The 57,671-nt window shown below is 38.7% G+C and carries 40 protein-coding genes (2 of these 40 cut by a window edge); 16 read left to right on the forward strand and 24 right to left on the reverse strand.

Going from position 1 to position 57,671, the window contains the following annotated elements:
• On the forward strand, nt 1-4,138 hold the 3' portion of the coding sequence (gene rpoC / locus AC0UMU_RS00245; RefSeq protein WP_278714998.1) for a DNA-directed RNA polymerase subunit beta'. The gene continues 128 nt to the left of window position 1, outside the view; the window shows 4,138 of its 4,266 coding nt (coding positions 129-4,266); its start codon lies off the left edge, out of view; it ends in the stop codon at nt 4,136-4,138.
• A 65-nt stretch (nt 4,139-4,203) separates the two neighbouring features.
• On the opposite strand, the gene AC0UMU_RS00250 is transcribed toward rpoC, so the two are convergent.
• The 10 genes from AC0UMU_RS00250 to AC0UMU_RS00295 all read right to left on the reverse strand — a co-directional run bounded on the left by AC0UMU_RS00250 (nt 4,204) and on the right by AC0UMU_RS00295 (nt 16,689).
• Entirely contained in the window at nt 4,204-4,566 is a 363-nt protein-coding gene (locus AC0UMU_RS00250; RefSeq protein ID WP_022603095.1) for a DUF2023 family protein, read from the reverse strand.
• Complete coding sequence (locus AC0UMU_RS00255; RefSeq protein ID WP_122337936.1) at nt 4,563-5,066, reverse strand: flavodoxin; 504 nt, start codon at nt 5,064-5,066, stop codon at nt 4,563-4,565. The genes AC0UMU_RS00250 and AC0UMU_RS00255 overlap by 4 nt, the downstream gene beginning before the upstream one ends.
• 269 nt (nt 5,067-5,335) lie before the next feature.
• Nucleotides 5,336-6,589 (reverse strand): Nramp family divalent metal transporter, encoded by a 1,254-nt coding sequence (locus AC0UMU_RS00260; protein ID WP_009317992.1) that lies wholly within the window; start codon nt 6,587-6,589, stop codon nt 5,336-5,338.
• A 9-nt stretch (nt 6,590-6,598) separates the two neighbouring features.
• Nucleotides 6,599-7,498 (reverse strand): cation diffusion facilitator family transporter, encoded by a 900-nt coding sequence (locus tag AC0UMU_RS00265; RefSeq protein WP_009317991.1) that lies wholly within the window; start codon nt 7,496-7,498, stop codon nt 6,599-6,601.
• A gap of 231 nt (nt 7,499-7,729) precedes the next feature.
• Nucleotides 7,730-8,767 (reverse strand): hypothetical protein, encoded by a 1,038-nt coding sequence (locus AC0UMU_RS00270; protein ID WP_278714994.1) that lies wholly within the window; start codon nt 8,765-8,767, stop codon nt 7,730-7,732.
• Nucleotides 8,768-9,014: 247 nt separating this feature from the next.
• Nucleotides 9,015-10,109 (reverse strand): tryptophan--tRNA ligase, encoded by a 1,095-nt coding sequence (gene trpS, locus AC0UMU_RS00275; protein WP_009317989.1) that lies wholly within the window; start codon nt 10,107-10,109, stop codon nt 9,015-9,017.
• 411 nt (nt 10,110-10,520) lie between these two features.
• Nucleotides 10,521-13,766 (reverse strand): glycosyl hydrolase 2 galactose-binding domain-containing protein, encoded by a 3,246-nt coding sequence (locus AC0UMU_RS00280; protein ID WP_288639858.1) that lies wholly within the window; start codon nt 13,764-13,766, stop codon nt 10,521-10,523.
• Between the two features lie 206 nt (nt 13,767-13,972).
• Entirely contained in the window at nt 13,973-14,785 is an 813-nt protein-coding gene (locus AC0UMU_RS00285) for an inositol monophosphatase family protein (protein WP_022390101.1), read from the reverse strand.
• A gap of 39 nt (nt 14,786-14,824) precedes the next feature.
• A complete protein-coding gene (locus tag AC0UMU_RS00290; RefSeq protein WP_009317986.1) occupies nt 14,825-15,307 on the reverse strand; it encodes an Lrp/AsnC family transcriptional regulator in 483 nt (160 codons plus the stop codon).
• Between the two features lie 194 nt (nt 15,308-15,501).
• The gene (locus tag AC0UMU_RS00295) at nt 15,502-16,689 is read right to left on the reverse strand and encodes a M20 metallopeptidase family protein (RefSeq protein WP_022390100.1); all 1,188 of its coding nucleotides are present in this window, start codon (nt 16,687-16,689) and stop codon (nt 15,502-15,504) included.
• A 212-nt stretch (nt 16,690-16,901) separates the two neighbouring features.
• Here AC0UMU_RS00295 and AC0UMU_RS00300 point away from each other — a divergent pair, with 212 nt between their 5' ends.
• Nucleotides 16,902-17,774, forward strand: coding sequence for a metal ABC transporter solute-binding protein, Zn/Mn family (locus AC0UMU_RS00300; protein WP_288639859.1), 873 nt, complete (start codon nt 16,902-16,904; stop codon nt 17,772-17,774).
• A complete protein-coding gene (locus AC0UMU_RS00305; RefSeq protein WP_270214317.1) occupies nt 17,761-18,438 on the forward strand; it encodes a metal ABC transporter ATP-binding protein in 678 nt (225 codons plus the stop codon). The genes AC0UMU_RS00300 and AC0UMU_RS00305 overlap by 14 nt, the downstream gene beginning before the upstream one ends.
• Here AC0UMU_RS00305 and dprA read toward each other — a convergent pair.
• From dprA to yaaA, 6 genes are all read right to left on the reverse strand, one after another.
• Entirely contained in the window at nt 18,433-19,539 is a 1,107-nt protein-coding gene (gene dprA / locus AC0UMU_RS00310; protein WP_270214318.1) for a DNA-processing protein DprA, read from the reverse strand. The two genes, AC0UMU_RS00305 and dprA, sit on opposite strands and share 6 nt — an antisense overlap.
• A 13-nt stretch (nt 19,540-19,552) precedes the next feature.
• Nucleotides 19,553-19,957, reverse strand: a complete 405-nt coding sequence (locus tag AC0UMU_RS00315) for an acyl-CoA thioesterase (protein WP_022603114.1) — start codon at nt 19,955-19,957, stop codon at nt 19,553-19,555.
• 13 nt (nt 19,958-19,970) lie between these two features.
• Complete coding sequence (locus tag AC0UMU_RS00320) at nt 19,971-21,962, reverse strand: DUF4954 family protein (protein WP_288639860.1); 1,992 nt, start codon at nt 21,960-21,962, stop codon at nt 19,971-19,973.
• 50 nt (nt 21,963-22,012) lie between these two features.
• On the reverse strand, nt 22,013-23,236 hold the full coding sequence (gene hflX / locus AC0UMU_RS00325; RefSeq protein WP_022603118.1) for a GTPase HflX: 1,224 nt from the start codon (nt 23,234-23,236) through the stop codon (nt 22,013-22,015).
• A gap of 100 nt (nt 23,237-23,336) precedes the next feature.
• A complete protein-coding gene (locus AC0UMU_RS00330) occupies nt 23,337-23,897 on the reverse strand; it encodes a sugar O-acetyltransferase (RefSeq protein ID WP_022390096.1) in 561 nt (186 codons plus the stop codon).
• Between the two features lie 3 nt (nt 23,898-23,900).
• Complete coding sequence (yaaA, locus tag AC0UMU_RS00335) at nt 23,901-24,665, reverse strand: peroxide stress protein YaaA (protein ID WP_288639862.1); 765 nt, start codon at nt 24,663-24,665, stop codon at nt 23,901-23,903.
• A 181-nt stretch (nt 24,666-24,846) separates the two neighbouring features.
• On the opposite strand from yaaA, the gene AC0UMU_RS00340 reads away from it, so the two are divergent.
• The 11 genes from AC0UMU_RS00340 to AC0UMU_RS00390 all read left to right on the forward strand — a co-directional run bounded on the left by AC0UMU_RS00340 (nt 24,847) and on the right by AC0UMU_RS00390 (nt 45,450).
• Complete coding sequence (locus tag AC0UMU_RS00340; protein WP_288639864.1) at nt 24,847-28,923, forward strand: hybrid sensor histidine kinase/response regulator transcription factor; 4,077 nt, start codon at nt 24,847-24,849, stop codon at nt 28,921-28,923.
• 166 nt (nt 28,924-29,089) lie between these two features.
• Nucleotides 29,090-29,926, forward strand: coding sequence for a T9SS type A sorting domain-containing protein (locus AC0UMU_RS00345; protein WP_288639865.1), 837 nt, complete (start codon nt 29,090-29,092; stop codon nt 29,924-29,926).
• A 32-nt stretch (nt 29,927-29,958) separates the two neighbouring features.
• Nucleotides 29,959-30,570, forward strand: a complete 612-nt coding sequence (locus tag AC0UMU_RS00350; protein WP_288639866.1) for a hypothetical protein — start codon at nt 29,959-29,961, stop codon at nt 30,568-30,570.
• 98 nt (nt 30,571-30,668) lie between these two features.
• Complete coding sequence (locus tag AC0UMU_RS00355) at nt 30,669-31,883, forward strand: glycoside hydrolase family 88 protein (protein ID WP_288639867.1); 1,215 nt, start codon at nt 30,669-30,671, stop codon at nt 31,881-31,883.
• Between the two features lie 18 nt (nt 31,884-31,901).
• Entirely contained in the window at nt 31,902-35,093 is a 3,192-nt protein-coding gene (locus AC0UMU_RS00360; protein ID WP_288639869.1) for a SusC/RagA family TonB-linked outer membrane protein, read from the forward strand.
• A gap of 20 nt (nt 35,094-35,113) precedes the next feature.
• The gene (locus AC0UMU_RS00365) at nt 35,114-36,703 is read left to right on the forward strand and encodes a RagB/SusD family nutrient uptake outer membrane protein (protein WP_278583330.1); all 1,590 of its coding nucleotides are present in this window, start codon (nt 35,114-35,116) and stop codon (nt 36,701-36,703) included.
• Nucleotides 36,703-37,674 carry a DUF5017 domain-containing protein gene (locus tag AC0UMU_RS00370; RefSeq protein WP_278714973.1) on the forward strand — a complete coding sequence of 324 codons (972 nt, stop codon included), beginning with the start codon at nt 36,703-36,705 and terminating at the stop codon, nt 37,672-37,674. The genes AC0UMU_RS00365 and AC0UMU_RS00370 overlap by 1 nt, the downstream gene beginning before the upstream one ends.
• 12 nt (nt 37,675-37,686) lie before the next feature.
• Nucleotides 37,687-40,329, forward strand: a complete 2,643-nt coding sequence (locus AC0UMU_RS00375; protein ID WP_288639870.1) for a polysaccharide lyase 8 family protein — start codon at nt 37,687-37,689, stop codon at nt 40,327-40,329.
• A 33-nt stretch (nt 40,330-40,362) separates the two neighbouring features.
• A complete protein-coding gene (locus AC0UMU_RS00380; RefSeq protein ID WP_288639871.1) occupies nt 40,363-41,769 on the forward strand; it encodes a sialate O-acetylesterase in 1,407 nt (468 codons plus the stop codon).
• Nucleotides 41,770-41,787: 18 nt separating this feature from the next.
• A complete protein-coding gene (locus AC0UMU_RS00385) occupies nt 41,788-43,209 on the forward strand; it encodes an FAD-dependent oxidoreductase (protein WP_009317967.1) in 1,422 nt (473 codons plus the stop codon).
• A 60-nt stretch (nt 43,210-43,269) separates the two neighbouring features.
• Entirely contained in the window at nt 43,270-45,450 is a 2,181-nt protein-coding gene (locus tag AC0UMU_RS00390) for a polysaccharide lyase family 8 super-sandwich domain-containing protein (protein WP_288639873.1), read from the forward strand.
• A 175-nt stretch (nt 45,451-45,625) separates the two neighbouring features.
• Here AC0UMU_RS00390 and AC0UMU_RS00395 read toward each other — a convergent pair whose 3' ends face one another.
• Together AC0UMU_RS00395 and AC0UMU_RS00400 are read right to left on the reverse strand one after the other, a co-directional pair.
• The gene (locus AC0UMU_RS00395; RefSeq protein WP_009317965.1) at nt 45,626-47,278 is read right to left on the reverse strand and encodes an AMP-binding protein; all 1,653 of its coding nucleotides are present in this window, start codon (nt 47,276-47,278) and stop codon (nt 45,626-45,628) included.
• Nucleotides 47,279-47,299: 21 nt separating this feature from the next.
• On the reverse strand, nt 47,300-47,875 hold the full coding sequence (locus AC0UMU_RS00400; protein WP_288639874.1) for a helix-turn-helix domain-containing protein: 576 nt from the start codon (nt 47,873-47,875) through the stop codon (nt 47,300-47,302).
• Nucleotides 47,876-48,159: 284 nt separating this feature from the next.
• Here AC0UMU_RS00400 and AC0UMU_RS00405 point away from each other — a divergent pair, with 284 nt between their 5' ends.
• Together AC0UMU_RS00405 and AC0UMU_RS00410 are read left to right on the forward strand one after the other, a co-directional pair.
• Nucleotides 48,160-48,687 (forward strand): hypothetical protein, encoded by a 528-nt coding sequence (locus tag AC0UMU_RS00405; protein WP_022603152.1) that lies wholly within the window; start codon nt 48,160-48,162, stop codon nt 48,685-48,687.
• A complete protein-coding gene (locus AC0UMU_RS00410) occupies nt 48,674-49,252 on the forward strand; it encodes a PepSY-associated TM helix domain-containing protein (RefSeq protein WP_022603154.1) in 579 nt (192 codons plus the stop codon). Before AC0UMU_RS00405 ends, AC0UMU_RS00410 begins: the two co-directional genes overlap by 14 nt.
• Nucleotides 49,253-49,321: 69 nt before the next feature.
• On the opposite strand, the gene AC0UMU_RS00415 is transcribed toward AC0UMU_RS00410, so the two are convergent.
• From AC0UMU_RS00415 to AC0UMU_RS00440, 6 genes are all read right to left on the reverse strand, one after another.
• Entirely contained in the window at nt 49,322-50,383 is a 1,062-nt protein-coding gene (locus AC0UMU_RS00415) for a BACON domain-containing protein (RefSeq protein ID WP_022603155.1), read from the reverse strand.
• Nucleotides 50,384-50,444: 61 nt separating this feature from the next.
• Entirely contained in the window at nt 50,445-53,024 is a 2,580-nt protein-coding gene (locus tag AC0UMU_RS00420) for a zinc-dependent metalloprotease (RefSeq protein WP_122303703.1), read from the reverse strand.
• A gap of 61 nt (nt 53,025-53,085) precedes the next feature.
• Entirely contained in the window at nt 53,086-54,630 is a 1,545-nt protein-coding gene (locus AC0UMU_RS00425) for a PKD-like family lipoprotein (protein WP_288639875.1), read from the reverse strand.
• 13 nt (nt 54,631-54,643) lie between these two features.
• Entirely contained in the window at nt 54,644-55,435 is a 792-nt protein-coding gene (locus tag AC0UMU_RS00430; RefSeq protein ID WP_009317958.1) for a DUF4843 domain-containing protein, read from the reverse strand.
• A gap of 25 nt (nt 55,436-55,460) precedes the next feature.
• Nucleotides 55,461-56,909, reverse strand: a complete 1,449-nt coding sequence (locus AC0UMU_RS00435) for a RagB/SusD family nutrient uptake outer membrane protein (RefSeq protein ID WP_022390089.1) — start codon at nt 56,907-56,909, stop codon at nt 55,461-55,463.
• Nucleotides 56,910-56,929: 20 nt separating this feature from the next.
• A protein-coding gene (locus AC0UMU_RS00440; RefSeq protein ID WP_031258970.1) for a SusC/RagA family TonB-linked outer membrane protein crosses the window boundary here: on the reverse strand, nt 56,930-57,671 show its end. The gene runs 2,186 nt beyond the window's last position; 742 of the gene's 2,928 nt are visible here — the last part of the coding sequence; the start codon falls outside the window, past its right edge; it ends in the stop codon at nt 56,930-56,932.

Below are 57,671 nucleotides of genomic sequence, written 5' to 3' on the forward strand. Positions count from 1 at the left end.
TACATATAAACCTGAACGGGACGGATTGTTTTGTGAACGGATATTCGGTCCGGTAAAAGATTATGAATGTCATTGCGGTAAGTATAAACGCATACGTTATAAAGGTATTGTCTGTGACCGTTGCGGTGTTGAAGTTACCGAAAAGAAAGTTCGTCGTGAGCGTATGGGACACATTCAATTGGTCGTTCCTGTTGCTCATATTTGGTATTTCCGTTCTTTACCTAATAAAATCGGGTATTTGCTCGGATTGCCGACTAAAAAACTGGATGCAATTATATATTACGAACGGTATGTGGTAATACAACCCGGAGTAAAAGACGATCTGGCAGTGTATGATTTACTTTCCGAAGAAGAATATCTGGATATCCTGGATTCTTTGCCTAAAGAAAATCAGATGTTGGATGATACCGATCCGAACAAGTTTATTGCCAAGATGGGTGCAGAAGCAATCTATGACCTTTTGGCTCGTTTAGACTTGGATGAACTTTCGTATGAATTGCGTCATCGTGCCAGCACCGATGGTTCTCAGCAACGCAAAAACGAAGCTTTGAAACGTCTTCAGGTCGTAGAATCGTTCCGGGCATCAAAGCAACGGAATCGTCCCGAGTGGATGATTTTGAAAGTCGTTCCGGTTATTCCTCCCGAGTTGCGTCCTCTTGTTCCTTTGGATGGTGGACGTTTTGCAACTTCCGATTTGAACGATCTTTATCGTCGGGTGATTATCCGTAACAACCGTTTGAAACGATTGATGGAAATTAAAGCTCCTGAAGTGATTTTACGAAACGAAAAACGTATGCTTCAGGAAGCTGTGGACTCTCTGTTGGATAACTCGCGTAAATCGAGTGCCGTAAAAACCGATGCCAATCGTCCGTTAAAATCGCTTTCTGACAGTTTGAAAGGAAAACAAGGTCGTTTCCGTCAAAACTTGTTGGGAAAACGTGTCGATTATTCGGCTCGTTCGGTAATCGTTGTAGGTCCTGAACTGAAAATGCACGAATGCGGTCTTCCGAAAGATATGGCCGCAGAACTATATAAGCCGTTTGTTATTCGTAAATTGATCGAACGCGGTATTGTTAAGACGGTTAAGTCTGCCAAAAAAATCGTCGATCGCAAAGAGCCCGTTGTATGGGATATCCTGGAACATGTAATGAAAGGGCATCCGGTATTGCTCAACCGTGCGCCGACGTTGCACCGTTTAGGTATTCAGGCTTTCCAACCGAAAATGATCGAAGGTAAGGCTATCCAGTTGCATCCGTTGGCATGTACGGCATTTAATGCCGACTTCGATGGTGACCAGATGGCCGTACACTTGCCTTTGGGAAATGAAGCCATTCTGGAAGCTCAAATGCTGATGTTGGGAGCGCACAATATTCTTAACCCGGCTAACGGAGCTCCTATCACGGTGCCTTCTCAGGATATGGTGCTTGGATTGTATTATATTACAAAACTGCGTCCCGGATCTTTGGGTGAAGGATTGGTATTCTACGGACCGGAAGAGGCTGAAATTGCCTATAATGAAGGAAAAGTTTCTCTTCATGCTCCGGTAAAAGTCGTAGTGAAAGATCTCGATGAAAACGGAAATATCGTAGATGTACTTCGTGACACATCTGTCGGACGGGTTTTAGTGAATGAAAAAGTCCCGGTAGAAGTCGGATACATTAACGAAATTCTTACGAAAAAATCGTTACGTGGCATTATCGGTAAAGTAATCAAGGTTTGTGGTGTCGTTCGTGCCGCTCAATTCCTCGATGATATTAAGAATCTGGGGTATCAGATGGCATTCAAAGGCGGTTTGTCCTTTAACCTTGCCGATGTGATCATTCCACCTGAAAAAGAGGCGTTGGTTAACGAAGGTTATGCCAACGTAGAGCAGATCATGGCGAATTATAACATGGGTTTCATCACTTATAATGAACGTTACAATCAGATTATCGATACATGGACTCATGTCAATTCGAAATTGTCGGATATTCTGATGAAACAATTGACAAATGATAATCAGGGATTTAACTCTGTATTCATGATGCTGGATTCTGGAGCTCGTGGTTCTAAAGAACAAATTCGTCAGCTTTCCGGTATGCGTGGTTTGATGGCAAAACCTCAAAAATCGGGGGCAGAAGGCGGACAGATTATCGAGAACCCTATTTTGGCGAACTTTAAGGAGGGATTATCTGTATTGGAATATTTTATTTCCACTCACGGTGCTCGTAAAGGTCTTGCTGATACGGCTTTGAAAACAGCAGATGCCGGATACTTGACCCGTCGTTTGGTCGATGTAGCTCATGACGTAATTATTCATGAAGAAGATTGCGGTACGTTAAGAGGACTTGTATGTACTGAATTGAAGAATAATGAAGAAACCGTCGCTTCTTTGGAAGAACGTATTTTGGGACGTGTTTCGGTACATGATATTCAACATCCGTTAACTGGAGAGATTTTGGTTCATGCCGGTGAAGAGATAACCGAGGATATTGCTAAGAAAATAAGTGATTCACCGATTGAACGTGTAGAAATTCGTTCGGTATTGACTTGCGAATCGAAAAAGGGCGTTTGTGCTAAATGTTACGGACGTAATTTGGCTACAAATCGTTTGGTTCAAAAAGGTGAAGCTGTAGGTGTGATTGCTGCTCAGTCTATCGGTGAACCGGGAACACAGTTGACATTGCGTACATTCCATGTGGGAGGTATTGCATCCAATATTGCAGCAGTATCGAATGTTACTTCACGTTATGATGGTATTCTCGAAATAGATGAACTTCGTACGGTGGATAGTATTGACGAAACCGGAAAGAAAGTGATGATTGTAGTAGGCCGTTTGGCTGAAATGCGTATCATTGATCCAAATACGAAAATCGTGTTGACAACAACAAATATTCCTTATGGCTCTAAGCTTTACTTTAATAGTGGGGATACTCTTAAAAAAGGAGATGTCGTTTGCGAATGGGATCCGTTCAATGCCGTTATCGTTTCAGAAGCTACCGGTAAGGTTAAGTTCGATAATGTAATCGAAGGTGTGACTTATAAAGTCGAATCGGATGAGCAAACCGGTCTTCGTGAAAAGATCATTATAGAATCTAAGGATAGAACCCGAGTTCCATCGGCTCTTATTTTGGATGAAAAAGGAGATGTAATTCGCTCCTATTCATTGCCTATGGGGGCTCACCTTATGGTTGATGAAGGTCAGGAGATAAAATCAGGGGATGTGTTTGTTAAGATCCCGCGTGCCGTAGGTAAAGCCGGAGATATTACCGGAGGTCTTCCTCGTGTTACCGAATTGTTTGAGGCTCGTAATCCGTCTAATCCTGCTGTCGTTTCTGAAATCGACGGAGAAGTTAATTTCGGAAAAGTAAAACGGGGTAATCGTGAAATTTCTGTAACTTCTAAAACCGGACAGGTTAAGAAATATTTAGTTCCTTTGTCAAAACAAATATTGGTACAAGAGAATGACTATGTCCGGGCCGGAACTCCGCTTTCGGACGGTGCTATTACTCCTTCTGATATTTTGGCGATAAAAGGACCGACTGCCGTTCAGGAATATATTGTTAATGAGGTTCAGGATGTGTATCGTTTGCAAGGTGTGAAAATCAATGATAAACACTTTGAGGTTATCGTCCGTCAAATGATGCGTAAGGTAATGGTGATAGATCCGGGTGATACTCGTTTCTTGGAACAACAGATTATCGATAAGCACGAATTTATGGAGGAAAATGATCGTATCTGGGGTAAAAAAGTGGTTATCGATGCTGGAGATTCTCAGACAATGAAACCGGGACAGATTGTGACTGCTCGTAAATTGAGAGATGAAAACTCTGCATTGAAACGTCGTGATTTACATTTGGTAGAAGTGCGCGATGCTGTGCCTGCTACTTCTGAACAAATTTTGCAAGGTATTACTCGTGCGGCTCTTCAGACTTCCAGCTTTATGTCGGCTGCTTCGTTCCAAGAAACTACAAAAGTGTTGAATGAGGCTGCTATTAACGGTAAAGTAGATAAACTTGAAGGAATGAAGGAAAATGTAATTTGCGGACATCTGATTCCTGCCGGTACTGGTCAGCGTGAATTTGACAAATTGGTTGTCGGTTCTAAAGAAGAATTTGACCGAGTATTTGCTAATCGGAAAAATGTAACGGATTTTTAATCTTAGATTTCTAAATAAAAATAGATCGCCTGAAAAATTTTCAGGCGATCTATTTTTATTTTATGCTATGCAGTTCGTGTTATTGTCTTTTTTTTACAGAATCGTTCGCACTGCATTGTAATATCATAGCCTAACATTGCCCCTAATATAAAATCTTCTTCTGGAGAAAGTTTATTTAACGGTTTATTGATGAATGTCCGTACAGTTTCCAGGCAAGAACGTTTTCCGAAATATAAATTGACTTTATTTTGTACGACTTCTTGAATCAAATACTCGATTTTCTGCTCTTTTAATCGTTCTGTGACGAGATCGGCGCAAGATTTACACATCGTACAGAGAACCAGATTACGGACACCTTTCTTAAATTCATAAATCTGGTGAAGAAATACTTTTATAGAGTCAAAGCGGTTATAATCTTCTACACTCATTCAATTTCTTTTTTGATTAAGTTACACCATTCGTGTATGCGTTCTGATACTTTTTGTGAACTTTCATTGCAATCATCGATTGCCAGACCTACGAATTTCCCATTTTTGCAGATTAAAGAATCCGTTACGGTATAGTCTTTGGGTTCGAAACTACCGATAAAGTTGCAACCGTTTTCAGATAATTCATCATAAATTAATCCTACTGCATCACAAAATGTGTCGGGATATGATTCACCGTCTCCACATCCGAATATACCGACTTTTTTCCCATTCAAATTCTGACTTTTTAATGATTTTATGAAATCATACCAATCGTCTTGTAATTCTCCACATCCCCATGTCGATGAACCTAATAACAAACAATCGTATTTGTCTGTCGCTTCTACTGGGGTTTCGGATACATTGTGAATATCGGTAGAAGATATTCCTAATTCTTGTGCGATTTGGTTGGCTACGGACTCTGTTGTTCCTGTTGTACTGCCGAAAAATATACCTGTCATAATTTTAAATTATTTGTTTTTGGCAAAGTAATAAGATATATCTTCCTGCATCAATCCCCTGAACTTATGAAAATAAGCTCTTTCTATACCTACAAATTATGATAACCCTGCCAAAATCTTGTCTGAATTTTCCGACAAAAAATATTATCAGATCATTCTTGCGTTTTTTCCGGACTGTTTTCCCGTTTTTACATGTCTGTAATCCACTCGTTTTTTATCGGGAAGAAATTTTTTTCAAAAAAGCTCTCAAAAAACGTTCATATAAAATTTTAAAATAGGCTTATTAATAATGCTATATTCAAAATTGTAACTAATGTCCCTAAAGATAAAAGAATGATCGTTGTCGATTTTTTGTTGACGTGTTTACCCATTACTTTTTTAGAGGAAGTCAGATAAATTTGTGTGAATACAGTAATAGGAAGTTGTACGCTCAATAGCATTTGGGATATGATAAGTCCCTGAAACGGATCTTTGATAAAAAAGATGAGCAATAAAGCCGGAATAAAAGAGAGTAATGTTCCTATTTTCGTGTGAATGTCTTTCGGGCTATAAGCCTCGTTGAAAAAACCCGCGAAAATAGAAGCTCCTGCAATTCCCGATGTAATGGTCGATGAAATTCCTGCAAATAATAGGGCAATTGCAAATATAACTCCTGCATTGTTTCCGACGAGGGGGGTAAGTAAATTAGCAGCCTGACTAAGTTCGTCCACAACGACTCCTTGTTTATAAAAAGTTGCTGCAGCAAGAATGATCATTGCAGAGTTAATAGCCCAACCTATTCCCATAGAGAGTAGCGTGTCGTAGAATTCATATTTTAATTGCTTCTTTATTACGTTTTCATTCTCTAAATTCCATTCCCGGCTTTGAATAACTTCGGAATGAAGGAAAAGATTATGTGGCATAACTACAGCTCCGAGTACACTCATTATAATCAATAATGAATTGTCCGGAAAAGATGGTGTTACCCAACTTTTTGCGGTGTTTGTCCACTCTACATCTATCAATGTCAGTTCATATAGAAAAGAAAGACCTATTATTGAGACAAACATGATAATCCACCGTTCTATTTTACTGTATGTATTACTGAACAGCATAATAATACAAGCAATTGTTATGATGACAGCTCCTGCTTTTATCGGAATATCGAACAACATTTCTAAAGCGATTGCTCCCCCGAGTATTTCGGCAAGCGAGGTAGATATGCTTGCTAATATCGCAGACCCTAATATTGGTCGGGAGACTGTTTTGCGAATATATTTGTTGGTGGCCTCTGCAAGGCATAATCCCGTAACGATTCCCAAATGAGCGACGTTATGTTGGATGATAATCAACATAATGGAAGAAAATGTTACTACCCATAGTAATGCGTAGCCAAAGGAAGATCCGGCAGCTAAATTTGTAGCCCAATTTCCGGGATCTATAAACCCGACAGTAACAAGCAATCCCGGACCGATATATTTAAGTAAGTCCAGAGCCCCTGACCGGGTTTTATGGGTTGTTTTTAATTTCTTGAAAATATTCATATCTTGTAATTAACAGCAATTCCCGTCGCAATGTTCTCCGGGAAGCTCCATTTCTAATGTGACGTGTTGAATGTTTGCTTTTCTCAGTATTTCTTTCAAATGGCATTTCAAGTTTTGACTGTCAGCGAACGAGTCTATAACAATATGAGCCGTTAAAGCCGTTTGAGTCGTACTGATTGCCCATATATGAAGATGGTGTATTTCTTTTACTCTATTGTCTTCCAATATTAATGTCTTGATTTTATCGGGATTAATTCCGACGGGTACTCCGTCTAAAGATAGGCGTAGGCTGTCGTGGAGCAGATTCCATGTCGATATTAAGATGACGATGGCAACGACCAATCCGATGATAGGGTCTATCATGTACCAATTTGTATATTGTATGATTATACCTGAAATCAAGACTCCGACCGAAACAAGAGTATCGGCTGCCATGTGCAAGTAAGCGCCCTTGATATTAAGATCGTGTTTACGATCTTTAAAAAAAAGCCAGGCTGTAAAAGCGTTGATAAAAATTCCGATTCCGGCAACCCAGGCAATGGCATTGCCTTCGATAGGCTGTGGATTTTTCAGCTTTTCTATACTTTCGGAAAATATTACACCTACAGCAACTAATAAGATGATAGCATTTAACAAAGATACCAAAATTGTACTTTTTTTATACCCGTATGTATAGTTTACCGAAGCCTTTACCTTCATAAGGCGAAAAGCAAATAATGCCAATATGAGACTGACTACATCGCTTAAGTTGTGCCCTGCATCAGATAATAACGCAAGAGAATTCAAGTATAGTCCTGCGCCGGCTTCTACAATAACAAATGCAAGGTTTAGCCCGATTCCCCATATAAATGCTCGGTTTATATTTTCTATATGGGGAGTATGATGGCTGTGGTCATGATAATGTCCCATAACTTTAAATTTTTATTTCACAAAGTTATTTAGAATAATTATAAATAAAAAGAAATAGGTACTTTTTCTTAGTACCTATTTAAATTTTGTGTAGCTATTTTTCAAACAACTGCGTGAATAAAAATTTCTTTTGGCCTGTTTTTTCGTTTTTATTCGTCAGATAGCCTCTTTGTAAAATGAGAAGCCTTTCTCAGTCCTGACTCGAATAAAACTTGGGAGAATAGGAACATTCTATTTTAGCTTGAATGTATAGCCTATTGTCAAAGTTGCCATATCTACTTTGTTCCCATAGCAGTACCGGATTCGGATAGGCAGTTCACATTTTTTCAAATGTAAGTACATTCCTATGCCGGCTATAATTCCCCAGTTATAAACGTTGATTGCGTTCTTTGCTTTGTATTGTTGTGCAATGAAGTATCCGTGATGTACTCCGATTTCAAAAAATGGCCTGGCAGTTCCATTCATTACACGACTTTCTATTGTATAGTAGTTTGTGAGGGTATAGGACCATCCTTTTTTGCTTGAAGGGAATTCTGTCCAATATAAATAATCAGGAGATGTGTTTAGTTCCAATCCGATATTGAAAACAAAACGATCGGAGAATTTACTTAAATTTGTCGTTACAAATGAGCCGATGGCAAATCCCGGATGCCAACCGTTGAGATCGTTATAATGATTTATTACAGCCTCTGCTTGAGGAGTGATCCACCATCTTCGAGGAGAATTTTTTTCTTTATATGATACACAGGAGAAGTCGGCGCATATAATTTTATGAAAATTACTGAATAGTTTGATCAGGCTTTTTCTATCAATTCTGATATTATCGATTTGTGACTTAAGTTCTGGATATTCAGTAAAAAGAAAATTTAATTTTGCTCTGTTTTGTTGTCGTGTAATATTTTCGGTCTTTAGATTTTTGTCCTCTTTTAGTTCAATCATTTTTCCTGAAGGAGCTTCTGCTATAAAAGAAGATTTTCCGTCAGGATATTCAGGGCAGACTCCTATCTTCAAATAGTATAAATTTATATTTCCGGTCAATAATGTTTCTATAAAAACATATTTTTTGAAATGAGGAATATCTATTTCTTTTGATACGTATGTCAGCCCTTTTTCATAACCGTAAGAGATAATTTCTTCAGGTATGTAGGTTATGATTTCCGATTGTGGACTATTTTTAAATAAACATTCTCTCCAATCTCCATTTCCATTTCTATAGCCGAGTATTCCATGTATAGTGTCGTTACTGTGTGTAATTATGTATCCATTCATCCATTCTATGTTTGAGTTTGATGCATAAATTACAAAATTGAGAGATAAAAGCAAAGATGTAAAAAGTCCTTTAAAAAAATGCGTATTCATGATTTTATGGTATAATGAGGTTAACTTAACTATATTATAGACATATTTAGATGAGTGAAAACGTCAGTTTGAAGGCATAAATAACCCTCGAAAATTGGAAATAAAAACTTTCGAGGGTTGTAATTTTTTTGAGGTTATTATGTAATAAATAATCGGGCTATTTTTGTCCGAATTTTTTCGATTGTTCTGCAATTAATTCATCATCATCGAAATAGTTGATCTTCATCGCTTTGCGTACATCAGAAAGTGTATCGGCAGCCGCTTCTCTTGCCACTTCACTTCCTTTTTTCAATATATTATAAATTGCAGGAATATCTTTTTCAAACTCTTTTCTTCTTGAACGTATCGGTTCTAATTCTTCCTGCATGATTGCATTCAAAAATCTTTTAACTTTAACATCACCCAATCCTCCTCTTTGATAATGAGCTTTTAATTCATCGAGGTTAGGATAGTCTGGCAGGTATTTCTCAAAATGTTCGGGTTTGCAGAATGCATCGAGATAAGTAAATACCGTATTACCCTCAATCTTTCCCGGATCTTGTACACGTAAATGTCCGGGATCGGTAAACATACCCATTATTTTTTTCTGTAAATCGTCCGCAGATTCCGACAAGTATATGCAATTGTTCAGTGATTTGCTCATTTTGGCTTTCCCGTCTGTTCCCGGAAGTCTCAGACAGGCAGAGTTATCCGGTAATAAAATTTCCGGTTCGATCAAGGTTTCTCCATAAACGGCATTGAACTTCCGGACTATTTCTCTTGTTTGTTCCAACATCGGTTCTTGGTCTTCTCCGACAGGAACTGTTGTCGCTTTGAAAGCTGTAATATCAGATGCTTGGCTGATCGGATAAGTGAAAAATCCTACAGGAATTGAGGTGGCAAAATTTCGCATCTGTATTTCTGTTTTTACAGTAGGATTTCTTTGCAGTCGGGAAACCGTTACCAGATTCATGTAGTAAAAAGCCAGTTCGCAAAGTTCCGGTATTTGGGATTGAATGAATATGGTCGATTTTGTCGGATCGATTCCGCATGCTAAGTAATCTAAAGCTACCTCTATTATATTTTGACGGACTTTTTCAGGGTTTTCTGCATTATCGGTAAGAGCCTGAGCGTCGGCAATCATGATAAATATTTTGTCGTATAAGTTCGAGTTTTGCAACTCTACTCTTCGTTTCAACGACCCTACATAATGTCCGATGTGTAATTTCCCGGTCGGGCGGTCTGCGGTCAATATTATTTTTTCTTTTCCCATTTATATGTTATGTTTAATTATGCTGTTTCGATATTTTGCAAAAATACAGAATTAGCGGTTAGTTTCACCTATTTAATTTGTTTTTTTGCATATCCTTTTACCTTTCTTGGAAAATATAGGATTCGTATGTTGCTGTATTTTTAGAATGTTTTCCTCTTAAAAGGAGTTTCAATAGGGTGTGTGATTAAGAAAATAAGAAAGATGATGATTATAAGACGTGAAACAGGCTGCTTTTTAAATAGAAGAAGCAGCCTGTTTTTTTAGAATCGATCTGAAATAATGAAAAATGTTATCAGATCATTTTTACGTTTTCTTTCGGCATATAACATTGTTGTAGTTTATGCCTGTGGGATTTCTCTCAAACTTTGCCCGAGTAAAATTTATACGGGGTTCATCATTTCTGCGATTTTTTTATTCAGGGAATATTTCGTAACCGCAAATTTGTGGAGCTCCTGATCTTATATCTTTCAATTCAATTGTGATTTTTTGATCTTTATCGGGAGCAATTCCTTTAATTTCTTTGACAAGAGCTTTAAATTTACTTCCGGCTTCATTAATAACATCTAAGTTTTCCAATACGATTTTACCGTTGATCAATACGTTGAAACGTCGTTTTCCCGGAGGTGTGTTTTTATCCAACTCTGCAAAGTGCAATCTGACCGTGTAAATTCCGTTTGGATTCTTCATCAAATTCGGATAGGAGCAAGATCCCCAACGAACCGTCTTATATATTGCTTCAGGTCCTGACATAGGTGCACTTACGTCGACATCTTCAGTACAATATCCTAAAGCTCCTTCAAGAAAGCCCGGATCTTTGGAAAATCCGTCTCTGTTATATCCGGCACAATTGATGCGGATTTCATCGGACGGTTCTATTTTCGGAGCGATGAATGTAAACTCTGATTTAGGCCAACTATTTACTTCTGCATTTTTATTCGGGGCTATATAGGTCGATGAGGATACTTTGATGTTCCATCCGTCAGCCAGGACAAGAGGTTTTTCACCTTTGAGATTGTCAGCATCAGCTTCGATTGTTATTTTTTTCTCTTCTTTCGGGGCTAATGAAATATAATTGTCGCTGTAATATACCGGAAGTACACGTTCTCCGGTTTTCCCTCGATGCAATTGCAAGTGTGTCATTAAAGCGATCTTTTTACTCGGGTTGCGTAAAGTAACGTCAATGAATACTTTTTCGCCTTTTGTACGGGTAGAGGCTTTCGTTGCAAGTTTTACCACAGGCATCGATTCAAGAGCCGTGAGATCGTTTGGTTTTGAAGAGATCCCCCGCCAGTAAAAATTGTCTGAGATCGGCTTTCCGTCAGAGTCTCGGAGTTCAAGTTTTATAAAATGAACCGGAGTTAAGTTCGAAGGCCATTTAATGTCGCTTATTTTGTTTACCGAACAGGCAGCAGTGTTTACCTCATGGCTCTTTTCGGCTGCAACAGACCCGTCGATATTGTAAATTGTAATTTTTGCATAAGCTCTGCTTAATGCCTTCGGTTCATGATTAATTACCTGTATTATACCGTTATCTGTTTCGTTGAATTGAATGTGTATTTGTTCACAAGCTTTTTGTAAAGCGAAGAGAGAAGCGTTCGGTTCCAAATCATAGTGGAACATTTGCCACACGAAACTCGGTTGGGCGGGAACGCTCATCCATAACAATATTCCTTGTGTCGGGGAAAACATTTTACCTATTCGTCCTTCATATAAAGCACGAAAACCTTCATAATTCATCATTTGTGATTTACGGACAAAATCAGCTACATTGACAACTTTTCCATAACGTTTTGTCATTGTTTTCATTAGGTTACGTCCACCTCCTGAAATGAAATTATGTTCTGCCCATGCATCGGTAATACTTGTCCAATCTTTTTCCGGCATCATGCCTTGAATAGATTCCAATGTCGGTATCGATTGAGGGCCGATCTCTGTTTTGAAAGTCTCTTTTTTGTTGAATTTTTTACTTTCGGAAAAACGGTAATAATCTACCGGAGTTTGCCATTCATACGGACCGCCAGAATTGCATCCGCCTCCACCTCCGGAATTGGATTGATAATGGCGCAAGGGATCGAGTTCGGCAAGTGCGTATCGTACAGCATCATCCAGATATTTAGGGGGATATGCTTCGTTGCGTGCACACCATATAACCAGTGACGGATGATTGCGGAAATTTAATATTTTATCGCGGACATTTGCCATATAAAGGTCTTGGTCGAGAGGATCTGCTGCATTGAATTGCCAGAATTCGTCCCAAATCATTATACCGTATTTATCGCAAAGGTCATAGAGGATTTTACTTGCAGCTTGTCCTCCCCATAGACGTATCATGTTGAAATTGGCATCTTTGTGCATGCGTATTTGAGCTTCTAACCGTTTGGGATCGATTCGTTTTAGGGCTTCATCCAATCCCCAGTTGCCTCCTTTACAAAATATGCGTACTCCGTTCACCGTAAGACCCAGATTATCGCTTCCGGGAATATCGTATGATATTTCTCGGATACCGAATGTTACTTCTTTTTCATCGGAAATTTTTCCATCTATTTCAAAAGACAGGTGCATGGAGTAAAGATTTTGTTCTCCCAATCCATTCGGCCACCAAAGTTTCGGATTTTTTATATTTAGTTGAGCAAAGTCTTTAGGATCGAATGTGAATGTCAGAGATCGCCAGGGTGCGATTTCTATTGTTTTTTCGAACTTTATGCTGTCAAAACTACCTTTGATTATTCCTTTCTGTACGTTTCCGGTCGTATTTTGTACTGTTGTTTGCACGGTTACGGAAGCTATATCGGTACGAGGTAACGGTAGGTCTGATGTAATTAATGGATCTTTCATTAATACGTGACCTGTTGCCGAAAGAAAGACATCTTGCCATATTCCGCTATTCCGATCACGGATTCCGGACAACCAGTCCCACCCGTTGGAACATCCGAAGGTAGGTCCGTCAAGGCGTCCTACACCTCCGCACGGACCTCCGACCGTACCCATAATATGTTCGAAAGGAACTCCTGTATTCGGTTGAGGAGAAATGCGTACGGCAATAATTGCTGTTTGCCCGGGTTTAACGAGTGACGTAATATCGAAATTGCCTCGTATGAATGCTCCTTTAATCGGACCTACCCGACGTCCATTTACCCAAATATCGGCAGAGTAGTTAATTCCGTCGAAATTGAGCCATATCGTTTTATTTTTATATGAGTCGGGAATCATAACTTCATTTCTATACCACCAGTCTGTGTGACAAAGATATTCGGGTATTACTTCGGGTCGATTGTTCTCTCCGTATAGCGGTTCGGGATAAACACCATTATTTACTAAGGTCGTAAGAACCGTTCCGGGGACTGTTGCTTTATACCAGCCTGAAGGCTTATATTTTGTTGTAGATATTACTTTCCCCTCTTGTGGAACTTTGGCAGCGTTTTCCATTTCCCATCCGTCTTTCATACCCTCTTTGGAAATTATGGCTGCGTCTTGCATTTCCCATCCGGAGTTGATCAGTATCTTATTTGATGTTTGTCCTTGAACAGACAGAGGCAATAGCAATATGGTCAAGGTTGTAAACAAGCTAAGTATCCCTTTTCTTTGAATGATAGTTTGGAGTAGGCGCAATGCTCTGTTAAGGAGAGTGTGCGGTTGATGATAATAAAGTGTTTTCATAAGATTATGTGGTTTTTTGATATATGTAATGTATTGGAAACCCTTTTCTTTATTTCAGATTTTCAGTTGTTCTTGAAATAAAAAAACAGCTTTTGATAGAAGCTGTTTACAAAGTAAATCCCACAGGATTAACGATCGGATAAAATTGTACTTAAATTTGCATTAAGAATCATTCAACCTTATTTTAAGCCGATAATCTGTCATTTTTATCTGATATTTTCTTTTAGTAATAATGTAATATCCGAATTTCCGGCAATGATTGAAATGCCTCTGTTATTCCGGAATGAAATTACTTTGCCTTGGGCTTCTTCTACCAGTAAAATGCCGGCGCAAACATCCCATAAATTCAGATTTAATTCCCAATAACCATCTAAATTTCCGGCTGCTACGCAACATAAATCATATGCAGCAGAGCCCATACGCCTGATCCCTCTTACTTTGGGTAAGATATGGACTATATTGGCTGAATTGTTATCCGGGTTAGTCCCATGATCGTATGGAAAACCTGTCGCAATGACAGATCGTGATAATTCTGTTTTATCGGAGACTTTCAATTTTTGTCCGTTTCTATAAGCCCCTTCACCTTTTATTGTAGTATAGAGTTCGTTTAAATAGGGAGCATAAACAACCCCGATAATTGTCTCTTTTTTATATTGCAGTCCTATCGATACACAAAAGATAGGTAATCCTTGGCTAAAATTCGTAGTTCCGTCTAAAGGGTCGATAACCCAACAATAATCACTGCCTTTTTCATGTATTCCGGTTTCTTCTCCTAACATATCGTGATCTGGATAATGAATGGTAAGCTGATCTTGGAAATATTGTTCACAGGCTTTGTCTGCGGCAGTTACTATGTCGAAAATATTCGATTTGGTTTTTATCGACAGTTGACTTTTCCTGAAATATGAAAGTTGAATTTCTCCCATCGTTTTAGCCCATTCTATTGCTTTTGCTTCTAGTTCTTTCCAATTGTTCATGGTGAAACATTGATTAAAAAAATCCGCTATGCCTTTTTCCATAGGTATAGCGGATTTATGTGATTTTTTATCGTTATTTAGTTAGTCTTCTGACTCATCTTCCAGATCTTCAATCGGTAATTGCCGTTTGAAAGCCTCTTTGAAAGAGATCAGCGATTCGGTTCTGGCTAAACCTAAAGGCTGTAATTTTGTGTGGATTATTTTTAACAGATGGCTATTGTTACGAGCATACAATTTGATAAACATATCATATTGTCCTGTCGTATAATGGCATTCTACGACTTCGGGGATTTGCTGGAGTTTTTCCAGAACTTCTTTGAATTGTCCGGGATTTTGAAGGTAAAGGCCTATATAAGCACATGTTTCGAACCCGATTTTGTTAGAGTCGATCGTGTATTCCGATCCTTTAATGATCCCCAAATTTGTCAATTTCTGTACCCGTTGATGAATTGCTGCTCCGGATACATTACATTCACGAGCTACTTCCAGAAACGGAATGCGGGCATTGGATGCGATTAGTTTTAAGATTTTATAATCTAAACTATCTAATTGGTGGTGTCCCATTTATATATGTACTTTAATTGATTTAAATGCAATTTTATACAAATGTATGGAAAATAGATTACATTTTCAAATAAAAATGAAAGAAAAACGAATTTATTTTTGAAAATCAATCTTATAATTTTCTTTTCATAATATTTTGATATTCTGATTATAACTAAATTCATTTTTATTTGTATCCGAAAAATGATATTTGTTTATGGTTTATTTAAAAAGCGGTATGCTAACCAGGATAATATTTTTACTCCGGTTTTTAAAGCTGCTTCATCAATTAGGAAATACGGAGTATGCTGGCCTTGACATTCAGGGTTAGCAGAGCCTTTTATTCCCAATCTGAAAAATGTGGAGGGTATGGCATGTGAGTAAAATGCGAAATCTTCAGAGGTCATTCGTTTTTCTAACGGGATCACGTGTTCCTCTCCTAATAATTCTATTGCGTAGTTGCGAGCTTCTTTTGTAATGCTTGCGTCATTTATGAGTGCGGGATAACCGTCTTTCATGTCTATTTCGCAAGTACATCCGTAGCTTTCGGCTGTTTGTTTGATTGTTTGCAGAATGAGAGGTCTTAGTTTTTTTCTTTCGTCTTCCTCCATACATCTTAAAGTTCCGGATATTTGTACTTCCTGAGGAATGATGTTCGTCGCTCCGTCAGCAATGAAACGACCGATAGACAAAGTTGCCGGAATAAAGGGGTTTCGTCTGCGGCTAATGATTTGTTGTAAAGATATTACGACTTGAGCTGCCGCCAGTACGGTGTCGTTCAGCAAATGAGGCATTGCCCCGTGTCCCCCTTTCCCCTTTATTGTGATATGAATTTCATCTGCTGAGGCCATTACGCATCCTTCACCGAATGCTACTGTTCCACAAGGTATTTCGGTATGGGTATGTAGAGCCATCATACATTCCGGGCGGATATTGTCGAAAAGACCATCTCGGAGCATTAAACGTGCCCCACCCGGATGGCGTTCTTCTCCCGGTTGGAAGATGAGTAACAATGTTCCGCCGAATTCTTTTTTTAATTTGTTCATTACAAGTGCGCTACCTAATAAGCAAGCCGTATGGGCATCATGCCCGCAGGCGTGCATTACATGAGGGATCTTTGACCGATATTCGATTTGATTTTTTTCTTCTATCGGCAGAGCGTCCATATCTGCACGGAGTCCGATAATATGTGTACCTTCTTTTTTTCCCTCTATTCTGGCCAAAATTCCATAGCCGCCTATTCGGCTGCTGTGAGGAATACCTTCTTTTTTTAATATTTCCTCAATAAAAAAAGATGTTTCTTTTTCTTGAAAAGAGAGCTCCGGATATTGGTGCAGATGTCGGTATATCGATATGACATCTTTTTCGATTTGGTCGCTGAGCCGGTTGATAATATTTTTCATATAAATATAAATGATTCACAAACTTACGTATTCTAATAATAAATAACGATATTTTTTCGTTATTCTTTTGTTGCTTTTAATAAGATACGATGTGTTAAAATCGTTAGTTTAAAATATTAAAGGCATCTGAATTTTAGATTTATTTAGCCTTTTGTCTTATATTTGTTTGAATTTTTGCATTTAGCAAAGATTTGTAACACAAAGGAAATAAAATGAAACTATTTCGTCCTATATGGATGGTTGCTCTTTTTTCTTGTTTTTTGCTTGTATGTTCTTGCATTCGTCAGCCAGAGCAAAAGAGGATAGTGACCGTAACCATACAGCCTCAAAAATATTTTGCGGAAAAAATTGCCGGAGACAGGTTTGATATTAATTGTATTGTGCCTAATGGCAGTAATCCGGAAGCTTATGATCCTTCTCCTTCCCATTTGGTTCGTGTAGGAAAAAGTGTTGCCTATCTGAAAATCGGTTATATCGGTTTTGAAGTAGCTTGGCTTGATAAATTGGCAAAGAACAATCCTGAAATGAAGATTTATGATACTTCCGAAGGAGTGTCTTTATTGACCGGTACTCATGAGTGTCATGAAGAACCGAATGCTTTGCACATGGAGAATATTGATCCTCATATATGGAGTTCTCCCAAAAGAGCCCGTATTATTGTAAAGAATATGTATGATGCATTTGTCGATATTGATCCTGACGGAAAGGAGTATTATACCCGAAATTATGAAAAACTTGTAGAGGAGATAAACCGGATAGATACGTTGTTGACTCATAAGTTTGCTCCTCATAAAGGGGAAATGTTTGCAATCTATCATCCGTCGCTTAGCTATTTGGCGCATGATTATGGTCTGCGCCAATTAAGTGTAGAGTTGAACGGAAAAGGACCTTCGGCTTTCTATATGAAGAGGGCAGTTGATATAGCACGTGAAAATAATGTTCATATCGTATTTATTCAGAAAGAGTTTAATATTAAACAAGCTCTTACATTTGCAGAGGAGTTGAAAGGGACGGTTGTTCAGATCGATCCTTTGAATTATGAGTGGGGAGAAGAATTAATTCATATCGCAGATGCTTTTGATTAGGGATAAACGAATCGAGGTTACCGGGGTTTCGTTGCAATATGATCGTACTCCGGTTCTTGAAAATATCGATCTTACCGTTTATGACAAGGATTTTTTGGCAATTACCGGTCCTAACGGGGGAGGAAAGACGACATTGTTGCGGATTATTCTTGGATTGCTGCCGCCTTTGTCGGGAACAGTTTCATTTTATCGAAACGGATTGGAAGTCCCGTATTTGAATATGGGATATTTACCACAAAAGAATGCAATAGATTCGCGTTTTCCTCTTATTGTTTCGGAAGTTATTTTTTCGGGTTTGATGGGAGAAAAGCGTTTTTTGAAACCATTTACTCTAGAGCAGAGGTTGCGGGTAGAAGAGGCGTTGTCTCTTGTCGGGCTTGAGAGATTTGCGGAAAGACCTATCGGAAAACTTTCCGGAGGGCAAATGCAGCGAGCCTTGCTTGCCAGAGCTCTTGTTTCACGTCCTGAAATTCTCTTGTTAGATGAACCGTCATCTTATGTCGATCAGGAATTTGAGGAACGGATGTATGAAATCTTTCGTGAAATAAATAAAACGACAACTGTTATTTTGGTATCGCATGAACTGAACAGAATGGAGGAGATGGCAACCCGTATAGTCAGGATTAATCGGTCTATTCGTGAGATAAATAACCGGGAATTATGATTTTCGGTATAACCCTCCGGGATATGGACGGACAAGACCTTTGAATTCGAGTTCGAGAAGAGTTGCCAATACTTGAGATGCAGGAAGGTTGCCGATAATTGTCAATTGATTTATATGGCATTCTCCTTTTTCCTCCAATATTTCCATCAATAATGTTTCGGTTTCGTTCAGCTCCGGAAAAAGAGATATTTGTTTCGGTTCTTTATCCGGAATGTCCCAACACATGGCATCGGCGATATCCCGAGCCGAAGTTACTAAGGCTGCCCGGTTGTTTCTTATTAATTGATTGCAGCCTTTAGAATATTCATTTTGTATGTTTCCGGGCAGAGCGAATACATCCCGATGATAGCTTTCTGCAATTCCAGCAGTAATTAAAGAACCACCCTTTTCTGCTGATTCTATAATCAGTGTTGCATCCGACATTCCGGCAACTATTCGGTTGCGGGCTACAAAATTCCCTTTATGTGTCGGATGTTGAGATGAATATTCAGTCAATAATCCTCCGCAAGAAAGCATTTCTGCAGCAGTCTTTCTATGTGTAGCCGGGTATAAAGTATTCATTCCGTGAGCTAAAATGCCAATAGTTTGAAGCTTATTATTTAGAGCTTCTCGATGTGCGCATATATCTATTCCGTAAGCTAACCCGCTTACTATTATTAGGTCAGGAAACCATCTGGACAATTCTTGTAAGAGGGTTTTACAAAAGTCTCGTCCGTAATTGGTCGCATGACGAGTACCTACAATACTTATTATTTTGGAGGCATTCAGGTTTGCTGTACCTCTATAATATAATAATATCGGAGCATCGATACACTCATTCAAACGGGCCGGATATTCAGAGTCGGAGAAGAATAGCGGAATAATATGATTTTTTTCAATAAAATCTATCTCTCTTTTGGCTGTTTCAAGGGCTGTTTTTATTGACTCGTCACTAAAGACAGGTGTTTGCAGTTTACATATATTCTGCAAGTTTTGCCCTTTTTCCTTAAATATCTCTGAAGCACTGCCTATTGTATCCAGTAATGTTTTTGCGAGTAACAAATTCATGCCCTTAATACGAGTCAATGCGATCTGATATATTGTTTCTTCGCACAGTGCCATAACAATAAAGAGGTTAAAGATATTCCTTGAATAGTTTTTCCAATTCTTCTCCCCGGCTGATACGTCCGTTTACGATACAGACAGTTTCCACTCTACTTTTGATACAGAGTTTGCCGTCTGATCGGCGAAAAATATCCTGATAAAAGACAAATTTAGCACCTTCTTTCCGTAAAAATAGCTTACAAATAAACCAGTCTTGACTTTTAAGTGAGGTTTTGTAGTCTATTTCTATACGGCAAACTACCGGTTCTATACCTTGTTCCCTCATATCGACAAAAGCTGTTCCCGTACTTTGCAGAAATTCATGCCGTGCATGTTCCAAATAGTGCTGGTAGTTTGCGTTGTTGACTATACCTTGCATGTCGCACTCGTAGTCACGCACTTTCATTTCCAATTCAAAACAATATTTCTTTTCCATTAAAAAGTTGATGCTAATTTGCTAAATGGGCGATACGATCGATCAGTTCGTTCCCCAATTCTGTTTTTGCTTTAATATGTTCGTTTACGGTTTTTACAAAAGGATTATTCTCAAAAGCTCCTCTGACCTGTTCGAAATCGACATTTTTTTGTTGAGTGTTTCCGTCTATTCCGAATCCGGTTTTTGCAGTCATTGAGAATTCTTTTTTCGCATCGGCATATAACATCTCGTCGAGGCTTACAACGGCATCTTTCCATATATTGACGATTTCCGTAATATCTTGTGCCGTTATTTGGTCGATAGAACGGTGATACCATGATTGCATTACTTCATATGCCCATGCCCATTCTAAATCATAGTAGCGTTTATGCAGACTTATAAATGTTTGCTGTATCGGTTCGAGCGTTTTTATTTCTTCTGATTCTATTTGGTTGATGAGGCGGTCTATTTCCGATTTGGGAGCTATCAAGCCCGAAAGATCCAGCCAATCTCCTGTCCCTATGTTATTGTCGGGACGTAATCGCTCTCTTATTTCTTCATCGCTTTTGAACCGGATGTTTTCTAAACGTTTGATTATAGAGTTCCCTAAAAATTTGTTGATAGCTTTGGAGTATAAGTTAATACCCTTGACTAAAGATGTGTTTTTGATACAAGCGCTTTGATAGGAATACACTTCGGATGTTTCTCCCGAACTTTCCTGTAAATGGCGCAAAACGTCTATGGCTGTCAGCATTTTCTGTATCGTGTAGGGACTTAGTAGATTAAAATTCACCATGTCGAGGTGTTCCGGGTCTTTCCGATTATCTCGTTTCGGCCATTTTAGCGCATCCCGAATAGTTCCTACACTTTTCAGGTTTACTCCCGGTACGAGATATGATTCAGAACCTTTCTCGATAAGATAAGAAAAAGGAAGTTTAGACGTGTCCGGATGTCGCACATGCCGACCCATGACAAGAGAAAAAGCTCCTATTTTAGCAGGCCAAAGAACATAAGAATCACTTGTCGTTTTAGACCCTCTTTCTACGATGCCTTGGTGAATAGGTCCGAGTTTATACATATGGTTACTTTGGTTAGAACCGCTTCCTGCATTCAAGAAAGAAAACATGCCGGCGATTAAAAGACTCGATTTGTGCATCGATACGGTATAAGGCCCGGCGAAGATCGCGCAGGCTTCTCCGTTTTCTCCTTGACAATTACAGAAGAATAAAGAATCGTGTGCAGAGAAAAGGTGAGAAAGATGACAAGCTTGTCCGATAAAACAACGCATCATGACAACACCATCGCTGACATGTGCACCTGAACTGATAATGAAATCTTCTGCCATTACATTATGCCCGATCACGACGGGATCGTGTTCGTTACTGTTGATAGATCCGTTTTCCAGTCGTGAAGTTCCGTCGATGGTACAATAACTTCCGATACGGACATTTTTAATTGTTCCGGTATTTATGATAGTTACATGGTCTCCGATAGTTCCTGTTTCTGAGGCGTGATTTTCGGCATACGTGTCGATCATTTTTTTTAACTTCTCTATTAAGAGGGGGCGATGACGATATAAAGCTATGATATAAGCCAGATGAGCCGATAGTTTATCATAAATGGGAACTTCCCGTCCGCCTGTTTCGTTAAGTACAGAAACCTCTGTTCCGTTTCCGAATTTGCTTTTACCGTCAACTACCAGAATATTTACATTTTGGATGAAACTGTCATTCCCGATTCGGTAATTGGCGATATAATTAGGTACGTTTTCGATTAATACATCGTCTCCGATTTCGCAGTTATGTAAAGTCACGTGGCGCAATCCGGAATGTTTTTTTAATCCTCCATCTAACATGAACTCTTTTTTGAAAGCACCTAATTTTATTTGACCCGAAAAACGGGTATGACATATATGATCGGGAATAAAGTCCTTTGTTACGGATATTGCCGACCAATCATCTGCCATGCAGTTCTGCTGTTTTAATTGCTCGATTTCTGTAATCGTTAATCCTCTGTAAGCTCCCATTGTGTAGTGATGTATTAGTTGTATTTTAAAGTTTGCTCCTTTTTCAGAGCCTATATGTTTTCCTCTTCATCATATTTTTGAAAAAGGAAATCGTTATAAGGGAAACGGGTCACGTGTATCTCTTTAACACGTTCGTATAATAGTTTTTTTAGTTCTTCGATATTGTTTTTTTCTTTTGCCGATATGAAAATACAGTTTTCATTCATTCTGGCCATCCAAGTTTCTTTCAGCTCGTCTAACGAGATATTCTTTTTCGTTTTAGGCGATAGGTCATCCGGATCTTTTTCTACATACGAAAATGCATCGATTTTGTTGAATACGATTATCATCGGTTTATCGGAAGAATTGCAAACTTCGTGCAGCGTCTGATTCACGATTTCTATCTGTTCTTCGAAAGATGGATGGGAAATATCAACGACATGTACTAATAAGTCGGCATCCCGCACTTCGTCTAATGTAGATTTGAAAGATTCGACCAAATGAGTCGGAAGTTTCCGGATAAAACCTACTGTATCGGTCAACAAAAAAGGCAGATTGTCGATAATGACTTTTCGTACGGTCGTGTCTAAAGTCGCAAAAAGCTTGTTTTCAGCGAAAACTTCCGATTTACTGAGTAAGTTCATCAGAGTAGATTTTCCGACATTCGTATATCCTACCAGTGCGACACGCACCATCTTCCCTCTGTTTTTTCGCTGCATTTCTTTTTGCTTGTCTATTTGCTTCAATTCTGCTTTCAACCGGGAAATTTTATCCAAAATGATTCGGCGGTCGGTTTCAATTTGGGTTTCACCCGGACCGCGCATTCCGATACCTCCTCGTTGTCGTTCCAAGTGAGTCCATAACCGGGTCAATCGGGGAAGAAGATATTGGTACTGTGCCAGTTCTACTTGACTTTTTGCATTGGCGGTTTGCGCTCTTTTTGCAAAAATATCGAGGATAAGACTGGTGCGGTCTAATATTTTTACTTGCAGTTCTTTTTCTATGTTTTTTAATTGCTTCGGAGAAAGATCATCGTCGAAAATAACGAGACCTATTTCGTTTTCTTCAACATAATCTTTGATTTCCTGTAATTTCCCGGCTCCGACAAATGTTACGGGATTTGGATATTCTAACCGTTGTAAAAATTTCTTGACCGGTTCTGCTCCCGCTGTTTCTGCCAAGAACGCTAACTCGTCCAGATACTCGTTCGCTTTTGTTTCGTTTTGAGTTTGGGTGATAATACCAACTAAGACCGTGCGTTCAGATTCTTGTTTAGTCAGGATAAATTCTTTCATTGACAATATTCTTATAATTATTGCAAATATAATGCAAATGGCTTATATTTTGTTCTTCTTGCAGTTATAAACTGTATATATCCTAATCTTATTGACAGAGTTACAAGTCGAGACGCTTTTTTACTATTGCAGGGTTGCCTGCGGCAAAAGAGTCATCGGGAATGTCTTTGACTACAACACTTCCTGCTCCGATAATGCACCGGTTACCGATCGTTACTCCCGGACAAATTACGACACCTCCTCCGATCCAGCAATCATCTCCGATCGTGATCGCTTCTCCGTGTTCTACTCCGGTAGCTCGTGTTGTGTAGTCGTATGGATGAATCGGTGCATAGATCTGGACATTCGGACCTATCAGTATATTTTTACCTAAAGTGATGGGGGCAGTGTCTAAGATTGTGCACCCGTAATTGATGAAGCCGTTTTCTCCTCCATATATTAAAAAACCGAAATCACAAAGAAAGGGGGGCTGTATTCGCAATGTAGGATGCGCATTGGGTAGTAATTTACCTAATAGAGGGTTTTCTTCGAGACAATTGACAAAGGATTCTTTATTGTATTGTTCGACTAAAGCTAATGCTTGTTGATGCATTTGTTGTAATTCGGAGTCATAAGGAGTGTATAATTCTCCCGCTAACATTTTTTCTTTTTCTGTTTTCATTCGTTATTCTTGAGTGAAGATAAAATTTGTTTTGTCTGAAAGATTCTCATTGAAAGAAAAACCTTCCCATGAAAAAGCTTTCAGGTCTTCAGGTTTTTCGATTTTATTTTTGATTATGAAACGTGTCATAGCACCGCGAGCCATTTTTGTATAAATGACGACAGTCGTCTGTTTTCCGTTTTTCCAGACTTTAAATTGCGGAGTAATAATGGTAACGGAAGATTCTATTTTTTTCCAATCGAATAATTGTTTCATTTCGCTACTTGCCAGATTGAACAAAATATTCCCGTTTTTTCTTATTTCCGATAAAAGCGGTTGTGTCAGTCGGGATTTCCAGTATTCGAACATGGAGTCTGTTCCGGTTTCGGGTAATGAGACATTGCCTTCTAATCGATATGGTTTGATGCCGTCTAAAGGGCGTAATAATCCGTAACAAAAGGACGTGATTCGTAAATGTTCTTGTGCATATAAAAATTCTTCACGAGTAAAGTCTTCCGGATTGATATTTTTGAATACGATTCCCGTATATGCAAGCAGAGCCTGCAATGTCGGTGTCTCTTCGGAGTGGAAGAGTCTGTATCGTTCATAGTTTTCCATAGCCAATCGGGAAGTAGTATGTAACATCCTTTTTAGCTCATCGGGAGAATATTCGGTTAGTTGCAGGATAATATCCGAAGCCTCTTTTCCGAATTTCGGAGTAGTAAGAGCCGGAGCTTTTATTCCGGTCGTGTCACACATTGTTTTGGCACAAGATAGAAGTGTCATCATAATCGTGTCGGTAAAATGTTTATTCAGTAAATGTAAAAGAAAAAATCGTATTATGGAAAAACTTCTTTTGGTATGGTTAATATATTATTGTGTATTTTGTTGGATTACAATTTTTTTTATCTTTGTGAAAGTTGAATTCGTCGTCAGTCGCTGATTAATACCATGTGCTTATAATAGGTCTATGAAAATCTCTCAAGTATATTTGATTTTTAGTGTATTCTTTATTATCGGTTTTGGAGAAGCTTATTCTATTTTAGACAAATCTCGGTATTTGTTTCATACGTTTCCTGTATCTATCAATACACATCAAGCTGTTACGTCTATAACGAGAGACCGTCAGGGGAAAATGTGGATAACAACAGAAGATGATGTTATGAGTTTTGATGGATATTCTTTTGTGTCGTTTATTCGTAAAGTGGATAAACCGGAGAATGCCGACCGGATGATGTTTAATCGTATTATCCCTGATTATTGCGGTAATTTGTATTTATCCAGTAGATATGGTGGTCTGTTTCGGATGTCTGCTGACCAGCTTTGTTTTAAGAATTTGTTTAAAGGAAATGTTGCATTCCCATGCGAATCTTCTGATCATAAAATTTGGCTATTATATAATGAGCAACCTTTCGTGTTTGATCCTGCAACTGGTGAACTAATGAAAGTTTCCGGTATGGAACGGGAAAAAGGCAGTTGCTTGTATGTTTTTAATAATGAATTTTGGGCAGGTGGTATTGCCGGTGGAATATTCCGCTTTGATACCGATTCCCAGAGGTTTGTCCCTTTTTCTCAATTGTTTGTTAAAGATCTGATTCAGAGAATTGTGAGATATGGAGATTTTGTTTATGTTTTATCTGATCATAGTGGATTATTTAAATATGATATGTCGGGAATATTGGTACAACATTATCCTTTATCTCATGATGGCAAAACTTCTGTTTATACGAAGGATATGAATATAGATAGTCAGAATGTGATGTGGATTGGAGTACAAAACGGTCTTTTTTTGCTGGATCTTCAAAGCGGAGATGACTTTTTTTTACAGAATGATCCACATCAGTTATATTCGTTACCCTATAACTCTGTTTGGACTATATATACTAATGAAGATGGAGAGGTTTGGACTGGCACATACGGAGGAGGACTGGCATATTTTAATTATTCCGATTCTCATTATCGTTTTTTCACCCAGACGACCGAAATACCGTTAAGTTATAATATTGTCAGTTGTTTTGCCGAAGATCAAGATCATAATATTTGGATTGGAACAGAGGGGGGCGGTCTGAATCGGTTGGACAGGGAATCAGGACGTATTACTTACTATAAACATAATAGTAGGCCGGATAGTCCGGGAAGTAATTTAATAAAAAAGTTGTACTATCATCCTATTTATGGAAAACTGTATGCCGGGTTATATAGGGGAGGGCTGAATGAAATAGATCCACATACGGGTAAGGCGTTTCGTTACCGATTGCCTGACCCTTCAAAATCTTCCCGAAATTTGGACGTTTATGATTTTGAAGTTCTTAACGATAGTATTGTCTTAGTGATAGATAAAGAGAGGGGAGTGTTTTCTTGCAATATACGGCTTGGAACGACCCGCCCGTTGTTTCCTGATGAGAAATTGAAATTTTATAGTTTATATAAGACAAGAGACGGATTATTATGGTTAGCGGGACAGCAAGGTATTGTCGTGATTAATCCTAATAATCAAAAGATCGTAAAGCGCTATGATAAGTATTCTGAAAAGGGCCGGTTAAGTGGTAATAATGTATATACAATTTGTCAGACTGTTACAGGAGATGTTTGGATCGGTACGCGGGGCGATGGGGTGACAGTTATCAGTCCTCGAGGGAATGAGACTTATTATAATCGAAAAAACGGGCTTGATGCCGATATTGTGTATAGTATATTAGAGGATGCAGAGTTTCATGACCTTTGGTTAACAACTGATAAAGGCATGTTTCATTATGTAACGTCTTCAAAAGAGTTTGTTCGGTTTGATCTGCCTGATGCATTTGTCTCCGGATCTTTTTATCCGAATGCCCAATATAAAACGGCTTTAGGAGATTTGTTATTCGGACATACAAATGGTTTTTTGTGGATTGAACCTTCTCGAATAAAAGTAAATCGGAATAAAGCTTCAGTATATTTTACGGGGTTATATATTAATAATGTTAAGGTAGAGCCGAAAGAAAAAAAATCACCGTTAAAACAAGATATCTCAGTAGCCGACAAAATTGTGTTGGATGCTTCTGATACGAATATAGCTTTTAGTTTTGCATCGTCGAATTACCTTTATCCGTCCAGAAATCAGTTTGCATGTAGATTGAAAGGTTTCGATGACAATTGGAGGGTATTGGCTCCAGGGGAGTATAAGGCTTATTTTTCAGGATTATCTACCGGCCGGTATGTTTTTGAAGTGAAAGCAGCAAATAATAATGGGATATGGAATGATGCCGTTACTTCGGTAGTGGTGATCAAGAATCCGCCTGTATGGTTTACCTGGTATGCATTTGTTGCTTATTTCTCAGTTTTGGTTTTTCTGTTTTATTGGTTATGGCGCAATTCATCTCGTTTCCGGTATTTACTTTTGCAGTTGTCGAAAGAACAGGAACAACGGATGCGGATAGAACAAACAACTGAGCAAAAAGTCTCTTTTTTCACGAATATATCTCATGAACTACGAGCGCCTTTGAGTGTGGTTAATGATTTGATTATACGTTTACGTCCCGGTTTGAGGGATAATAAAGAGTCTGAAGAGCTGTTGGGACAAATGCAATCCCAGGTTATAAGGGTAAATAATTTGCTTGATCAGTTGTTGGATATACAAACGATTGAGGGTAATTCTTTAATTATTAACTGTTTTAAGGGGGATTCTGTCACTTTTTTTCGAAAACTGTGTTCTAATTATGAGAATGTAGCGACAGGATATAATATTTCTATAATATTTAAGTCCGCTTTTGCTTCTGCAACTTTTTTGTTTGATCCGCTTATATGGGAAAAGATAATAGGTAATTTATTTATTAATTTGGTTCGTTATCTCCCTTCCGGAAATGATTTGACTTTTTCTTTGGAAGAGCCTGATACCCGGCATTTGGAGCAAAGCGGTTATTCTACGTTAGATAGCAAGAGAAAAATATCTTTAAGAATTTCAGGAAATGGAGTATTGTTATCTTTAGATGAAGCAAACGCTTTGTTTTATAGGTTCTATTCAGAAGCAGGAAATACTATTTCGGGGATAAATGCCGAATCTCGTTTAGGTTTGTCTTTGGTTAAAGAATTACTGGCATTATTGCAGGGGAATATATTTTATACTTATGTGGAGAGAAAGCTTGAATTCAATATCGTTTTTCCTGTAGAGTCCGCTCAAATGTCGTCCGTAAATTCAGAAGACTTCGATTTATCTTCTTATACTTTTTCTTATACGGCTCATTTATTGTCCGGGTTATGTCCCCAAATAAACAAGGAGGAATCGGAAACGATAGAAAAGAAAAAATATTCGATATTAATTGTCGAAAGGGATGCCGTATTAAGGAGTTATTTGACGGATATTTTGTCTTCGAAGTTTTCGGTTATTGCAGCGAAAGACGGGAAGGGAGCTTTAGAGATAGCTTTGCGGGAGAGGATTTCTGTGATACTTACAGAGATCATGATTCCTATAATCGATGGTTTTGAACTATGTAGGCAATTGAAATCCAATCCTACAACATCAAATATACCGATCATTATTTTATCCTCACGTTTATCTGAAAAAGACAAATGGAAGGGTATGGACTCTGGGGCGGACTTATATATAGAAAAGCCATTCGATTCAGCGTTATTGATTCGGCAGATACAGAATTTGATTCGAACTCTTGAAACCCAACGAATGATTTCAGGAAAAACATTGGTACCTGTACCGACTCCCGTTTCGGTGGAATCTGCGGATAGTATTTTTTTGCAAAGAGCATTAGTGTTGATAGAGAAAAATATGGATGATCCGTCATATGATGTGGAAAATTTTGTTTTAGATATGGCAATGAGCCGTTCGTTGTTGTACAAAAAAATAAAACTGTTGACCGGACATTCTGTGAAAACGTTTATTTTAGAAATAAAGTTGAAACGAGCTGTACAGCTTTTGACCGATACGGATTTGAATATAAGTGAAATATCGGATCGAGTAGGCTTTACCGAATCTCGTTATTTCGGTACTTGTTTTAAAAAACGCTTTGGTATGACTCCGAGCGAGTTTATAAAGGAAAAGAGAAAAGCCGATAAATAACATCTGTTTATGTGCGGTATTTGTCCATAAAATGTTTAAAAAATGGTATAACTCCGTTTTTATACATCTTATAAATGTCTGTAAACCAATTCCTGTTTTTCGTACTTGATATTTGTATTGTCGGAATAGACCGATAAATAATATTAACCTTTAAATATTTTAGATTATGAAAAACAGATTACTGCTTCTTTCGGTTTTTTTATTAGCTGGAGTTATTTCTAAAGCCCAAAATTTAATTACGAATGGAGATTTTGAAAACTCGGATGGCTGGATAGTCGCTTCTCAAATGGTTAGAGGTGATGCCGCAATAGTAGATCATAGTCCTGATTTGCCGTTGGAAGATGGGGGAAGTAAGACTATGAGGCTTCATGGAAATTCAAATATTTTGACTACTGCCAAAACTTATTATAGAAGAGATGAAATAGCTGCTGCAGTAGAGAAACAGGTCTATACACTTACTTTCTGGGCAAAGGGAAAAAATGCAGAAATGGATATTTATCTTGCATTGGTAGGGAAAAATGCCGCAGGTGCGAATAAAGTTGATTTAGGAAATGGCGTGTTTACTATTCCGGCTGATGATGTATGGCGAAAATACACAAAAGTTTTAGATTACTCTTCCGGTAAAGTTATGGCCGGAACTGTAACTGATGTTTTAGAAGAAACGGAATGGGATTTTACTCAGCCTTTTACCTTTCGTATAGGTATTGCCGGTCCGCAAGATATGACGGGTAAAAATGCTTATGTTGCATTGGATAATGTGAGTATTGTTGCAGGAAATACTTCCGGTATAAAATCTTATAGCGACAATTGTGCTGGTGAAATATATGGTAGTTCTTCGGGAATTGTCGTGAACGGTATTGAAGGGAAAGTCTCTTTTTATACAGCAACAGGAAGTCTGGTAAAATCGTCATATGTTGATGGTTCTTCTTCGGTATTTGATTTGCCACAGGGGGTGTATTTGGTGCAGGTGAATGGGAATAAAGTGTATCGAGTTATACGTTAGGAAGGAGTCTTATAGATTAAAATCTAAAAGTGATGAGAAATAAATTATTATTGATTGCTGTTTTGTTAGGGGGATTATCATCTCTTTGGGCACAGGAGAATAAGTTGATGAATGCCGGATTTGAAGAAGGTACGGTAAAAACCAAACGTGGAGGGGTTGAGAATGGAGAATGGTATAAAAATAATTTGCCGAATTCATCGATAATGCCTGTTGTAAATGTTGCGTATGAAGGAGATAAATCTCTACGATTTGTTTGTAATGATAGGATCGATACTCGTTATAAAAATTTTGTAGCTCAGAAAGGTCTTCAATTAAGTCGAAAAAAAATAAAGGTGTCGTTTTATGCTCGGTCAGCTAAACCTGTAATACTGAATGTCTCTTTTGTCGGTTTTGCAGAAGGTAAAGGAAATAAATCGATTGCCGGTCGTGGTGAAAATGTCAATATAACGGGCGATAATGATTGGCATTTATACACCGTAGAAGTGGATTTGGGATCAGGAAAAATCGTTTCGGATAAGAAAACTCATAGTTTAAATTTTGATGAGCCTTTTGAATTGAGAATTGCTGTCGATGGGGGACAAGATTTCAGTCGTGCGAAATCTGTTTTTTATATTGATAACATTTCTGTAAATGAAAAAGTGTAGGTGTTAATTTTTTATTATAAAACTACCGGCTTATTCTTGTCTCATCTGATATTTGAAAGCTTGGGGATAGGTCTGAGCCGGTTCTAAGATATACATATATGCAAATACTTGTTTTGAAAAAAATATGTGTTTTGATAGCTTCTTTGTTACTATTTGCGAATAATACAATTGCTCAAAAAAACAGTATGAGCAAAATTATTGATGAAGCTTTCAAAAACGCAAGTTCTCAATATGCAGGATTAATAAACGAGATGTCTTCTACTCCGGGCCTTTTACCCCATTCTATTTTGCCGGACGGATCTTTACATCGGGTATCTCCGTCTTCTTGGGTAAGCGGTTTTTTCCCGGGATCTCTTTGGTATATTTATGAGTATACGGGAAACGTTACTGTTCGTAAAAATGCTGAGAAATTTACAACTTATCTGAAGACACAAAAAAATAATAACAAAACGCATGATATCGGTTTTATGCTTTATTGCAGCTATGGCAATAAATGGCGGTTATGCGGAAAGGATAAAGAAACAGAAGATGTCCTGTTGTCTGGAGCAAAGGCGTTAAGCTCTCGTTTTAATGTTCAAGTGGGTTGTACGCAATCTTGGGATACCGGTAAATGCGGTTGGAGTTTTCCGGTTATTATCGATAATATGATGAATTTGGAATTATTGATGTGGGCATATAAAACAAGTGGTGATCCGGTATTTAAGAATATTGCCGTCAGGCATGCCGATACGACCTTAAAAAACCATTTTAGAAAAGATAACAGTTCATATCATGTTGTCTCTTATAATCCTAAAACCGGAGCAGTAGAGAAAAAAGAGACGCATCAGGGATATAGTAACGAAAGTGCATGGGCGAGGGGACAAGCCTGGGGGCTATACGGCTATACGATGATGTATAGGGAGACCGGAAATAAGTCTTATCTCGAAATGGCCCGCAAGATCGCATCTTTTATCATTCGTCATAAAAATTTGCCTAAAGATAAAATTCCTTATTGGGACTTTGATGCACCTAATATTCCTCATGCATATCGAGATGTTTCGGCAGGTGCTATAATATGTTCGGCCCTAATAGAATTGAGTGGTTATGTAAAGGCAGATGAAGCTGATGAATATCTTGCTGTCGCCGAGACGCAATTGCGCGCTTTGGCTTCTCCGGCTTATACAGCCAAGCCGGGAACAAACAAATTCTTTATTCTGAAACATTCTGTCGGTTATTTGCCCGGGAATAGGGAAATAGATGTTCCTTTGAGCTATGCCGATTATTACTATCTCGAAGCTATGCTTCGTTTCAAAGATAGAGTATTAAAGAAATAACCTAATATATGTCAGGCCATGAAAATAAACGATTATTATTGTATCTATCTACTGTCATTATTACGAAAATGGCGGTTCGTATATATGTTTTTTCTTGTTTTGTTATCCTGTGTTTCTGTTTATGCTCAGCAAAACCGTAATATTTCGGGAAAAGTAATGGATGAGAAAGGGGAAATGCTGCCCGGTGTCAGTATTATGTTAAAGGGAACTTCCCGAGGAACGATGAGTGATGCGAATGGAGCTTTTTCTATTTCTGTGTCTTCTGATACTTCGGTTTTGATATTTTCGTTTGTCGGTTATGAATCTCAAGAAATCCCTGTGAAAAAAAATAAGCAGTTGCGGGTTATTATGACCGAAGATGTGCGTCAGTTGAATGAAGTCGTAGTAATGGGATATGGATCTTTTTCCCGGAAAGATGTGACCGGATCAGTTGCGAAAGTAGACATGGACGAGCTGTCAACCATTCCGGTATCTTCTTTTAGCGAGGCTTTGGAAGGTCGTGTTGCCGGTGTACAGATACAGGCCTCTGACGGGCAACCCGGAGAGACTCCCGGAATATTGATTCGTGGAAATAATTCCTTGACTCAAGATAATTCTCCGTTATATGTCGTAGACGGTTTCCCTATGGAAGATTTTGATGCGGCTTCGATAAGTAATGATGATATAGAATCCTTAAATATTTTGAAAGATGCTTCGGCTACGGCTATTTATGGAGCTCGGGCTGCTAATGGAGTTGTGGTCATAACGACAAAGAAAGGACGGAAAAGTCGCCCGATTATATCGTTCAGTGCATCGTTGGGATGGCAAGAAATCAGCAAACAGATGGAGATGATGTCTCCGTATGAGTTTGTTCGTTATAATCTCGAACTAAAGCCGGATATTACCGAGAGACGCTATTTGTCAGGATGCAATATGACTTTGGACGATTATAAAAATATGAAAGGGATAAATTGGCAAGATGAGATACAGAATGATTGTCCTTTGCTGATGACATATAACTTGAGTATAAGAGGCGGTAATGATCGTACGAAATATTCCGTTTCCGGTTCTACTTATAATCAGAATGGAGTTATTGATAATTCCGGATATGATCGATATACAGGACGAGTTTCTTTGGATCAACGAATAAATCGCTTTTTCTCTGCCGGATTAAATGCCGGATATACTGAAATGACAAAGTTCGGACAAAACCTGGCTACGGGTGATACTGAAAGCAATTCTACAACTTATTTGCTGTATCGTACGTGGGCATATAGGCCGGTAGGAACCGGAGGCAGCTTGGATATATTGGATGAAATTGTAGATGAGGATAACCTGTCGGCAACTGATGTACGGATCAATCCGGTACTCTCAAATGCGAATGAGTCGAGAAAGACCCGGTTAAAGGTCCTTACGACGAACGCTTATTTGGAAGCAAAACCACTTAGCGGATTGACTATTCGGATTACCGGTGCTTTAAATAAACGGATGCAACGGCGAGAAACCTTTAATAATTCGAAAACGACACAAGGAAGTCCTTTGAATAAATTGAATACAAGAGGCCAGTGGGGATCGGTTCTCAATGATGAACGTTCGGTGTGGAGTAATGAGAATACGGTAACTTATAATAAAACATTTTCTGGCGCTCATCATTTGAATGCAGTTGCCGGATTTTCGGTACAAGGAGGAAGGAACACGACTTACGGCTCGTCTGCAATTTTAGTGCCGAACGAAGAATTGGGAATCGATGGTTTAAGTGAGGGAACTCCTTACACGGTAACGTCGGATAATACGCATTATACTATGGCATCTTTTTTCGGACGTGTAAATTATAGTTTGTATTCGAGATATTTATTTACGTTTACATTCCGAGGTGACGGATCTTCTCGATTTGCACCCGGGAATCGGTGGGGATATTTTCCGTCAGGTGCATTTGCCTGGAATTTTTCAGAAGAACCGTTTATGAAAAGAGTCTCTTTTATTTCTACCGGTAAATTGAGAACAAGTTATGGAGAAACGGGCAATAACAGGGTTTCTGATTTTTCTTATTATCCTTCGATAGGATTGCCTATTGCGAGTTGTTACTCTTTCAATAACGGCACTCCAACACATGGCTTTATTCCTTCGGGTATTTCCAACTCCGAATTGAAGTGGGAAAGGACAGGTCAGTTCGATATTGGAGTAGATCTCGGATTTTTTAGAGATAGAGTACAACTGACGGTCGATTGGTATCAAAAAATTACCCGGGATTTGTTACTATTGGCAGATCTTCCTTATACAATGGGTTTTGAATCGGCCTATGAAAATGTCGGAAAAATGAGAAACCGAGGATTGGAAATATCTTTGAAAACCGTAAATGTTAAAACTCGGAATTTCCGTTGGGAAAGTGATTTCAACATAAGTTTTAATCGTAATAAAATATTGTCTCTTACCGGAAATCAACGCAATCTGTATTCTTTTGTTCCTTTGAATACGAACTTTAATAATTCTCCGCTGTATGTTGCGCAGGTGGGGCAACCGACGGGAATGTTTTTCGGATATGTGTTTGATGGAATTTATCAAGAAGAAGATTTTGACCAGCCTTCACCGGGGAAATATATTCTTAAGGATAATGTCCCGACCAACGGAAATGAACGGTCGGTGATACAACCGGGTGATATCAAATATCGGGACTTAAACGGCGATGGAGTTGTCAATACTTATGATCAGACAATTATCGGTCGGGGGCAACCGTTGCATACTGGAGGTTTTAATAATACATTTACATATAAAGGCTTTTCATTGGGAATATTCTTAAGTTGGTCTTATGGTAACGATGTTTATAACGCCAATCGTCTTTTTCTCGAAGGGAATACTCTGGTGGCTACAGATATAAATCAGTATAAAAGTTATGAAAACAGGTGGACTCCGGAAAATAGAAGTAATAAATATTTTCGGACAGGAGGACAAGGTCCTGCAGGGTATCATTCTTCTCGTGTTCTGGAAGATGGTTCTTATCTGCGGTTGCAGAATCTGACTTTCGGGTATAATTTTCCGCGGAAATGCTTGAAGAGGATATATCTCAGTTCTTTAAATTTGAGTTTTACAGCAAGAAACTTAGTGACATTTACGGGATATTCGGGGATGGATCCGTCTGTTTCTACAAGAAGCAGTATTTTGACACCTTCATTCGATTATTCGGCCTATCCTTCGGCTAAATCATTTATGTTCAGTTTGAAAACGACATTTTGAAACTTTAAATTTAGAATAGTATGAAATATAAATATTATATTCTTGTAGCCTGTCTTTCGGCTTTTTTATCATCATGTTCAGATTTTTTGGATACAGAGCCGGATGATTTTTTGTCGTTGACTTATTACGAAACGGAGGATCAGTTGGAATATGCATTAGCCGGTGTTTATGATATTTTGGGAAATACGGCTTTCTATGGTCAGCAGTATATCTGTCGTATGGGAAATGAGGCTGATGAAGGTTATTTTAACCGGGAAGAGGTAATGGAAGGTCCTCAAGTATATAATTTTTCTACTTCCGATAATATAGTACAAGGACTGTGGAAAATTTTGTATGATGGAATTAATCGAGCCAATCTTGTATTAGCGAGCCTTGAACAGAAACCTGCTGTCGATCCTTTATTGGCAGACCGGATAAAGGGCGAAACTCTTTTTTTGAGAGCATATTATTATTTTATTTTAGTAGAACATTGGGGCGATGTTCCTTTGATATTGTCTCCTACTGTTGATCTCAAAAATAAAGAAGTCGGGAGAACTCCTTCGGAAAAGGTATATGAACAGATTATCGGAGATATGGATTTGGCTGAAGATTTGGTTCAGTCGGCTACGGAAGCCGGATTCGGCGGTCGGGTCACGAAGTCTGCGGTACGAGGTATTTTAGCTCGGGTTTGTCTGCGTATGGCCGGTAATCCGTTAAATGATGAAAGTCGTTATGCCGAAGCTCGTTCGTGGGCAAAAAAAGTAATAGACGATACAGAATCAGGTCATCGTTTACATCCGGATTATAGTCAGGTATTCATCAATTATGCACAGGATAAATATGACATAAAAGAGAGTATTTGGGAAGTGGAGTTTTGGGGTAATGCCCAAAATTCTTATCGTGAGACGGGGCGTGTCGGAGCTTGGCTGGGTTTGCGTAGTGAGAGCGAGGAAATAGGGTTGGCCTATGGGCATATAAGTGCTACAGCATATCTTTACCGTTTATATGATACGGGTGATTTGCGAAGAGATTGGGCAATCGCACCTTATACATACGGTAAGGACGGCTCTCATATTCCGCGTCCGGAAGCCGTAGGTTTTGATGCGTGGAAACGTTATTGCGGTAAATGGCGTCGGGAATATGAGACTGTTTATCCGAGAGCGAATAATGCTACTTCACAAAACTTTCCGTTGTTGCGTTATTCTGATGTCTTATTAATGTTTGCTGAAGCAGATAATGCTGTAAATCATGGCCCGACTCAGGAGGCTTATAATGCTATAAATCTTGTGCGTCGCAGGGCTTTCGGGTTATTGGATGTAAACGGTAAAACCGATCTGACACAACCGGAATCCTGTGATTTATCAGGACTCAATGAGACATCTTTCCAAGAGGAAATTATGAATGAACGTTCTCGGGAGCTATGTTTTGAGGCATTGCGAAAACAAGATCTTATCCGATGGGGTAAGCTTGTCGAAAATATGAAAAATATAGAAAATTTGATCGATATGGAATATAGCGGGCAATTTTTTGTATTAGCTTTCCGGAATGTATCACAAAGGCATCTTTTGTTCCCTATTCCGGCACGAGAAATGATTTTAAATAAAAAGTTGACTCAAAATCCTCAATGGTAATGGAAAAAATAAGTATAAATCTAAAAGAGATATTTAGAGCCTCTGTATATATCGGTTCATTGTTTTGGGGGCTGATTGGGGTAACTGCTTGTGATCCTCAGATGGAATTGAGCGGTGATGTAGAAGATTTTACGGTTACATTGCTTACGCCTAAAATAAAGGCCGGCGAACAGGCTGTATTTGAGTTTACCGGAGATCCTGATATTATTTCTGTATTTACCGGTGAAGTATATAGCGAATATTCTTGTCGAGAACATCGTATATTGGAGAGTGGAGATTATAATCTGTCTTTCAGTACAGCGACTAAGTATGGAGTCCAGGAGAATCATTTTTCGATATTGATTTCATCAGACTTTAACGGAAACTATTCGGATATATCACATGTGAAAGCTGCTACATGGACTGATATAACCGATCGTTTTACGATAGCTACGGGTAATACGAACGGGACTTATGTCAATTCGGGAACTTTAAAGATGAATGAATTTATGGAAGAAGGTAAACCTGTATATATAGGATTACGCTATGTTAATCAGGCTACGGCGATAGCCGGAGCTTGTCGAACATGGTATGTTCGGGGTTTCCAGTTATCGACGGAGACTAATTTATTCGGAGAACAAGTTATTGCTGATATGTCATCAGCAGGGTTTTCATTAGTTGATGCCGGAATTGGGGGAGCTTGCCGTTCGACGATTTTATCGGTTATAACATTGCTTGGACCGGCAGGTACTTCATCGCAGGAAGCAAGTGAGAATTGGATGATAACAAAACCTTTAGTTCGCCAATCGCAGATAGATTTAGGTCCGGATCGTCCTACACCGTTGAAAGGCATGACCGAGCAACGTTTGTCGGAGTATAAGTATATTTATAAAGAACCGGGTAAGTATAGAGTGACTTTTGTCGCAACTAATGCCAATGCCGACCGTTCTCAAACTGTTGTGAGAGAAGTAGAAATTGAAGTAGAACCTTAAAATCAGACTACTATGAGTATGAATACCATGATAAAAAAAGGTTTTTGTTTAGTATTTGCGTTCTGTTTACCGTTGTCTATATTGGCTTTGGATTTAAACGATTTACGTCTTAATTGGTATAATGAGTTGACCGGGTATCCCTATGATCCGGAAGTAATAGAAATTAAAAATAAAATTACCAGTTTGACTTCGGCCGGAAAAAAGCAGTGGGATGCGATGATTAAAGATTCCGGCAGATCTCGGTTATGGAACGATCTTTCATATGGCAGTTCTGCCGATATAACTGAATCGTATGATCGGTTGCAGAGCATGGCTCTGGCTTATAATTTGGACGGATCGGACTTGTATCGGAATGAGCAATTGAAATCGGACATTCTTTCGGCTTTGGAATGGATGTATATGAATCAGTATAACGAAAGTACCAATGATTCGGGACAAAATTGGTGGGATTATAAAATCGGAGCTCCTCTCAGGTTGAATAATGTCATTGTTTTGATGTATGATAATATGCCTTCCGATTTACGGAACAAGTATTTGCTTCCGGTATTTCATTTTTGTCCGGATGTAGGACATTACACAGGTGCTAATCTGGCGTGGATAGCGACGGTTATTGCTGTACGGGGCATTATTTCCGGTAATGAAACGGATGTTATTTATGCTCGTAATAGTCTGAATCCTTTGTTTGATTATGTAACTCAAGGTGACGGGTTTTATGAAGACGGTTCGTTTATACAGCACGAACGTCATCCGTACACAGGTGGTTACGGAACATCGTTGTTAGCTACTTTAACCGACTTGATGATATTATATCATGGTTCTTCTATCGATTTTTCTGAAGAGAATAGAAATGTGGTTTCCGAATGGATATGGAGAGCTTTTGAGCCTCTTGTATTTCGGGGAGGCATGATGTCTATGGTAAGAGGGCGGGAGATTGCCCGATCTGCTACTACAGACCATAAAAGGGGACGTTCATTGGTACAGATTCTGATGCGGTTGCGGTATTTACTTCCTGAAGAGAGTTCTTTGAGGATTGCTTCTTTGGTAAAAGACTGGTTGATTTCTGATAAAACTTTTTCGGATTATTATGCGTACATGAATTCTATTCGAGCGATTAAAGAAACAAAAGCGTTGATAGAAAATACCGATATTCCTGTACGGGAAGTTTACGAAGTTTATCGTCAATTTCCCTGTATGGACAGAGCAGTGCAGCATCGTCCGACGTATGCGGTAGGAATATCCATGTATTCTTCCCGTATATATAATTATGAGAATACCAATCGTGAGAATATCAGAGGATGGCATAATGCCGATGGTGCAGTTTATCTATATACTCCGGATCAGAACCATTATGAGGGAAATTTTTGGGCAACCGTAAATCCGTATCGTATATCAGGAACGACTGTGGCCGAAAATTCTACGGCAAAGGCTAAAACTTTGTCTGAAAAATCATGGGTAGGAGGAGTCGGTATTTCCGGAAAATATGGTTGTTCCGGCATGTTCTATGAATCGAAAGATCCGGTGGTGAGTGCTAAAAAATCATGGTTTATGTTTGATGATGAGCTGGTCGCATTAGGTGCCGGCATTACAAATAAAAGTCAGGTGAATGTGTGTACTTATATCGATCAGCGAAAATTGGTCTCGGATAACCGGAATGTTTTTACAGTAGACGGTGTAAAACAAAATGCATTATTCGGATCGGATACAGCTCCGTTGAATTTGACCGGTGTTACTTGGGCGCATTTGTCCGGAAAGTATTCCGGAATGGAAGTCGGTTATTATTTCCCGGAATTTATGGATTTGAAAGCAATACGGCAACAACAAACAGGATCATGGAGAGATATAAATGAAGGTGGTAGTACGGCGGTACAGAAAGATTATTATTTGACTTTATGGAAAGAGCATGGGAATTGTTCGGATGATACTGATTCGGATGAAAATCGTTATAGTTATGTATTGATCCCGTCGTGTACTACTTCTCAGTTAAAAAATTACTGTTCCGATCCTGATATAAAAATATTGAGCAATACGTCATCCGTACAAGCAGTAATGGAAAAAACATTGGGGATAGTAGGCGCGAATTTTTGGAATAATTCGACTTCTCAATATGTCGCTGTAGATGGTGTCCCTTTTTTATATTGTGATAAAAAGGCGTCGGTTATGGTACGTGAAGGAAAGAACGAGATTGAGGTTTCCGTGTCAGATCCGACAATGTTGAATACCGATGAAATTATGATAAGATTGGTCTCTTTGGCTGCCGGATCGATCATAAGAAAAGATGAGCGGGTAACTGTTCTTTCTTATGAACCTTTGGTTTTGAGTTTTAATGTAAAAGATTTATCGGGGAGAGGGTTGAATGCCGTTTTTCAAAAAAAAGAGCTTTCATCTGTCGAACGGATACAGACCGACACGGTTTCTTTTGACCTGAAGTATGTTTCTGAAAAAGGGGATATAAATCTTTCGGTATATTCTCCTAAAGAACAAAAAGCTCTATTTAGAGTTACGGATATGAACGGGAGATTATTTGTCGAGCGGGAACTGTCTCTTGTTTCCGGAATGGAAAATTATTATCTCCCTTCGAAGTTTTTCTCTTCAGGGTGTTATCTGCTTTCATTGATTTTATCGGACAGAGTTATCAGTAAAAAATTTATCCGATAGGGAAACTATAAACTATTATAAAATAAGAAGTTTATGAGTCGATTTATTTTATTATGTATAACCGGTATTTTGTCTTTTTCTGTTGTTCATGCAGAATTGAAACTCGCATCTCTGTTTTCTGATAATATGGTTATTCAGAGAGATTCCTATGTGCCGGTATGGGGTTTTGCAGATCCGATGACCGAAGTTGCGGTACGGGGATCTTGGTGCAAACAGTGGAGTAGGGTAACTTCTGATTCGGCGGGTAAATGGAAAGTATATATAAAGACGCCTCCTGCCGGAGGTCCATTTTCTATTTGGTGTAAAAGTAAATCCGATAAGGCAGAAGTACGTAATGTCCTTTCGGGTGAAGTGTGGTTATGTGGCGGTCAGTCGAATATGGAAATGACGGTCAGAGGAAGTTTAAACCAACCAGTTCTACATGCAAATGATATTCTTATGGATGCTGATAATGAGCAAATTAGGCTAATGCGTATAGCTCGTAATGCACAGTTGATCCCTCAAGACACTTGTAGAGGACAATGGAAAACGGCATCTTCCGTATCGATTAGGTATTTTAGTCTTATCGGTTATTTGTTTGCAAAAACTTTACAAAAACAACTTAAAGTTCCGGTAGGAATGATTGAAACTTCTTGGGGCGGTTCAGCAATACAGCCGTGGATGAGTAGGGAGTGCTTAGAATCAATGAATATTTCTGTCCCGAATGATTTCCGTAATTTTAAAGTGCATCGTAGAGCACCCTCTTCTTTATATAATGGAATGGTTGCTCCGATTGCCGGTTTCGGAATACGGGGTTTTCTGTGGTATCAGGGTGAATCAAATGTAGGAGATACGGATTTGTATAGAAGATTACTTCCTGAAATGGTAAAGGATTGGCGTAAATCATGGAATAACGATACTTTACCTTTTTATTATGTTCAGGTTGCTCCGTATGATTATCCGAATGGGAATGGTGCATTGCTACGAGAGGCGCAGTTGAAAGCGTATAAGGATATTCCGTATAGCGGTATGGTTGTCATTACAGATGCCGGAATCGAAAAGTGCATTCATCCGTCAAATAAATCTATTGTGGCAAAAAGGTTGATCTATTGGGCGATGAATAGGACATACGGGAAACGTGCTATAGCTTGTGATTTCCCGGAACTGGATTCTTATGTTGTAAAGGATGGAAAAATGCTACTTCAGTTTAAAAATGCTCCGAACGGGCTGACATCGTATAATAAACCGATTACGCTTTTTGAGGTTGCTGGAGAGGATAGGGTATTTTATCCTGCAAAAGCTGTAATTGGTAAAGAAAAGGGGATTGTCGTTTGGAACGATCAAGTAAAGAATCCTGTCGCAGTGCGTTATGGATTTAGAAGTTGGATTAAAGGGGAACTTTATAGTACAGAAGGGATTCCTGTCCCTTCATTTCGGACAGATAATTGGAATGTTGAATAATTTAATATAGAGAAGAGTATGGGAAAAAATAAAATATCACGGCGAAGTTTTGTAAAGCAATTGGGTTTAATGGGTGTTGCCGTATCGGGTATTGCGTCTGTTTCTGCTGCGTTACCGATTAATTCAGAGGATAGAGAAAAAATATCTTTAAGAAAACGTTCTGTTCCTATATCAAAGGGTTGGGATGTAATTGTCGTTGGAGGAGGACCTTCGGGTTGCACTGCTGCTATTGCTGCAGCAAGAGAAGGTGCGAAAACGCTTTTGATCGAATCTACCGGAATGCTGGGTGGCATGGGTACTGCCGGACTGATGAATGCATGGTGTCCTTTTACCGACGGTGAGAAAATTATTTATAACGGATTGGCTGAAAAAGTAATGAGGGCGGCTAAAAAAGGTGTACCTCACGTCCCAGAAAACAGTTATAACTGGTTACCGATAAATACCGAGCAATTGAAAAGGGTATATGATGAAATGGTTTTGAGTTCAGGAGCTTCTGTATTGTTATTTACTCAGTTATCTGCTGTGGAAATGAAAAATGACGAAACGATAGATTCGATTATCGTGTCGAATAAAGCCGGACTGACGGCATATAAAGCGAAAGTATATATCGATTGTACTGGAGATGGAGATATGGCAGCCTGGGCCGGTGCAGATTTTCTGCATGGAGATGAGTCGGAGAAAGTACAATCTGCGACACTCTGTTTTTCTATGGCGAATGTAAATCAACAAAATTATAATAAAGCCCGCTATACGATAGAAGGTGCCAAACCGCAAAGCCCTATCCATAAAATTTTGGCTTCGGGTAAGTATCCTTTGATCCCTGATTCTCATTTTAATGTAAAAATGTCTGCACCCTCTTTTTTGATGTTCAATGCAGGACATATACAGGTGAATAGTACTGATCCTTTAGATCTTTCGGATGCAATGATACGAGGGCGGCAGCTGGTGAAACAAATGGATGAAGGGCTACATGAGTTTGCTCCGGAAATTTTCGGAGATTCTTATCTTTCGGCAACAGGATCGTTATTAGGCTTGAGAGAAAGCCGCCGTATTGTGGGCGATTATTTATTCACAATAGATGATTGGCTGGCACGGAGATCTTTTGATGACGAAATAGGACGGAATTGCTATTATATCGATGTCCATAAAAAGAATAAGAAAAAACGTTATCCTCGTTATTCCAAAGGGGAATCTCACGGTATTCCGTATCGTTGCCTTACTCCTAAGAAATTGAAAAATGTTTTGGTAGCAGGCCGTTGTATATCTACAGATGAATATGCTTTTGGCAGTTTGCGGGTTATGCCGGCTTGCTTGGTGACTGGTGAAGCTGCCGGATTGGCTGGGGCTTTGGCTGTTCGTTCCGAAAAACCGGATGTGCATGAAGTTGATGTAACTTTATTGCGGAAACGTTTAAAAGAGGAAGGACAGAATATACGGTAATCAGACATAAAAATAGAGTTTATAAAATTGTATTATGAGAATTTTTGAAAATTGATATACATGGGAGGTTGCCCGTATAAAATATTGTCTGTTTTTTTCTTCTTTCTCTTCAATATGGTGTATGCTGAAGATATACAAATTTGTAAGAAGAATTTAATAGAATGGCATACGAATTCATTATATGAAGATGAAAAAATAGTATCTGAGATTATTCAGTTGACAGATAACGGTTCGTATATTGATCAATCTGTTAAAGAATTATACTTGAACATTCTTTTACCTTGTGATACGATAGAGCATTGGGTCGTTTCGCAGTTGCCGGATGGAAGTTGGCCGGATATAAATTATGAAGATCGAAGTGCAAGTCTTTGGCTCCCGTCTTTTCATGTAATTCGTCTTTTTCATTTAGCAAAAAGCTATTGTGCTGTAAAATCAGGTTTATATCGTCACGATAAGGTGCTAAAAGTGTTTTTATCGGGATTGAACTATTGGTGTAATTACGACAATTGTTCTACAAATTGGTGGTTTACCGATATCGGAATTAATAAAATACTCGGACCAGCATTGTTGATGATGGAAGATCATTTACCCGAGGATTTAAGAAGTAAAGCACTTGAACAGTTGAGCCGTTCTCGTATAGGCAAGACCGGACAAAATAAAGTGTGGTTAGCAGGAAATGTTATCTATAAAGCGTTATTCGAGAAAAATAAAGATGAATTGGAGTTGGCCCGTAATGTAATTGTTTCGGAGATATATTTGACGATGGGGGAAGGAATACAACCTGATTATTCATATCATTTGCACGGTCCTCAGCTTCAGTTTGGAAACTATGGTCTTGCTTATGCCTTGAATATGACATATTGGGCTTGTATTTTTCGAGATACAAAATTTTCTTTTGCAGAGAAACAGATTAGGATATTGGGGGATTACTTGTTAAAAGGTTTAAATGGTGTTGTATGGAACGGTAGAATGGATTTTAGTGCTTGTGGTCGCCAACTGTTTAAAAATGTTCAAAGAGGAAAGGCCTTGGCATTAGTACAGGCTTTGTACGATATTTCTCATGTCGATTGTATGAGGGCTTGTCGATATAAAGAATCGTGCAGATCTATTCTTACTGAAGGTCGAGATTGTGACTCTTTCGGGACTTGTGCTTTTTATCGGTCTGACATGCTGGTTAGTAAAACCTCAAAAGCTTATATCTCCGTGAGATTTTCATCTCCTCGTGTTATTGCTACGGAGACAGGTAATAAAGAGAATTTGAAGGGATATTATTTAGGGGACGGTGTGACGGCTTTAATGCGAGACGGAAAAGAATATGAGAATATTTTTCCGGTGTGGGACTGGCATTGCCTTCCGGGTATTACTGCTCCTGCAAATTATAGAGATTTGCCTTTATTGGGATGGGAAGGTTATCGTAATGGAAATGCTTTTTCAGGAGTGATAGCTGATGGAGAAAACGGTATTGCCGCTTTTTCTCTCGATCGTGACGGGATAACCGGGAAAAAGGGGTATTTTTTGTTCGGAGATTTGCTTGTATGTTTGGGAAATGGTTTAAGAAGTTCTAAGGGCGATTCTTTACAGACAACGATAAACCAAACGTATTATGCCGGTAATTGTACCATAAACTTTGAAGGGAAAACATCTGTTCTGAAAGATGATATTTTTGAGTTGCCTCCAGAAAGTAGCTGTCTGGTTAGCCATGGTGGTTGGGATTATTGTATTCTTCCGGGACAAAAAGGACGTATTTTTGTAAAAAAGAGTTTTGGTAGTTGGCATGAAATAGCAGCATTTTACGATATGTCCGAACAGTCTGCAAAAATATTTACTTGTGTTTTAGATAATCATCAGGGATGTTATGCTTATATGGTAACACCTTCTGATAAAAGTAGTCGGAAGGCTTTTTTGTCAGTGGATATTTTAAGCCGGACAGAAGAGTGCCAAGCTGTAAAACAAAAAAACAATAATCTCATATCAGCTATATTTTATAAACCGGGTTTGCTTCATCTCGATGCTTATTGCGATTTTATTGCAGTAACTCCGGCGTTATTTATACTCCGGCCTTATAAAGATGGTTGGAAAATAACGATGTCCGATCCTACGCAGCAATTAAAAACGATAGTTTTTGAAATTTCCGGAGAATATTCAGGAGGAGTTTATATCCCGGAAGAAAATCGTACTCGTTTTACTGTCAGCTGTCCTCAAGGTAAATATGCAGGTTCAGGAATTTCTGTTACGTTATAGTTTGGATTAAGAGTTTTGTCATCTAAATTTCTGGCAAAAAAATTCTCAAAGTTGATGCGGGTAAATTTAACAAGCTATTTCTATCAGACCTGAAAAAAATCCTTTTGTCTGTTCTCCGGTGCGGATAGGCAGACAAAAGGATATCATCAAATTATAGGTAGATGGAAAAGCTTTTTCAGTCGGGTGTAATACCTTGTTTCTTTAATAGTTCGAGTCCCAAATCTTTTAGTTTATATTTTTGTATTTTTCCGCTACCGGTTAATGGGAATTGGTCTATAAAGAAAATATATTTAGGTATTTTATGTCGTGAAATTTTCCCTTTACAGAAGTCTTTTACATCGCAGTCATGCAGGCTTTCGCCCTCTTTCAGTATAATGAATGCTCCGACTTCTTCTCCGTATTTCTTTGAGGGCACGGCAGCAACTTGTACGTCTTTAATTTGCGGGATCTGATACAAGAATTCTTCAATTTCGCGTGGATATATATTCTCTCCGCCTCGAATAATCATATCTTTGATACGTCCGGTAATTTTGTAGTTGCCCTCAGGAGTTTTTATTCCCAGATCCCCGGAATGCAAAAAGCCGTTTTTATCGATAATGGCGGCTGTGGCCTCCGGCATTTTGTAATATCCTTTCATGATATTGTATCCTCGGCAACACATTTCACCCTGCACACCTACCGGACATTCTTCGAGAGTTTCCGGATCTATTACACGCACTTCTACTCCGGGAAGATCGCTTCCTACTGTCGATGCTCTGACTTCGACCGGATCATCGACCTTACTTTGAGTCATGCCCGGCGATGTTTCAGTCAGTCCGTAAACACTTGTGATTTCTTTCATGTACATTTTGTCCATTACTTCCCGCATAAGCCATTCGGGACACAGAGATCCTGCCATAATTCCCGTGCGTAGAGATGAAAGGTCGAACATGCTGAACATCGGGTGATTCAATTCGGCAATAAACATAGTCGGGACGCCGTATAGTGCAGTGCATCGTTCTTTATGAACCGAAGCCAGTACGACAAGCGGATCGAATCGTTCAAGCATTACGGCACATCCTCCATTGGTGATGATTGCCATGATGCCGAGTACGATACCGAAACAATGGAAAAGGGGAACGGGAAGGCATACTCGATCGTTCTCTGTAAATTTCATGCATTGTCCTATACAATATCCGTTGTTCGTGATATTGTGATGAGTAAGCATTACTCCTTTTGGGAAACCTGTAGTCCCCGAAGTATATTGCATATTCACTACATCATAACAGTTGAATTTCTGTTTTTGAACTTCTAACTTTTCATCGGTTATGGTATTTCCTAATAAAAGAAGTTCTGCTGTATTGTACATGCCCCGATGTTTTTCCTGTCCGATATAAACGACATTGCGCATATAGGGGAACTTATTACTTTTCAAATGTCCTCGTTGTGAGGTTTTCAATTCGGGGAGCATTGTGTAGGTCATGTCGACGTAATCGCTGTCGAATGTACCGTTGGATATGCATAATGTGTGAATATCTGCATTTTCTACTAGATATTCCAGCTCATGTTGCTTGTAGTTCGTATTTACAGTAACCAGAATTGCACCGATCTTGGCAGAAGCAAACAGGAATGTGAGCCAATCGGGTACGTTCGTCGCCCAAATACCGACTTTGGAGTCTTTTTCGACTCCTATGGCCATCATCCCTTTGGCAAGATTATTTACACGTTTGTTGAATTCTGAGTAAGTAAAACGCAAGTCTCGGTCCGAGTAAACGATAAATTCTTTATCAGGTGTTTTTTCTGCCCAATATTCGAGAAAATCTCCTAATGTTTTTTCAAATAATTGCATAGTCTGGAATTTTAGCGGTTTTTAGGCAGGAACATAAACTACAGCGAGAATACTGGCTGTTTGGTTGTTATAGGCATGTACGTGGTGAGGTACGATAGAGTCGTAATAAATGCTATCACCTTTTTTCAGGACATATGTTTCGTTACCGTAATTGATTTCAATTTCTCCGTTTGCGACTATAATAAATTCTTCTCCTTCATGTGAGGACATTTCATATTCGTTTGCCGGGGCTGGAGCTATGTTTATAAAAAAAGGCTCCATGTGGCGGTTCGATTTCGATTTTGACAAAGAATAATATTCCATGTGCCTGGATGCATTCGGAGTATTTGTAGAGAAACTAATACTTTTTTCCTTTTGCATATTCCGACATATAACAGGTCCGAGCTCTTCCTGATCATCAAGGAATGTTCCTAACCGTACCCCCATAGCTCGAGCTATTTTTAATAGCGGGGCAAGTGCCGGTAAATCGATATCTTCTTCTATTCGTGTAACCTGTTCTTCGCTTAATCCGGCTTGTTCGGCTACCTCTTTACGGCTCATATTCTTATTTTCCCGAATCGTTTGTATTTTGTAACCTACGGTCTTGTTGTTTTTCATAACTTACTATTATATTGTATGTTTTTGTGATGCAATTTGCAATAATATGAAATAATTATTGGCAAAAATAAGAAAAACTTTAATTTGAATGAAAGAATATACGAAATTTTTCCGAAATAAATTACTGAAAATCGTTTTATCGAGTTTTTTATTTTTCGGATTTGATGTTTGGAAAAATATGATTGCTGATATTTTATATTGAAATTAATTAAGTAAGTAGTATATTTGTAGTGTATAAATATTTATTATGCAGAAATAAATCAAATATTTTAATAAATAAAAAAATGAAAGTAGTAAATTTATGTGTATCATTATTGGTACTCTCTTTTGTCGTAGCGTGTCAGCCCAAAACGACAACCTCTGATCAGATCACAGATGAAGTGTATCAGGTAGATAGTTTGTTGGTTTTGCAAGACTCCTTGATCGGTGATACGGTGGAGGTTGAAGGTTTTTGTGTCGATATCTGCGGGCATGGCGGTTCTCATATTACTTTGATGGGAAGCGATACGACTCAGATTGTCAATGTAGAGGCCGGATCTCAAATCGGTTCGTTCAGCAATGATCTGAGAAATAACAACGTTCGTGTAAAAGTCGTTATTAATGAACAACGAGTGGATGAAGCTTTTCTTTCTGATTGGGAGCACCGTTTAGATGAAAGTTTGAAGACTCCGCAAGGTAATCCTGAGGCGGTAGCAATGTTGAAACAGCAAATTGCCGAAATTCGGGCAGCAATAGCGGAACGTGCCGAAAAAGAAAACAAGAATTATTATAGTCAGTATCATATCGTTGCTTCAGAATATGCCGTCCAATAATTTTTCTGCTAAGATACGCAAATGGTTTCGGGTCATTCATCGGGATCTTTCCTTTATTTTTGCCGGGATAATAATTGTTTATGCGGTTTCAGGTATTGCATTGAACCATAAACGTGATTTTAATTCGGATTATCGGATTTCTCGTTCTGAAATTATGTTGAAGGGCGATTTCCCGAAACAGGAAAAAGTGTCGAAAGAGGAGACTTTGGCTTTACTTGAGCAAGTCGGGGAAGAGAATGCTTATATGAAACACTATTATTTCGGGGATCAGCAAATGAAAGTCTTTTTGAAAGGTGGCTCTTCTTTGGAGGTCGATATGAATACCGGTAAAGCTTTATATGAGTCGGTAAAAAAACGTCCGATATTGAGTGCTTTCAACCGTTTGCATTATAATCCGATGCGTTGGTGGACATGGTTCTCCGATGTGTTTGCCGTATCTCTGATTATCATAACGATTACCGGATTGTTTATGAATAAAGGAAATAAGGGCATTATCGGACGAGGAGGAATCGAATTTATAATAGGAATCTTGATTCCCGTTTTGTTCCTGATTTATTTAAGCTGATATAGACTTGATATTATAAAAAAACGTTCGTTTATTGAAACGAACGTTTTTTTATAATAGGGAAAAATATTAGTTGGCTTTCTGAACTACCGGTATGCGGAAAAGTTCAACGTCACCGCCTTTTAATACAACATCTAATTTACGGTCCGCTCCTGTGGTATTAGCAGATTTGGGGGATATAACAACATTCCCGTATATTCCGTAACTTGCATTTAACCAAGATTCTTCTTCTGTTATGGGATTTGATGTTCCGGCAGTACAAATTGCTACATCGATGCTTCCGTTTGCGTCGATACCGTATTCAACTCTGCTTGTGCTGATGTCGCTAGCATTGAAACTCAATAATGTATTGTTTGCGATTGTTGTTTCCCAATTTGCATCCCAAACCGTGATTTCTGTTGCAGGCATAGGATTTTGCATGATGGAAATGCTCACAGGTTCTGCTGTTCCTGCGCTGATATTTAATGTTATATTTCTCATCATACTGGTTTCATTTGCTTGGGTAAATTTGATTTCGACTGTTTCTCCACTGCGTCCGCTAGTCTTGTTGATACTATACCAGGGTGTATAAGTTCCATCTTCAGGGTCGTTCCAATCTTCTACGGTCATGTTCCAACGTCCGGCATTTGTTTTAATAACGAAACTGAATGGAGCTCCGTCTTTATAAGGTGTGGTATAAGTATACATGTTATTTTCCATGGGGACACCCGATAAAGTGATCGTATTTTGAGTATCAGTTCCCAATTGGGTTATTGTAAATTCAACGGGTTCTGCACCGGGTACGGTAATTTTGAATGTCGCCGTTCTGTCGTCACTTTCCGTATGAATGCCGGCTTTTACTGAGATGGTCGTATTATTCAATACTTTGGCAGTACACCAAGAACCGTTATTTTCGACAGCTTCTACCTTGATCAATTCTGCGGGAGCATTTGTCGTGATGTGAACGACCGTATCGACTAATTGGTCGGTAGGAAGTTCCAGTAAAGCATCGTCTTCGGATGCTAAAGACAGAGTGTAGTTTACTTCTTCTCCCTTTTTGTCATCATCGTCATCTGAACAACTGTTCAATGTAAATGAAAATGTTACTGTTAATAAAGCGATGGCTAAGAATTTCAGATCAGTAATTTTCATAGATCATTTATTATTTAGTTAGTAAATAGGGGAAGCGGCGGTTACCGCTTCCCATTAGTTATTATTTGTCAAACAATTTTTGAATAACTGTGATCTGGTAATCATAGTATGCTCTTGTACGAGCATCTCCTGTACCCCTCTTTGCTTTGTACAGATTTAATATGTTTTTCAAAGTTGCGGTAATAATCGGACGACCGACACCTGCGGATAATTTTGCAGGGGTCATATTATGCCGGGCATAAGATTGTTCTTCTTTATGAAAACTGCATTTATCGTGTTGTTTACAAAAAGCGTTGCTCTCTTTTGCTACCGAATCCATCATTTTTTTCAACTCTTGTTCCGGATCAGCCAATCCACCCATTAATCCTTTGTTCATAGACGGGTCGAGGTTGGAGTATTTCATCAATGCTGCAACTGCGGCATTTTGAAGATTCATGTCTTCCTGAGTCAGGGATTTTGATTTAATCGTATTTACGAATATCGCATTTGTCGCATCTTTCAGATACTCATCTAATGTATATAGATTTTCTTGTCCTGAACGTTCTCCTTCATAAACGCTTCCCATGATTCCAGGACCTAAGATTCTCCCTACAATAGAGTATTGGAAATTGTCATAGAGGTTAGATTCCAATCCGGTAATTCTCATTATGTTTTCAGGAAGAAGCCATTTCCGGCAATTCAGCGCTTGGTCTGTGAGCCATATCATCGCTTTTTTCTGTTTATCTTTTGTAATATACCGTTTTGCATAATTGCTTTCTCCGTCTTGTACGATATCTTTATATTCCACTCCTCCGAGGTAAGGCATTACGTGAGTCAAATATCTCATGTATTGACTTACACAGGCCAGATACATTTCTTGTATATCATCGTAGTTTTTATTTTCTTGCGCAAACCATTTATCGATATTCGAAATAATATATTTCAAATTTTCGATGCCGTAGTTGCTGGCTTTGATATGATCATTTCCCAAATCTTCAGTTTGGTCGGTAGGGTCTTCATTGAGAAATAGCTGCTGTGCTCCGAATTCATACATCGGATCTCCTTTTTTATCTGTGATGATTTTATTCAGGTAAGGATATTCATCTTCTGCAGTTTTTGCATCTTTGAAGATACGATACCCCCAATTGATAGCGTGCATATCATAAACCCCCATTAATGGCGGAACCATCCGTACACCTTTTTCGAAGTCTCCTCTTTGCGCAACATAGTTATTCCGGGCATAGTCCATGATACTCGGAGTAGTTCCGTATTTTTGTGTGAAAGACGGACTGCGTAAGGAGTCTACGGGGAAGGAGTAACTTGCACCCATATTGTGCATCAATCCGAGTGTATGGCCGATTTCGTGGGATGCAACATAACGTAAAGACTCATTCATTACGTCATCATCGAAAATCATTTTACGGACACGTGCATCTACTGCTCCGGTTTGGGAAAAGCGCCAGTTGTGAACTAACGAAATTACATTGTGATACCACATGACTTCACCAACCAAAATTTCTCCGCTACGCGGATCTATATAACTCGGTCCGGCGGCATTAGCAATGTCGTTGGTCATATAACGTACGCAATTGTAGCGAATATCGTCCGGATCGAAATTCGGGTCGTCTGTCGGATAATCTTTTGCTACTACTACGTTTTTAAATCCTGCGGCTTCAAAGGCTTTGTTCCAGTCTTCGATACCAGCTTTTACTGCACCTCTCCATTTTTCAGGAAATGCAGAATCTACATAATAGACGATTTGTTTTTTAGGTTCTACCAGCTCTCCTTTGAAATATTTCTCCAAGTCTTCTTCTTTCGGCTCTACACGCCAGCGGTGAATAAATTCTTTCGGCAGGATTTTATCCGCTTCGGATGTGTAATAATAATAACCAGAACTGAAGTATCCTACTCGATTGTCTTGATAACGGCTTCTCATCGGTTCTTTGGGGAGTTCTATTATAGAACGGCGCATTGTGAGGGTATATCCTCCTGCTGTAATATTGAAATTCAGAATACTGGTAATCTCTATGTTCTTTTCGAAACTCTTCACCTCTTTTAATCTTGAAGCTGATGCATCATAAGAGGCACTCATCGTTTCTCTTGTACGGACACTTTGGCGAATTGGAGTGATGCATTTTTCGTTTGATACGAAAAATGAGGTAACGTCTATCAATAGAGTGTCGTTACGAGAGGCTTTTATCTTGAATGTTTTTAAAATCGGATTATTGAAATTCCGTTTGAAAGATGTGGCGATGGGATCATCTTCTTTTACTTTATCGTAAGTTTGTACTGTATGCATATATACGTTGCTTGTGTCTGCTGAAAGACAGAACATGAACGGATCTCCTAACATTTCGCCTGCGGTAAAGTTTGAACTGTTACTGGTTTCCGATACTCGGTTTGCCAACAAATACAGGTTCTCCAGGTTTTTCGGTGTTATTTCCAGAAGAAGTTCGTTTTTGGGTGTAACCCATGCTTTAAATACTCCGTCGTGGGGTGTCGCTTTTTGAATAGCATCGGCAAATTTATCTTTTTTCTTTGCTGGTGCTGTTTGTTCGGTTTTACCTTTATTTTTCTTACTTTTTCGCTTAAACCATCCTGCATTTGCGTCTGGCAGAGCTACTGATAATGAAATCAACAAAGCAAACAACTTGTATTTCATACTGTACATAATTTATGATAATTAATGATTTTGGTTGAAGAATAAATTTGTTATTTGTTTTTTAGAATTGTTTGAATGCAATATTCTTTATACGGGAGAAATCTCCCCACATTTCTTGATCGATAATTTCTATTTTATCTGCCGAGTCGATTACCTGATATTTTCTTAAAGTCCCTCCATTTTCCTGTCCTTCTTTATATGTGGCGATATAAAAGAAGTCTTGATCTTTTTGATCCGAGATAATATCATTGAAGATTGCCGTGATTTTTTCGCCCGGAAAAGATCGAAGTTCGACGGCTGCACTTCCGTTTCTGAAATTGTAACCGTATAACGTATTTCCGGCTGCATATATCAAGTATCCTTGTCGGTTTGTTAAACTGAATAGTTCAGATTGGTCTATATTCGTTGCCCCTGAAACCATGTATTTCCCGCCTTTAGTTGCAGAGCCTCCGGTACGTGTAATCGTGTAAGTGTAGAGGTATAGTTTGCCATCGACCGGATTTTTTAGCAATGTGGCAGATTGTCCGCTACCAAAAAGCGAATTGATTGTCGTTACGAAATCGAGTCCGTCAGGAGCAAAATCTTTTTTGGTATTCCAACTGAACGTGTTGTCGCTATCACTATCAGCCATATCTTTCATACTATTGGCCAAAGTTCTTAGATAGGTGAATCTTTTGTCATCGGTATTATATAAAATGAATTGATCGATGACAGCGGCGGATATATCTTCACCACTACGGTTACAAGCTATTTTGTCCCCGATATTGAAATATTTATATCCGCTTTCTTCTTCGTAATAGCTGACCGGATTTCCGAATTCTCCTTCATTCGAACTGGATAAAACATAAGCTTTACCGTCAGCGAGAAACATTCCTCTTTTGTCTTTTAATTTTTGAATATCCGTAATAACTATGTTGTTGCGGTATCCTTTTTGATCCGGATCGAAAATTGTAAGTTCCGTAGGTTGGTCAAATTCGTCACGTCCGTATCTGAAAGTATTATGTGCCGTGCATACATAAACTTGTTCTTCATATAATTCGGGACTATTATCTACCCATATCAGATTAATATCTTTATGCGGAACGTTACTGCTGTTTGTCAGGATATTTTTTAAATGCAAAGTATCCCGGCTTATCGACAGCATATCGACGCGGACATTTCCGGCGTCATCCTCACAAGCCAATATCCACCCCTTGGTATATGATGTACTTACATTCAGTTCTACGCTTTTGCTGAACACTACATTGGTGTTTTGATCGGTTATTTTTAGATAAAGGGTAAAAGCCTCAGCCGGAAGTGTTATGATGCAGTCCAGATTTCGTTCGTTTCCGAGAACAAAACGTTCTCCCGGATATTTTTGAGTTCCGACAGCGACCCACTCATATTTATAAGATCCTTTTTCTTCGGGGTCTAATGAGAAGTTCAGTTCCGGTGTAATCGTCAGTCTATCTACATTTGCCCGTACATTGTAAATCGTATCGGCTGCAAATCCTTTATCTCCGATCGTGATGTCATTGATGTCCGTATAGTCGTAATTCCCTTTGTCCTTAAAACAAGACGAAAGTAACAACATACAAAATACCAATAGATAAGCATTATATTTCATTGTCGATTCTTTTTTAATATTGAATACCTTCTCCGGCAGTCATTTTTACAAGATTCCCTTCGGAGTCCCGGTAATCTTCATAAATGGTCTGTCCTTTAGCCTCCATTTCTTTTAGGTATTGGTCGAACTTGATTCCTAACGTTTTTATTTTTACAGTTGACATGGGCTCTAAGAAATCAAGCAGTGTCAAATTGAACTGTTCGCAAATAAGCCTATTCTTTTTTTCAGAGTAAGGGCCTAAAAAATATTCGTTAAATCCCGGTAATTTTACCCATTTATCACTGATCGAGATCGTGTGGTGTATGACATCTATACCGGTTTTGTCAGAACTGTTGGGTGCGAGCCAATATGGCATAGGCAGATTGAAATCTTTTGATTCTTTCAGTTGAAGCTGAAGTGTTCGTTCATTATCTTTTAATGAACTTTTTTTATAGAAGTGAATCGGTATTTGGGCATAGATTTCATTTGCCTTTACATAGTATTTTTCTTGTAAGGGTTCGTAATCTTCTCCGGCGATAGCCGTACTTTTTTCCGGTACGACTTCAATAAATACTTCTCTGTCGTGTGGAACAGTTTCTCCGATGATTTTTACTCTGACAATCAGTATAGAATCTTCCTTGTCGAATACGGCAAACGGTAAACTCGTATTATCGGTATAGTCTAATTTGCTGTCATCCAATCCGCCTTTTGTTTTAGACATGGCAAAATAGATACCTGAAGTTCCCGAATATTCAGGTATCTCTTCCCTGCATCCGGTAAATAGTGCTAAAATAGCTATAAGATTCAGAAATATGATTTTCTTCATTTTCCTTTTTCCTTTTTTCATTATTTTATTCACGCTCTGCCAACTCCTTATCAGGGAGATCGAATTGATAGTTCGATAGTTCTATTTTCATATCTCCTGCACTCCTGTTGTATAATCGGGGTATTTCTGTAATTCCTTTTCGTTTATAATACCAGAATAGTTGACCTTCACCGATAAACTCCCGCACATATTCATCTTCTATACTTCCGTCAAGGCTTCCTCCAGAAGAAACCTGTGCTGCTTTTCTTGCACTTCTCAAGTCGTTGACCCATGTGAGAGATTTTTCGCATTCGGCTACGATAAGATACATTTCCGAGATTCGTAAAATGGGAATAATCGATGCATATCCTAAATCACCGTCGGTTACGAAGCCGTATTTAACAAAAAAACGACCGTCATTTGCTTCGATATCCCGCAGAGCCTGAAAGTGACAAGTTCTTAAATCTCCTTCATCATCATATAAAGCCTTTACGCCGTTTTCAGTCATTGTAAGGAGGTTTTTAAGTTCCAGTTTATTAGAAAACAACTTGTCATATATATCGGTAGATCTTTGTGTATTATAAGCTCCAAACAAAACTTCTGAAGAAAATATGCGGTCTTCAGCTTCGCGATTCACAGTACCGGTGGCAGCTTGTCCGTTTACTTGTTCACGGGTTGCGAACGGGAAAAATTTAGATGCTCCGGAAATGACTTTCCGTGCATATCTCCCGGCTTCTGTCGTATTTCCGGCATATAGATATACTCGTGCGGTTAATGCTTGAACTGCAAAGTAATTTAAACGGAGATTTCTGTATCTCAGTCTGTTATTTCCTTCGGCACTGGATTGTGGACCTTTGGTAATGACCGGATCTACATTTAATAATAAGTTTTCGGCTTGGTTCAAATCCGTTAATATTTTATCTACGACATCTATTGCGCTTAATAAAGGCTTTACATTTTTTTCTGTATCATCTGAATATGGAATGCAGACTTTTCCCGGTTCGTAGGAATAGATCGGACCGAAAATGCGAAACATCTCGAAATGCAACATCGCGCGTAATGCCAAACATTCTCCCTTTATCAATTCATAGTTAGATTCGGAGAGAACCGAACGATCGTTTTCACAGTGTTCCAGTATAGTGTTTATATTAGCGATCAGAAAATAAGCTTCTTTCCAAGTATCTGCTACCGCATCTTTTTTAGCTTGGAGTTCGAAGTTTGCTAAAGATCTGTATGTATGAGAATTTAACGGTTTTGTCGTGTCGTAATATTGTGCTAATATATCGAATGTCCCTGCCGTTAAAGTTCTTCCGTATAAGTTGGTATTTAGCAGGTGTACATATACACCGTTCAATGCGGTGAAGAAACCCGATTCACTTTGGAAAAGAGCGTCTTCCATAATACGATCTTCCGAGTCAACTTTCAGCCACTCTTTGCAAGAGCTTCCTCCTAAGAGTGTCGATATTAGTGTGATAATAATGACATATTGTTTCATAACCTATGATCCTTTTCTAATTAAAATCGTACACCTACAGATAAAGAAACGCTTTTGGAGAACGGATAATCAGTTCCTCTTTCTTCTTTAAATGAGGATATTCTGAAAATATCATTCATATACAAACGGAAAGAAATACCTTGAGCTTTCATTGCTCGTACCCATTTACCTGCAGTTTCATAACCAAAACTGATAGATTCGCCGGATAGTACGTTTTCGTTGATTACGAAACGGGAAGACATCGGGGTACTTTCAAAATTATCGATCGCCTTGAATTTTGCCTTATCGCCCGGTTTCTGCCAACGATCATATAGGGCTCTTTTGTCTTGATTATAATACATCCCCTGTTCTGTTATATTTTCGACTTTGTTGTATAAAGCAGAAGCAAAAGTCTGTGCTCCTAACTGGTAACGTAAGTTGACGGATGCGGAAAATTGTTTGTAATAGAACGATACACTGAAAACTCCTTCGAGATCTTTTGCTGTAGATCCTACAACGACCTCATCATTTGCATCGTATTGAAATGTATAACTCCCGTCTTTTTTAATGAAAACTTCGCGTCCTGTCGCCGGATCTATACCTGCCGAGCGTACAGCCCATATATCGTCGGGACTTGCTCCGTCGTAGTAACGACGGAGGGATGTGCTGCTTCCTTTTTCATTCATGAAGTCGAGCTTATTTCCGATATTAAAGTATTCGGAAGTTCCGTTACTGAAAGTAAGATTAAAGTTCAACCGTGTCGTGGGGCGTTTTATTGCTGTA

It is taken from the genome of Coprobacter fastidiosus, from assembly GCF_982245605.1.

Excerpts from the sequence above, each read along its gene's own strand:
- AC0UMU_RS00285 (WP_022390101.1), bottom strand. The coding sequence starts at position 14,785 with ATGGAAAAAGGCATAGCGGATTTTTTTAATCAATGTTTCACCATGAAC.
- AC0UMU_RS00370 (WP_278714973.1), top strand. The coding sequence starts at position 36,703 with ATGGAAAAAATAAGTATAAATCTAAAAGAGATATTTAGAGCCTCTGTA.
- AC0UMU_RS00250 (WP_022603095.1), bottom strand. The coding sequence starts at position 4,566 with ATGAGTGTAGAAGATTATAACCGCTTTGACTCTATAAAAGTATTTCTT.
- AC0UMU_RS00270 (WP_278714994.1), bottom strand. The coding sequence starts at position 8,767 with ATGAATGGATACATAATTACACACAGTAACGACACTATACATGGAATA.
- AC0UMU_RS00255 (WP_122337936.1), bottom strand. The coding sequence starts at position 5,066 with ATGACAGGTATATTTTTCGGCAGTACAACAGGAACAACAGAGTCCGTA.
- AC0UMU_RS00380 (WP_288639871.1), top strand. The coding sequence starts at position 40,363 with ATGAGTCGATTTATTTTATTATGTATAACCGGTATTTTGTCTTTTTCT.
- AC0UMU_RS00365 (WP_278583330.1), top strand. The coding sequence starts at position 35,114 with ATGAAATATAAATATTATATTCTTGTAGCCTGTCTTTCGGCTTTTTTA.
- AC0UMU_RS00295 (WP_022390100.1), bottom strand. The coding sequence starts at position 16,689 with ATGAAAAATATTATCAACCGGCTCAGCGACCAAATCGAAAAAGATGTC.
- AC0UMU_RS00320 (WP_288639860.1), bottom strand. The coding sequence starts at position 21,962 with ATGGGAGCTTACAGAGGATTAACGATTACAGAAATCGAGCAATTAAAA.
- AC0UMU_RS00305 (WP_270214317.1), top strand. The coding sequence starts at position 17,761 with ATGCTTTTGATTAGGGATAAACGAATCGAGGTTACCGGGGTTTCGTTG.
- AC0UMU_RS00360 (WP_288639869.1), top strand. The coding sequence starts at position 31,902 with ATGAAAATAAACGATTATTATTGTATCTATCTACTGTCATTATTACGA.
- AC0UMU_RS00355 (WP_288639867.1), top strand. The coding sequence starts at position 30,669 with ATGCAAATACTTGTTTTGAAAAAAATATGTGTTTTGATAGCTTCTTTG.
- AC0UMU_RS00415 (WP_022603155.1), bottom strand. The coding sequence starts at position 50,383 with ATGAAAATTACTGATCTGAAATTCTTAGCCATCGCTTTATTAACAGTA.
- AC0UMU_RS00265 (WP_009317991.1), bottom strand. The coding sequence starts at position 7,498 with ATGGGACATTATCATGACCACAGCCATCATACTCCCCATATAGAAAAT.
- AC0UMU_RS00260 (WP_009317992.1), bottom strand. The coding sequence starts at position 6,589 with ATGAATATTTTCAAGAAATTAAAAACAACCCATAAAACCCGGTCAGGG.
- AC0UMU_RS00330 (WP_022390096.1), bottom strand. The coding sequence starts at position 23,897 with ATGAAAACAGAAAAAGAAAAAATGTTAGCGGGAGAATTATACACTCCT.
- AC0UMU_RS00400 (WP_288639874.1), bottom strand. The coding sequence starts at position 47,875 with ATGAAAAACAACAAGACCGTAGGTTACAAAATACAAACGATTCGGGAA.
- AC0UMU_RS00315 (WP_022603114.1), bottom strand. The coding sequence starts at position 19,957 with ATGGAAAAGAAATATTGTTTTGAATTGGAAATGAAAGTGCGTGACTAC.
- AC0UMU_RS00435 (WP_022390089.1), bottom strand. The coding sequence starts at position 56,909 with ATGAAACAATATGTCATTATTATCACACTAATATCGACACTCTTAGGA.
- AC0UMU_RS00430 (WP_009317958.1), bottom strand. The coding sequence starts at position 55,435 with ATGAAGAAAATCATATTTCTGAATCTTATAGCTATTTTAGCACTATTT.
- AC0UMU_RS00350 (WP_288639866.1), top strand. The coding sequence starts at position 29,959 with ATGAGAAATAAATTATTATTGATTGCTGTTTTGTTAGGGGGATTATCA.
- AC0UMU_RS00300 (WP_288639859.1), top strand. The coding sequence starts at position 16,902 with ATGAAACTATTTCGTCCTATATGGATGGTTGCTCTTTTTTCTTGTTTT.
- AC0UMU_RS00425 (WP_288639875.1), bottom strand. The coding sequence starts at position 54,630 with ATGAAATATAATGCTTATCTATTGGTATTTTGTATGTTGTTACTTTCG.
- AC0UMU_RS00390 (WP_288639873.1), top strand. The coding sequence starts at position 43,270 with ATGGGAGGTTGCCCGTATAAAATATTGTCTGTTTTTTTCTTCTTTCTC.
- yaaA (WP_288639862.1), bottom strand. The coding sequence starts at position 24,665 with ATGATGACACTTCTATCTTGTGCCAAAACAATGTGTGACACGACCGGA.
- dprA (WP_270214318.1), bottom strand. The coding sequence starts at position 19,539 with ATGGCACTGTGCGAAGAAACAATATATCAGATCGCATTGACTCGTATT.
- AC0UMU_RS00290 (WP_009317986.1), bottom strand. The coding sequence starts at position 15,307 with ATGGGACACCACCAATTAGATAGTTTAGATTATAAAATCTTAAAACTA.
- AC0UMU_RS00375 (WP_288639870.1), top strand. The coding sequence starts at position 37,687 with ATGAGTATGAATACCATGATAAAAAAAGGTTTTTGTTTAGTATTTGCG.
- AC0UMU_RS00395 (WP_009317965.1), bottom strand. The coding sequence starts at position 47,278 with ATGCAATTATTTGAAAAAACATTAGGAGATTTTCTCGAATATTGGGCA.
- AC0UMU_RS00420 (WP_122303703.1), bottom strand. The coding sequence starts at position 53,024 with ATGAAATACAAGTTGTTTGCTTTGTTGATTTCATTATCAGTAGCTCTG.
- AC0UMU_RS00405 (WP_022603152.1), top strand. The coding sequence starts at position 48,160 with ATGAAAGTAGTAAATTTATGTGTATCATTATTGGTACTCTCTTTTGTC.
- AC0UMU_RS00385 (WP_009317967.1), top strand. The coding sequence starts at position 41,788 with ATGGGAAAAAATAAAATATCACGGCGAAGTTTTGTAAAGCAATTGGGT.
- AC0UMU_RS00340 (WP_288639864.1), top strand. The coding sequence starts at position 24,847 with ATGAAAATCTCTCAAGTATATTTGATTTTTAGTGTATTCTTTATTATC.
- AC0UMU_RS00345 (WP_288639865.1), top strand. The coding sequence starts at position 29,090 with ATGAAAAACAGATTACTGCTTCTTTCGGTTTTTTTATTAGCTGGAGTT.
- AC0UMU_RS00280 (WP_288639858.1), bottom strand. The coding sequence starts at position 13,766 with ATGAAAACACTTTATTATCATCAACCGCACACTCTCCTTAACAGAGCA.
- trpS (WP_009317989.1), bottom strand. The coding sequence starts at position 10,109 with ATGGGAAAAGAAAAAATAATATTGACCGCAGACCGCCCGACCGGGAAA.
- AC0UMU_RS00410 (WP_022603154.1), top strand. The coding sequence starts at position 48,674 with ATGCCGTCCAATAATTTTTCTGCTAAGATACGCAAATGGTTTCGGGTC.
- hflX (WP_022603118.1), bottom strand. The coding sequence starts at position 23,236 with ATGAAAGAATTTATCCTGACTAAACAAGAATCTGAACGCACGGTCTTA.